The organism is Vibrio sp. YYF0003, assembly GCF_036350715.1.
In the GTDB taxonomy this organism is placed as follows: domain Bacteria; phylum Pseudomonadota; class Gammaproteobacteria; order Enterobacterales; family Vibrionaceae; genus Vibrio; species Vibrio natriegens.
On sequence record NZ_JAZDWA010000005.1, the window covers coordinates 57,672 to 115,342 of the forward strand.

Sequence of the window (57,671 nt, forward strand, 5' to 3'; positions counted from 1 at the left end):
AGCCAGAATACGAAGTACCGCTGTCACGATACCTTGAGCCCCACCAATCATCAGAGAAACGGTGTCCGTCAGTGAGACACCACCAACAACGCCACCAATTAAGGCACCGATGATCATGCCGTACGCTGGTGGGACTTTCTTTAGAATTAGAGATATCGCCACAATTAATGCGGCAAAGGCTCCAAGAGTAGAGACTTCAATCATTTTATATTACCCAAGCTAGTGATTTAGTCTGGCCAATATAAAAGGCACGATTCAGTCAGTCTTTGGACGATGAAACAATCTTTCTTTTAAAAAACAACTCAATTACTGTGCGTCTGCATATTTTTCGTTTTTCAAGTGGCTAAACGAAGACCCAAGATATAGTTGAATTATCGAATCTAAACTTTTGATATCTAAAGATGTTATTTGGGAGATCTTATCAAGGCGATAGCGCAGAGTATTACGGTGAATATGAAGAGTGCAACAGGTTTGATGTGCATCGCAATTTTGTTCGAAATACACCTTGAGCGTCTTTATGAGAGTGCCTTTGGAATCACTCAGTTGCAGCAATTGATAAGGCTGACATAATTGCTGTAGTTGCCAGGGTTCATTTTTTACCGAGCTGAGTAGTACCGGAATGCGATAGTCCTGACAGAAGAAAACTTGCCCAGGCTGGTTTTGCGTCAACTCCATGGTGCGTTTGGCCGTTTGATAAGACTGGGCTAAACCTTGCAGAGAAGGGAAGTAATCGCCCAGCGTAATCCGGATTTTAAACTTACCTTGCGTTTTTACCCGGCGTAACAATTGGTTTGCGCTCTTGATTTCGTTCTCTTTCGACCAACCGTTTACCGTTAACGTGATAGGTTTGAGCACGACGACTTCAAGCTCTGATACGGAAATGATTCCGACTAAGTTATCGCGCTCTGGGTACTCGAGCAGGTGTACCAGCTGCTGCAAGTGCTCCAGCAGCATTGGCTTATTATTACTCGGTATGACTTTGACTACCGCAGCAATTCTTGGTTGAGACAGATCGAGATCAAGACGCTCTGCGATCGAGGTCAGTTGATTATCATTTAAAGTTGAACCTTGTATGAGCTGAAGAACAAGTTCTTCCCGGTGACGTTTGTTCCATTCAATTTGTGACATGAGAGCGGCTTGTTCGATGATCAACTCTGCGGTCATTTTCACCAGCTCACCATAATGGTGAACCTCCTCTGGTGCACCGGATATACCAATAGCGCCGATTACCTGATTACGATAGATAATTGGCAGATTAATTCCGGGTTTGACGCCTTTGAGGTTATTAACCGCGGCCTGATTGATCTCGACAATACGTCGCTCATTGATTGCGAGAACAGCGCCTTCATGTTTTTGTTGTAAGCGAGTACTGTCACCTGAGCCAATAATACGCCCCTTTTCATCCATGACGTTGACCGAATGAGAGATGATTGTCATTGTTCGCTCAACGATTTGTCGGGCAATGTTTTCGTTTAACTGCATACTCGTTTTATAAACCCAGCTCTAGTGGTGGTTTAGCGAGGCATATTAACTGATAATAAAGAGTATAAGTATTGATTTGACTTATATTATTGTCAGTTAAGATAAATGAAGGAAATAGGATGGACTACGAATTTAAGAAAAACACCTTAGATGGTAGTTACTATTGTCACTGCTCAATGGAGCACGAAATTATCGGGCGTTGGTTACAAGAAGAAATTGGTAAGGAACGCCATCATATCGCAGAAGTAGATGCGCTTATTTCTTCGGCTATCAGTAAACCAACTCAAGAGTATTCGCTTTTGGGAAGAGAAATCAGTTTGATGATTTGTGGTGATGAAGTAACGGTACAAGATAATGCATTGCTGCATCATTATGAACAAGACAAAGACAGCGAGTTCGAATTGTACGACTGTGAAAGCACCGCTAGCTGTGGTCTCGAAGACTTTATGACTCTTATAGAGCAATGGAAAGAGTTTTTGAACATTTAATGCACAATTTTGGGTAATCAATTGTAGCTTGCTTTATATTTGGGAAAGAGGTGCACTGTTATGGTGCGCCTTTTTTTGTTTGTATTGTAACCAATAGCCTTTAATTCCTTTAAATCAACAACTTAAAAACTTGGCACGTAGATTGGATTATTAGAAGTGTTTCAGGATGAATGCTTCGGAGAGAATTTAATGAAAATAATCAATGCCATTATAAAGCCATTTAAGTTAGACGATGTACGTGAAGCGTTGGCTGACGTAGGCATCGAAGGTATGACGGTATCAGAGGTTAAAGGTTTTGGTCGCCAAAAAGGTCACACAGAGTTGTACCGCGGCGCAGAGTACCAAGTGGACTTTCTACCAAAAGTAAAAATAGAAATCGCAACTCATGCAGATAATGTCGATCGTGTGGTAGAAGCCATCACAAAAGCGGCGCAAACAGGAAAAATTGGTGACGGTAAAATTTTTGTATACGACCTGAATCAAGCTGTTCGCATCCGTACCGGTGAAATGGACGCAGAAGCACTTTAAAAGTATTCAAGGGATTGGAGACACTATTATGGAATTAGCAACAACAGTAACAGAGTTACGTTACGCACTAGACACTTTTTTCTTCCTCATTTCCGGTGCATTGGTCATGTGGATGGCAGCGGGCTTTGCCATGCTTGAAGCAGGCCTCGTTCGCTCTAAAAACACAACAGAAATTTTGACTAAAAACTTTTGTCTGTACGCGATTGCTTGTACGACTTACTTAGTCGTTGGTTACAACATCATGTACGTTGATAACGGCGAAGGTGGTTGGTTACCATCACTAGGTGCCCTTATTGGTTCTCAAGGTGAAGGTGCAGACCATTCACTAGAATCAGACTTTTTCTTCCAGGTAGTATTTGTTGCGACAGCGATGTCTGTAGTTTCAGGTGCAGTTGCTGAGCGTATGAAGCTATGGTCATTCCTGATCTTCTCTGCAATCTTGACTGCATTCATCTACCCAATGGAAGGCTACTGGACTTGGGGCGGCGGTTTCCTATCAGAAGCCGGCTTTAGTGACTTTGCTGGCTCAGGTATTGTACACATGGCAGGTGCTTCTGCTGCACTAGCTGGTGTTCTGCTACTGGGTGCTCGTAAAGGTAAATACGGTAAAAATGGTGAAATCCACCCAATCCCAGGTTCAAATATGCCTCTAGCAACGCTAGGTACATTCATCCTATGGTTTGGCTGGTTTGGTTTTAACGGTGGTTCTCAGCTAATGGTCTCTGACTTCGAGAACGCAACAGCGGTTGGTCAAATTTTCCTAAATACGAACGCAGCAGCGGCAGCGGGTTCTATTGCAGCACTGTTTGTATGTAAGACAACTTGGGGCAAAGCTGACCTAACTATGATCCTTAACGGTGCATTGGCTGGTCTGGTTGCAATCACAGCGGATCCACTATCTCCATCACCACTTTACGCAGTTGCAATCGGCGCGGTAGCAGGTGCAATCGTAGTATTCAGCATCATTGGTCTTGATAAACTTAAAATTGATGATCCAGTTGGCGCGATTTCAGTACACGGTGTATGTGGTTTCTTCGGCCTAATGGTTGTTCCTCTAAGCAACGGTGACGCGACATTCGGTGCTCAGCTTCTAGGTGCAGCAGTTATCTTTGCTTGGGTATTCGGTGCAAGCCTGGTTGTTTGGGCAATCTTGAAAGCAACAGTAGGCATCCGTGTAAGCGAAGAAGAAGAGATGGAAGGCATGGACATGCACGACTGTGGTGTAGGTGCATATCCAGAGTTCGTCACAGCGAAATAAAAATTTACCATGTAGCATATTGTTACACTTCACATAATGAAAAACCTGCCACTATTGGCAGGTTTTTTTGTATCGATCATTGTTTTACTATTGAAGATAAATATAATAACGCAACTGATAAACGTTATCATTACGAATACTTAAAGGATTGATCCATGAAAAAAGTGCTAACTCTTTCTGCTTTAGCTTGTGCAACTCTTGCTCCAACAGCCATGGCTGCTGAAGAAGTAAACGTATACTCATACCGTCAGCCGTTCTTGGTTGAGCCTATGTTTAATGAATTCACAAAAGAGACAGGCATCAAAGTAAACGTTAAGTTTGCTAAGACAGGTATTGCAGAAAAGCTGGTTCAAGAAGGTGAATACAGCCCAGCTGACGTGCTTCTAACTGTTGATATCGCACGTCTAGCAGAGCTAACCCAGAAAGGTGTAGTTCAGCCGGTGGATAGTCCAGTTCTAGAGAAGAACATCCCAGCTCAATACCAAGATTCAGCAAACGAGTGGTTTGCTCTGACGACTCGTACTCGCAGCGTATACTCTTCTCGTGACCGTGTAGGTAAACTAGGTAAAGACTTCACTTACGCTGACCTGGCTAAGCCAGAATTTAAAGGCAAGATCTGTACTCGTAGCGGTAAGCACCCATACAACGTATCTCTCGTTTCTTCTATGATCGCTCACCAGGGTGAAGCGGCGACAAAAGAATGGCTAGAAGGCGTGAAAGCCAACCTTGCTCGTAAACCTCAAGGTAATGACCGTGGCCAAGTTAAAGCGATCAAAGAAGGTCTATGTGACGTTTCTCTGGGTAACAGCTACTACTTAGGCAAGATGGTTAACGACAAAGAGCAGAAAGCTTGGGCTGATTCTGTATACATCAACTTCCCTAACCAAGAAACGACTGGTACTCACGTAAATATCTCTGGTATGGCGATGGCTAAGTACGCGCCAAACAAAGAAAACGCACTTAAGCTTATGGAGTTCCTAGCGGGCGACAAAGCGCAAAGCATGTACGCAGAAGTGAACTTTGAATACCCAGTGAAAGCTGACGTTAAGCCTTCTGAGCTAGTAGCATCTTGGGGTGAATTTAAAGCAGATACTCTTTCTCTAGATGAGATTGCTGATCACCACGAAGCTGCGATCAAGCTACTAGACGAAGTTAAGTTCGATCTTTAATCGTTCGCTTGATATCAGTCGGTGAGAAGTTGAACCACCGATGATAAATTTACAGCCTCAAGTCGCTCTTTTATCAGGGCTACTTGAGGTTGTTTGTTTATAAGGGTATAACTAGCCCTAATTAATTAAAAGGATATGAGATGTATTTGCAGGTGCATTTATCTCTCACTCAGCCTGGCTTGTAATTAGGCAATGAAAGAAAAGAATTATATATGGAAAACCAGTAGCGGAGCGTTGGCTTTGCTACTGGTTTTACCGATCTTAGCGATCTTCTACACCGCCGTTGGTGATACGGATGAGCTGTTTGCGCACCTTATGGCGACAGTTATGCCTACCTATATCTATAACACTATTACGCTAACTATAGGTGTGATGGTGTTGTCTCTCGTCTTTGGCATTCCGTGTGCCTGGTTTATGGCGATGTGTAAGCTGCCTACCGAAAAATGGCTGCAGTGGGCTCTGGTTTTACCGTTAGCGATGCCGGGATACATCATCGGTTATATTTTTACCGATTGGTTCGATTTTGCCGGTCCGATACAAATCTTTTTACGCGATGTAACCGGATGGGGCCCCAAAGAGTACTGGTTCCCGGATATTCGTACTTTGTCCGGAGCAACGTTTGTGCTGGCCCTGGTTTTGTATCCATACATTTATCTGCTCTGTCGAGCTGCATTCATGGAACAAAACGTGTCACTGTTGCAAAGTGCGCGTCTTCTTAAATGCTCACCATGGGAAAGCTTCAGACGTATTTCTCTTCCTTTGGCTCGTCCTTCAATGGCTGTCGGCTTATCACTGGTTGCAATGGAGACCATCGGCGACTTCGGCACTGTCAGCTACTTTGCCGTTAATACGTTAACAACCGCGGTATACGATACTTGGCTTGGGTACTCTAATCTTAATGCTGCGGCCAAAATTTCCGCCATCATGCTGGTGATCGTCGTGCTGCTATTAAGTACAGAGCGTTACAGCCGAAGAAAGCAGAAACTATTCCAAAGCCAGTTTAACAGCCACGAAGATTTCCGTTATGAATTGACGGGCTGGAAAAAATGGGCAGCACTGATTTGGTGTTGGGGACTGGTTTTAATCGCATTTATCCTGCCGCTAATGCAGTTGGTTGATTACTCAATTACTTACTTTGCGCAAAGTTGGACGCCACAATTCCGTGAGTATGCCTGGAATAGTCTGGTTGTGTCGGTTATCGCGGCAATCATTGGTGTTGTTGTTGCTCTTGTGGTGAATTTTACTTACCGAGTCAATGGCAAGAGGACAACGCTTACCTTTATACGCTTATCTTCAATGGGTTATGCGGTGCCCGGTACGGTACTCGCGATTGGTGTGATGGTGGCCGTTTTATTTATGGATCACCGCATCAATGATGTTGCCAAAGCAATGGAGTGGGGCAGACCTGGGCTAATATTTTCAGGTTCAATGTTTGCCATTATTTTTGCCATGGTTGTGCGTTTCTCCGCCGTTGCCATTGGTAGTATCGAAAGTAACTTAAACAAAATCTCCCCGTCCTTGGACATGGCATCACGTACCATGGGTTGCACACCGAATTCCATGTTATGGCGTGTTCACTTTCCGCTGGTTAAGCGTGGCGCACTTATCGCTGCTCTGTTAGTTTTTATCGAGTCGATGAAAGAGCTCAATGCGGCTCTTCTTTTGCGCCCGTTCAACTTTGAAACACTGGCAACCTACGTTTATAACTTTGCTTCGGACGAGCACTTAGAGTTGGCAGCTTTACCGGCTGTGTTGTTGGTTTTTGTTGGGTTGATCCCACTTGTTGTCGTTAACCGTTCACTGGAGCAAAATCACTAATGAGCTGCGCATTATCAATTAAAAACCTGACCTGCCACTACGATGACCAAACGGTTTTAGAGTCATTATCTCTTGAGGTTGAGCAAGGCCAGATTGTGTGTCTGTTGGGTGCTAGTGGTTGTGGTAAAACGACATTACTAAAAGCAGTAGCGGGATTGCTGCCTTTGTCTTCTGGGCAAATGAGTCTCAACAGCTTGATTATTGATGATGGTGAGAATTGGCTACCGCCAGAACAGCGCAATATTGGTATGATCTTTCAAGACTACGCGTTATTTCCGCACCTTACTGTGGCTGAGAATATCGCTTTTGGTCTGAAGAATGAAACGGCCCAACAGAAGCTTTTGAAAGTGGAAGAGATGTTGGGGTTGGTTCACTTAAAAGGCTATGGGGATCGCTATCCTCATCAGCTGTCAGGTGGTCAGCAGCAACGTGTGGCTATTGCCCGTTCTTTAGCTTACAAACCTGATTTACTGTTATTGGATGAGCCGTTTTCCAACATTGATACTCAAGTGCGTCACGAGCTGATTCGCGAGATCCGTAAAATTTTTAAGCAGCAAGGTGTAACTGCGATTTTCGTGACTCACAGTCGAGAGGAGGCTTTTGCTTTTTCAGACAAGATGGCCGTGATGAACAATGGTATTATTGAGCAGTATGGAACAGCTTCAGAGTTGTACTACCAGCCTTCGAGCAAATTTGTCGCTGATTTCCTGGGCGGTGGTAGCTATCTGGCTGCAACCAGAGTGTCACAAGGCGAGTTTGAGACGCATCTGGGTGTGATAGAAGCAAGTGCTCAGCAGGACATTCAATTGCAGGAAGAATGTGCGTTACTACTTCGTCCTCAACATGTTCAGGTTCAGGCTGATGAAGAAAGCGCCGTGAAAGTGCTGGAGCAACACTTTATGGGCGATCACTGCCGCTATGTGATTGATGTGAACGGAGACAGATTATTGGCTACTTCGGTTCAAGCTTTGAATGTGGGCGACAGTGTTGCAGTAAAAATCGATACTCAGGGTGTATTGGCGTTCGCTTAACGTTTTTAGTCCAGAAATAAAAAGGCCCGGCGGTGATGCCGGGCAAGTGTTCCTCTACTTGCGACTTAAGTGACTGCCAGCAACTTGAAGCCAGACAAGTTCAGGTTAAAGAGACAAGAAGTCTTTAAACTGTTGAAGAACACGTTCCGCAGTATCTTTATCTTCCATCTCGGCAAATATACGCAATAGCGGCTCAGTACCAGAGAAGCGAGCAATAATCCATCCACCGTTCTTAAAGTAGACTTTTGCGCCGTCTTCGTAGCTGACTTTTTCGATTTCAAATTCAAACTCAGGTAACTGTTTATCAACATAAATCTTGTTGAATAACGCTTCTTTTTGCCCAGGTTTGAACTTGCAATCACCTTCAGCCATATAGGCATAGCCATACTTACTGTAGATTTCATCTAATAGCTCGGATAGCTTCTTACCGGTAACGGAAATCATTTCTACTAACAAGCTGGAAGCAAACACCCCATCTTTGCCTTTTATATGGCCACGAATGGTTAAACCACCTGAACTTTCCCCGCCGATCAACGAGTCATCTGCTTCCATTTGAGAGCTGATGTGCTTAAAGCCTACTGGTACCTCAAAGCACTTTTCACCGTGATCTTGTGCGATTTTATCGAGCAGGTGAGTGGTTGCGATGTTACGTACTACTGAGCCTTTCCAGCCTTTGTATTCCAGTAAGTAGTAATACAATAAGAGCAGCACTTCGTTGGGATGAATGAAATTTCCTTTTTCATCGATAATGCCCAAACGGTCAGCATCACCATCAGTGCCGATACCAATGTCGTAACCTTGTTCCTCGACTAAGTGCATCAAACGGTAAAGCGTAGCTGCACTTGGTGATGGCATTAAGCCACCAAAATCTGGGTTTTTACCATCGTTGATGACATCCACGTCACAACGACCATTGATCAACACGGTCTGTAGCGCATTCTTCGCCACACCAAACATAGGATCGACAAGCACACGGAGATTGGCTTTTTTGATCGCTTCTATATCGATAAAGTTGATGATTGAATCCACGAATTCGTTCATCGGGTTAATGACTTCAATTAAGTGATCATCGATAGCCTGTTCAAAGTCGACGCTTTTCACATCGCTTGCTGTGAGCGTGGAGATTTGATCTTCAATCTTCTGGGTGATGATTTCATCCGCGTCGCGACCGCCTTCGATAAATACTTTAATCCCGTTGTAGTCGGCGGGGTTATGCGAAGCCGTGATGCATGCTGAGTAAGCGCAGTTCATCTCCTTCGCTTTGAACATAACAATCGGCGTTGGGACAAACTTATCGATGAAGCTGACGACAATACCATTTGCCGCCAGTACCTCAGCAAACCAGCGGCCTGCTTTGTCAGAAAGAAAGCGGCGATCATAGCCAATCACAAAGCCGCGTTCCGCGACAGATTCTGCATTGGTGATGTTTGCGACTGCTTGAGCAACCAAGCGTACATTCTCTTTAGTGAATTCTTCACCAATGAATGCGCGCCAGCCACCTGTACCAAATTTGATCATGATTCGATCCTCAATAAGAACGGTAACGTGCCGTACCTTATTTATTTGCTAGCGAACCGGTGTACCCAGTAAGAGCCAAGTACACCGGAAAAATTAAAAGGGGAACGTTTCCCCAAAGCGAATTAACCTAAGGTAACGATCACTTCGTTTACTGAGCCTTCAGGTTGCACTGGTACTGATGTTCCATTCACAGCTTCACCGTTCAGAGTGATTGACTTCACGCCTTTGCTTACCGTGTCAGGGTTTACCACTTTAATGTTGTAAGTCGCTCCAAGCCATTGGCGCGTCACTTCAAAACCTGGCCAGTTGGTTGGAATACATGGGTCGATAGTTAATCCATCAAAACCAGTACGAACACCGAGAATGAAGTTTGTGACCGCAAAGTAGGCCCAGCCAGAGGTACCCGTTAGCCAAGGGTGGTTAGCACGACCGTGATCCTGATGATCGCGTCCCATGATGAACTGAACGTATGAGTAAGGTTCTGCAACACGTTTTTCGATGATGTCGTTTTGGTTGTATGGGTTGAGTGCATCGTAGAACTTCATTGCACGGTCACCGCGACCGAGTTTCGCTTCTGCTACCCACGCCCAAGGGTTTGGATGTGAGAAAATAGCGCCGTTTTCTTTCACGCCTTGGTATACGCGTGTCACGAATCCGATATCGTCGTTTGGTGTTGCGAATGATGGCGAGTTCAGGTGCAAGCCGTATTCAGAGAACAGGTTCTCATCTACCGCGTCCATTGCCTTTTCGCCACGTTCTTGAGATACCGCTCCAGACAGGACGGCTAGAGTGTTTGACTCAAGGTGTACACGGCCCTCTTTTTGTTGAGCAGTACCGATCTTGTCACCGTTTTTCGTTAGGCCACGGATGTACCAACCTCCTTCTTCGTCCCAAAGGTGGGTTTCACATGCTTCGCGAACGTTGGCCGCCATCTCTGTATATTTCTCAACGTCGGCGTCTTTGCCTAGGAATTTTGCCAGATCGATGAATTCCTGTAGTGCCCAGAAGTGTAGGAAAGACACCATTGATGATTCGCCACCACCTAGGTTGAGACAGTCGTTCCAGTCTGCGCGCAGACCTTTACAGATCCCTGTCTGGCCCACGTATTCAGCAGAGAAGTCTAACGCTGCTTTCATGTGCTCATAAACCGATGCATCGCCGCCATCTGCGTAAGGGATCACTTCATCAAAGAAGCTGTGCTCGCCTGTTTCCATCACATATTTACAGATGGTTGGAACTAACCATAGATGGTCATCAGAACAGGTGTCCTCAATGCCGTGAATCTTGTCTTCGTCAGACGGAGTCGGAACCACAGTTGGTGACTTAGATGGTTTCACATCCGCTTTCTCTGGATCGAACCAATCAGGATCAAACAGGTGTAGACCGTAACCTGCTTTAACTTGGCCACGCAGAAGATCAACAATGCGTTTGCGTGTCATTTGTGGGTTTGCATGAGGCACCGAAATCGCATCTTGTGCCGTATCACGGTAGCCAAGGCCCGTACGACCGCCAACTTCGATGAAAGAAGCAAAACGAGACCAAACCACACACGTCTCTGCTTGGTATAGCGTCCAAGCGTTGATCATGGTATCCAGACCTTCGTTTGGTGATTTTACTTGGAATTTGCCACAGCGCTCATCCCAGTGTGCTTTGATGCCAGCAAACGCGTTATCTACTTCTGCTAGGTATTGGTATTTAGTGCGCAGACGCTCACCATTGCCTTTACCGATACCTAGGATGTAAGCGAAGCGAACTTCTTCACCTGGTTGGATTGTAAATTGCTTATGCAGGGAACCACAGTGGTTGTAACAGGTTTGTGCGGTGTTAAAGCACTTGCCTTGTTCTACCGCAAGTGGGTTTGCTTCGTCACGGTATAGCCCCAGGAAGCTGTCACGCTGGCCGTCGTAAGAGTCAGGATCAAATGTAGAAGCTAAGTAGTAGAAGCCTTCAAAATCGTTCGTATTGTAGTACAGGTCGTATTCAATAACGCCTTGTTTGTATTCCGTTCCTGCAGAATACAAAGACATTTGATGGTTTTGGTTGTCTGACTGAATGTGACTGAAAGAGAACTCAACAAATGAGAAAGCACTGATGGTGCGTGGTTTGTCAGAGGTGTTCTTGATGACCACGTCCCAAATTTCGGCATCTTCACCTTTTGGTACGAATAGCGTTTTCGTTGCAGTAATGCCGCTGTATTCACACTTAAATTTAGAGTATGACAAACCGTGGCGAACTTCGTAGTTCGCTTCATCAAGGCTTTTTGCTACAGGTTGCCAAGAAATAGACCAGTAATCACCCGTTTCGTCATCTCTCAGGTAAACATAGTGTCCCGGGCGATCAAAGGTCGCATTGGGACGGAATTTGGTTACACGGTTGTATTCTGGTGAGTTGTAGAATGAGTAGCCACCTGCATTGTGTGAAATAACCGTACAGAACTTTTCAGTACCCAGATAGTTAGTCCAAGGAGCAGGTACATCTGGACGGGTAATGACATATTCACGATTTTCGTTATCGAAATAGCCGTATTTCATTTGTGTCGTTCCTTTTTACAAAGCTGCTTGAGCAGCCAAAAATTAAAATTCTTTAAAGCGCGCTGTCGTCGCGTATGTTTACGTTACTTCCACGGTTGGCGGTAATTCACTCCCTGCAGATCGAGCAGTGGAAGGTGTCCCTTCAAACGTGATAGGTAATCAGTCCAGTTGCGGTGCTGCTTATCGGTCCAGCATGCTTCCGCTAATGCCGTCAGGCGGGGAAATATCATGTAGTCCATACGCGGTTGGTTATTGATTATTTCGCACCAAAGTGCAGCCTGAATGCCCCGAATACGTTTTCTAACCGGATCGTCGTCTGCCACTTGTGCTAACGGCTCGTAGCTATACGCTGTCTCTAGTGGAATCGGGTTTGCCCAATCCACTCCAGGTTCTTCTGGCGCGTAGTCTTGAGTCATATCCAAGTAGGTGGTTTGGGCAGGTTGCAGCACCACATCGAAGCCTTGGCGAGCACAATTGAGTGCCGCCTCTTCACTTAGCCATGAGTAGATAACAGTATCTTTACTGACCTTGTTGCCATGCTGAGCTTCTTCCCATCCCAGCATTCGCTTACCAAGCCCGCGAAGTTTGTCTTCCGCATGACGCAAGAAGTGACCTTGCAGTTCTTTGTAGTCGCTATAGCCTTGTTGCTCCATCAACGCCTGACAGGCTGGGCTTTGCGACCAGACACCATGTGGTACTTCATCGGCCCCAATGTGGATATACGGTGCAGGAAATAAAGCGGCTACTTCTTCCAGCACTTTGTCGATAAATTCGTAACTGCCCGGTAGCGCTGGGTTAATCACGTTATCGTTGTAGTGCTGAATACTGCGATATTCGGTGGTGTCCTCTGCCTCTACAAGCATGTGAGGCAGTGACTTAATGGCAGCGCGGCAGTGGCCTGGTACGTCAATTTCAGGGATGACGGTAATACTGCGCTGCGCCGCATAGGCAACCACTTCTTTTATTTCTTCTTGGGTATAAAACCCGCCATAACGCTGAGACAAATGCGTATATTGCGGTTCAATGGACTCATCTAACCCGCGCCATGCCCCAATATTTGTAAGCTCTGGCAGGGATTTAATCTCGATTCGCCAGCCTTCATCGTCAGTAAGATGCCAGTGGAAGGTATTAAACTTGTAGTGTGCCAGTTGGTTTATAAGACGTTTCACTTGCTCTACGGAATGGAAGTGTCGTGCACAATCGAGCATCATTCCGCGATATTTGAAACGAGGTCTGTCTTTAATTGAGCAACAGACCACTTCCATAGAAGTATCTTCCCCATTTCTTCTGATAAGTTGGAGCAGGGTCGCACTTGCATGGGTGAACCCAGACTTTGAACCAGCCTCGATTTTTATCGATTCTTCGGTCACTTTGAGCCTATACGCACCTTTATCTAAAGTTGGATTACTTTTAAAGATAACCTGACTGTTATTAGACGCAGTAAGCTCAAACTGGTGAATACGTTTTAGTTCATCGAGCAACCAATCTTTTGCTGAATTGGCTAAATCGGAGTAAGTACTGATTCCAACACGGTTGTGAAGAGAAAAATAACTCTCGTGAACTTCAATATGGTTTGGCTTAGGTAATAAAGGCTGAGCGTGAATCAAACTCGGTGGAATGTCACTTCGCTCGCGGTATGGCGAAGCCAGCACGATAGGTGTTACGTCAACCTCGGCTCGCTGAGTATTACCATTGACGACAAAATCAACCAGAGCTTCATTCAATCCGTCTGAATAATAGCGAAATGGATTTGAACCAATACTGAACTCACAATAGAAATTGTGATTAGCCGCCAGTACCATACTTTCTGGTTTGAGAGTACAGAAGCTCCCAATTTGGTTAAGTACACCGTTAGATACGCTGTCAGGTAAAATGAAGCGATCAAAAGCAAACGTCAGGTGCCAATCATGAAGATCTTGGTCACTTAAGTTATGAAAAGTCAGTCCAAAGCGACAATTTTGCTTTAGCTCAGATAGGACGACGAGGTCAACGCGATATTCCATATCTACTCCTGTTCTACCGATAGCGAGTAAAGGTTATGTTCAGGCTTGCCAGCAAACATAATGGCTCCTTCAATCGCATCAAATTGAGGTTCTACAATCCACTTTTGAACGGGCGGAGATAGCCAGTGGAGAATGCGTTCAGCAATGCTTCCCATTAAACAAATACGGGTCGCTCCACGCTTGTTAAGTGCCATGAGAAACGTTTCTATATCAGCAGCGGTTTGTTTTAACATTTCAATGGCGAGCGTATCGCCTTGTTGTGCATGCTGGAAAATAGCTGGAGAAAACTGCCCGTAATCACGAGGTAATGCTTGTTTTGACCAAGCAACCACGTTGTCTACGTCATTTTTGAAGTGTGCCATGACGTGCTGGGAGAGCGGGGTTTTCTCTCGGATACCATCTTCTGCCAATAAAACCTGCTGAATTAGGCGCAGCCCCATGACAGCACCACTACCTTGGTCTGAAATCGGAAACTCTCGGCCTCCGACAACATGTTGTTGCAATCCTTTGAGGTAGATGCCGCAAGATCCAGTTCCTGCAATCATGATCGCGCCGTCTTGGCCGTTATGTGCGCCGATGCAAGCTCCGTACGCATCTGTGTTTAATGTCATGCTGGCGAAAGGATGAGCGACAGACATAAAAGCATTCCAAGAAGCTTTGTGTTCAGCCCCTGCGAGTGCTAACCCAACATGCATAGACGAAAAGTCTTGCTCAGATAACCCGCCTTGCTTAGCTGCCAACGAAATTGCCTCAATGATAGAAGTCATCGCTACTTCAGCACCAAGCATGATGTTGGCGCTGCCAGTTTTCGCCTCACCAAGAAAATTACTCTGGGCATCTTTAATGCGAGCGCGGCAAGAAGTACCGCCACCATCAATACCGACAAAATAGAACGCCATGGTATTACTCCTTAACGTCTACTGATAGGTGGTGAGCTTGGCTCATGATCGCGAGTAAGTACCACGCACCATGTGGGATCCATTGCTCTCCCCAACGCCAGTTTTGTAGGATGTCGTCTTTTTGTGCTGGTGGGTTAAAGGCGATGTCATTCTCGTCTTCAAAGCCACCAGTGATGCCATTACAGACGCCGCCTTTCGCGTTAAAGAACCCATATTGTGGAAGGTAGTCTGGGTTGTTTCGGCCATGGCCATCGAGCATGCACATGTCGTATGGATTTAAGCCAACGATCCAGTTAAGCGCATCTTGCCCAAGGCGTATCAGCTGTTGTTGTGTCTCATGTGATTCGATATAAGGCTGAGCGAGGTAAGACATTGATGCTAGTGAACCCAAGCGAGCATTCTCACCTTGCCACCAATAGCCAGATTCATTGTTGTGGGCAACAAAGAAGGCATCACGTTTCGATTCTTCAACGCCTTTGACATATTGACGAGGGTAGCCAAATGGATTGGTGACACGATTGGTGAGCTCTAATTCAAATTCGCATGCCTGGTTGACCGTCTGTTTTATGGACGCAGCCAACTCGGAGTCGTCTTCGATAGATAGGTATTCACAAAGAGCAATCACTGGTAATCCAGCTTCCGCTGCATGGAAGTAAGGGCGGCTACCATCTTGATTGGCTGACCAAAAATGCTTGAATTTATCATCACTCATTTGGCGGTCTGCCAGGCGTGAAGCCCACAGGCGGCTTTCGTCCAAGTAACGGCTTTCTTTGGTTGTTTTAAACAGTTCAACACTGGCAAGCAGGGCACAGTACTCGTCTATGATGTTCTCTTCGCCATCATTGAGATATTGCTTGTTATGCTCTTTTAGGTGCCAGTAGCCATTCTCTGCGGTATTTAAATATTCCTGTTGATTGAACTCACCATGAACGGCTAAACGCGATGCAGCAGCAAGCGCCGCTATCGCGACTCCGCCGCCTTGTCGGAAGCCTGCTTGATAATCATCGAACTTGTGACCAAGTTGCGTTTCGAAAGCACAGATTTCACGTTGGGCGGTATCTTTGCTCCATTTATCAAATACCGTCATGTAAAAGAAACCTTTCTCGTTTTGCATGCGAACAAGGAAGTCTGCACCATACAGCGCTTCTTCAATGAGGCGTGTGCGGGTGAAAGCAGCGATACTGTCGCTAGATTGGTGCAGAGAAAGTCCTTTTAGCATGTTCCAAACCACCATAGGGGTTTGTTGAGGATTAAGGTAGTTTGCGTACGAAAGGTGACTTAGATATTTACTTACATCACCAGACGCATCGTACCAACCGCCATGAACATCGGCCGTCTGTTCGGAATTCAATAGCGTAGCCTGACGATCGGCATGATCGAAAATTCCGCCGCAACGCTGAGATTTAAAGTAGTGGATCACATCGGACAGAGTGCGATCCAGAAGAAGTTGTTCAGCAATTTCTAGCTGAGAAGAACAGTCGTTATCAAAGCGAAAATAATAGTGGCCTGGGATCTCAAATGACGAAAAATCGATAAGATAAAAATACCCCTGATGCCAATTCGCTACTTTCCCTTGCTCTTGTACCGAAAAGGTAGCAACGATTTGCTCGCTTTTGGCACAGACCAGTGTGGCAGTATCAGAAGACAAGTGTGATTGTTCTGTCTGTATTACCGCTTTTTTCGGCCCCAGACGCTCATAACCAATGTGGTTAGTCAGTAGCAGCATTTAATGTCTCCGCGAAACAAAACAATTGGAAATGGGCCAGTGTTCTCTGGCCCTAGTTATGCTTAGTTCTCAAATAGGTAACAACGGACAAAGTGGTTTTCAGATAGTTGGGTAACGCCTGGTAGTTGTTGGCGACACTTATCTGTTGCGTGTACACAGCGCCCCGCAAATGGGCAACCGACAGACTCCGGAGTCCAGAGAGGGATCTCTCCTTTGTTTCCTTTCAGTTTCTCGTGAATGGATTTAGATGGATCGGGTACTGCAGAAACCAACAATTGAGTGTATGGGTGTTGAGGATCATGAATGATTTCCTCTGTGTCTCCCCATTCCACCATGTGTCCGACGTACATTACTGCTAAATCTTCCGCGATGTAGCGCGCCGTTGCGATATCGTGAGTGATGTAAAGCAGAGACATTTGTTTCTCGAACTTCATCTCTTCCATCAGGTTTAGAACACCTGCTCGAATCGAGACGTCCAGCATTGACGTAGGTTCGTCTGCTAATACGACTTCTGCACCAACTGCAATGTTACGCGCTAGGTTTACACGCTGACGCTGACCACCAGAAAGCTGGTGAGGGAACTTTTGCGCGGTCTCTTTAGGCGGAATAAGGCCTACTTGTTCCAGCAAGTCATACACGCGTTCTTCCAGCTCTTTCTTGTTGCCCGGTGACACTTTTTTATGGATAAGCAGTGGTCGTGCAATATGGTGGAAAATGTTGTGCGTCGGGTTTAGTGAGCCAAACGGGTCTTGCCAGACCATTTGCACTCCTTCTCGGTAAGACATTAGATCTTGTCTTGATTGAATCTCTTGAATATCACGTCCTTTGTATTCAATGATGCCTTCCGAAGGGGCGTACATTTTCGCGATCATTTTTGCAGTTGTAGATTTACCTGAGCCAGATTCACCTACAACAGACAAGCCGCGGCTTTTATACATTTTGAATGATACGTCGTTGATCGCGCGCATCTTGGACTGCTTGATAGAATTGCTATTTAGCGGGAAGTCTTTAACGACATTTTTACCCTCAATCAGCAACTCGCCGAGTTGTTTGCTCATAATTCTCTCCAGTGTAATTTTGTTCGTAGCTAACGTGATTTCGGAACGTTAAACCTTAGCCTGAGCAATGGTTTCACCATACAAATGGCAGTTTGAGAAACGACTTGGCTCTATCTGACGCAATTGAGTCGGTATTTTCGTGCATGCTTCGTGAACACGGTCACAGCGAGCCTGAAAACGACAGCCTTGCGGAATTTCAAGCAAGTTCAAAGGGTTTCCCGGGATACCCGTTAGTTTGGTCTTTGGACCTGTTAGTGGAGGGAAAGAGCTACCCAAACCTTTTGTGTATGGGTGGTAAGGACTTTCCAAAATTTGCTTTGAAGGTGCGACTTCAATCAGTTCACCTGAATACATAATTCCGATGCGATCGGAGAACTCAACCATCAACGATAAGTCGTGAGTGATAAACAGAATTGAGAAGCCAAACTCTTCTTTAAGTGCATAAATTTTTTGCAATATTTCACGTTGAACCACAACATCGAGAGCGGTTGTTGGTTCATCCATGATGATCATTTTTGGATTCAGAGCCAAAGCGATGGCAATCACCAAGCGCTGACGCATGCCACCAGAAAACTGGTGAGGGTAGTCACTAAGTCGGCTAGGATGAATATCGACAATTTCCAGTAAACCTTCTGCGCGTTTCTTGGCTTGCTCGCGAGTCATGTTGGTATGACGCATGATTACATCGCAGAACTGTTCTTCCATGGTTAGGACAGGGTTCAGGGCGTTCATCGCGCTTTGGAATACCATTGACATCTCACTCCAACGGAATGATTGCATACGGCTATCACTGTATTGAAGGATGTCTTCACCATTGAAGATAACTTCCCCTCCAGTGATGAACGCTGGCGGCTTATGGAGACGCATTAGCGAGAAAGCAACAGTTGATTTACCACAGCCAGATTCTCCCGCCAGACCAAAAACTTCGCCTGGTGCAATGTCAAAGCTGACGTTATTACAGGCGCGGACATCGCCCGCATCTGTAATGTAATCTACGCATAGGTTACGGATAGAAATTAGTGGTGCAGTCATGATTATTTATCTCCGCTCCATAGTGCATTTTGTGGTGCCAATTCAGGCTCACGTTCTTTCTTGTCTTTTGCTGCTAGCTTCTTCCAGCGTTTCATACCTTTATGAGAACGAAGTTGAGGGTTAGCAATCTCATCAACGGCAAAGTTCAGTAGAGCCAGGCCAGTCACCAGTACTGTCAGTGCAATACAAGGTGCTAATACTTCCCACCATGCGCCGATCAGCATTGCTGAAGAGGTTTGAACGTTGTAAAGCATGATGCCCCAGCTGATAGTGTTTGCATCGCCTAGTCCCAAGAATGAGATAACGGCTTCTGTGTTGATGGCCAGCATGACTGAACCGATAAAGCTTGCACCTACGATAGGAATTAGGTTTGGCAAAATCTCAACAAAGATGATTCGGAATGAAGACTCGCCAAGAACTTCTGCTGCTTTAACGAACTCTTTTTCACGCAGAGCCATAGTTTGTGAACGGACAACACGTGCGCCCCATGCCCAGGATGTACCTGCGATAATTAAGGCGATGGTGAGTGGACCTGCTTCACCGATAAATGCGGCAAGTACGAACAGCAATGGATACTGAGGAATAACCAACATGATGTTCATGGCAGCACTTAGAATGTCATCCACTTTACCGCCGAAGTAACCTGCTGAGATACCAATGACCGTCGCTAGGAAACACACGATGATACCGGCACCGAAACCCACACCTAGTGATACGCGAGCACCGTAAGCTACTTGTGACCAGATATCGCGGCCCATACGGCTGGTGCCTAATACATGGTCAGCCTTTTTCGACATGATCAGTGTTCGACGGTCATCTGCCAGATTTTGGGCAACCCAGCCATCAGGATTACTTTGTGCCTGCTTTACTACAAACCCCGGATATTCATGAGGGTTGCCTGTGCGTTTGTCTGGCGCATGTTTGGTAATGAGAGGCGCAGCCACAGCGATAAAAATGAAGATGGTAACGATGGCAAGGCCAATACGTGCAAATGAGTTACCTAAAATAAGTTTAAAGAGTTCTTTCATGATTATTTGCCTCCGGTACGTAAGCGAGGATCTAGAATCATGTACAGCATGTCAGCCATCAGGTTGAAGCAAAGCATGAACATCGTCATGATAATTAACTGACCTTGAAGTACTTGGTAGTCACGTGCGTGGATCGCATTTAATAGGACGGTGCCTAAGCCTGGATAGTTGAAGATCATTTCGATGATTAGCTGACCACCAATCGCCATACCCAAAGACATTGAAAGTGCAGTGACACTTGGAAGTAACGCGTTACGCGCTGCGTAATTGAATACCACACGGTTTTCACTAAGACCCTTACCTTTAGCCATTGTGATGTAGTCTTCAGCTAACAGGTTAATCATGTTATTACGCATGTTGACGAGGAAGCCGCCAATTTGAACGATGGTCGCACAGAACAGAGGAAGTATTGCGTGGTATCCGACGTTCTTAATGAAATCCCAGCTTGTCCAATCCGGAATGGTACCCGGAGTGTACGCGTAACCAGATGGGAACCACTTCAAGCCAATTGCAAAGGTAAATAGTGCTATCATTGCGATAACCATTTGCGGAATAGCTTGAATAATAAGAGTACCTGGCGTGACGAACGCATCATATTTGCTACCACGTTTCCATGCCGCAAAAATACCTAGTACTGATGCGATAGAAAACGAAAGTACAACTGCAGTACCGGCTAAGAAAAGTGACCAACCAAAGGCACTACCAAGTAAAGAGTTGACTGAAAGTGGGTAGAACTGAATTGAAGTCCCTAGTTCCCAGCTCAGAATGTTTTTGATGTATGACAGGTACTGGATATAAATAGGGCCATCCACAAATCCCATCAGCTCCTTCATAGCTGCGATTCGTTCTGGCGTAACCTGTACTGAAGCGTTGGCAAACATCATGGTAACTGGGTCACCAGGCATTGCTCTCGGAATGATAAAGTTTAACGTCGCTGCAACTAAGAGAGCGACAAGATAGAACGACAAACGTCTTAAAAAATAACCCATAACTTACACCTTACTCACCCAGATATTTTTTTCTGTTTCTGGTTACAGGTCGCTCCTAGCGAAATTTAGAGCGAGAAATCCCCTGACGACGAGCGCCATAAATTGGTTCCGTGATGAGGGGATTTTTTATAGGCGGCATACAGGAGTATGCCGCTAGAAATGAACTTCTACTTATTTAACTGGTTTTAGGTCCAGTACGTGCAGTAGACGTTCTGGGATACCAGCCCAAATGTTTGGACGGCCCTTAGGATTTTCTTCGTTCCACCAACCAGTGAAGCGCTTCGTGTTGTATTGGTACATGTAAGCGCCAGACAACACAGGGATAGTTACTTGATCTTCTGCGATGATTTTTTGGATGCCGTGTGCGATTTCTAGCTGTTCTTGCTTATCAGCCGTTTTGTAGAAGCTGTTAAGTAGTTTGTCTAGTTCTTCGTTTTTGTAGAAGTGCATCGCGAAACGAGGCATACCGTCGCCAGACTGTAGCTTTGAGTTGTAACCGCTATCCCAGTACAAGTGTGGATCGGCACCGTGGAAGTAGTTTGTGTATGCTACGTCATAAGTACCTTCGAGCATTGCTTGGTTGTACACCGAGAAGTCTGGTGTACGAGCACGTGCTTTGATACCAACTTCTGCTAGCTGCTCAACTGCCAGTTGTACTGTGTTGTTAAAGTCTGTCCAGCCATTTGGAGATTGAATCAGAAGCTCAAAAGACTTACCTGATGGTGTGTCTACAAAGCCATCTTTGTTTACATCTTTAAAGCCAGCTTTAGCTAGAAGTTCTTTAGCACCTTCAACATTATACGTGTTGTAGCCTTTGTATTTGTTGTGCGTAGCTTCGTCAGACCAAGCTTCGAATGCGTAGCCTAGACCTGAAGCGAAGTCATTCACCGTACCGCCACCGTAGAAAGCGATATCAATGATAGTTTGACGGTCAAGTGCCATAGAGAACGCACGACGGAAGTCGACGTTGTTCAGTGCTTCGCTTTTCGCAGCATCTGGGTTTTTGAAGTTCACCACGAACGCTTGCGTACCTGATGGCGGGTACCAGTAGTGGTGGCTAGGGCTAGCTGCTGCGTATGTGCGGTCGATGTCTGGTACGAAAGAAGAAGTCCAGTCCATTTCACTGTTTACGATTTTCCCTAGGAATTGGTCGTTGTTCGCGATTTGTGGTACGCGTAAACAGTCAACATCTAAGTTATCCGCATCCCAGTAGTTCGGGTTTTGACACTGGATGTAAAGCTGAGGAGTGAAAGTATCAATGACAGTAAATGGACCTGAACCTACAGGGTTTTCATTTGTGAATGTTGATGGATCTTTCACTTTGCTCCATACGTGCTCAGGTACTACAGGTACTTTAACAATTTCGTAAGGAACGTTTGAGTTTGCTTCTGTTAGACGGAATTTAACTTGGTAGTCATTAACTTTTTCTACGCCAGTGATCCAAGAGTTGATGCCTGATTGGTCTAGCTCAGGTTTCTCTTTTACCAGATTGAAAGAGTAAACCACGTCATCAGCAGTAAACGCCTGACCATCAGACCACTTCACGCCCTTACGAATATCGAAAGTCACGCTCATCAGGTCGTCAGCCATTTGGAAGTTTTCTGCTAAACGAAATACAGGAGTGTTACCGTGCATTTCGTTGAAAACAACAAGAGGCTCGTAAATAAAGTCAGTTGTTGTGTGCAGGTTGGTTGCACCCAAGAAAGGGTTAAAGTTACGAACAAAGGTTGTCAACTCTTTAGGGTGGATAGTCAGTTCACTGCGTTCAGCCGCAGTTGCTACCGATGCAAAACCTGTAGTAGCTGTAGCAATAATTGCTGTTGCTAGTGCTGTTTTTTTAATATTGGCAAGCATAGCTGTTCCTTACTGTTTGCTTCATTTCACTATATGGAATTGAATGTCATCAATTGATAAACACTCGCCATGACCCACCTCTAGTGTTATTGCAACTTAAGCTTTCACCTTCATCACATGTAGAGTGGCCTGTAGGTCTTCGGCAGGAGTAAGAAAACACCTTATCCTGAAAATAATCAAACTCGCATCCCGTTAAAAACGTCAAAAAAGGTGGATATCACGTTATAAACGTCACTTTGTTTGCTTTTGAAGCAAATTTAGCTAAAAAACAAACCTTGATATGCGTCGCAGTTTATATCCTCAATGATAATGAGTGTTAGTGGTTACTTACTCTTAGCGCTTTATTCTAAAGTACATTTACTTGTTGAAGTGCGTTAAGAGATCTCGATCACGCACGTGTTTCATGTTAATTCATAAGGTGAAATTTAATCTGCCGTTCTGTTGTGATTGACTTCGCAATCTGTATCATTAGTTTATAAATCTATGCTTTAAATGATGAAAGTTTCGCCTTTTGTCATTTTATTTATCGGTGAGTATTATGCTTTTTTTACTACATAAATAAAGAAGGTAGGGATGATCTTTACTGTGAAATAAAACCTATAGATATGGTCCAAAACACTGAGTTCATGGCTGGATAATAGCGTCTGAAATAGCTTAATTGAGCCCCTGTATAGTGAGCTTTACTCTGTTGGGTGATGGGTATGATGGTTTTGCTGGTGGGATAGATGGCAACCCCTTTTAGTCCGGTTTATATTCACTTAGAAATAAGCGATTGGACGCCGGAACAGAAGTATCCCAGATATAAAAAGCCCCCAACAATTGGCGTTTAATTGTTGGGGGCTGTTCAAATGAAGCGCGGTATTGGATAACGCCGCTAGCTGGTAAGTAACCTTTGCAGTTTGTCACGCTGTGCTTCTATGTAAGCACGATCCGGACTTTGTTCTTTACAGTGCTCAAGGATGAACTCGATAGAGCTTAAAACCGTTCTCCAGCGCGGAGTTTTAGGTAAGGTTTCAATGCGCATGTATTTATCTAGAGTACGGGTTTGTAGCGTACTTCTATCAAGGTAAACGCGCCAAAGACCACTTTGCTCGGCAAAGGTAAACTTACTTTCTCCAGTGACAGACTCCCAGTATTCCAAAGCATGTGTCATCGCTTCGACCAGTACTTCACGCATAACTTCCTGTTTGTCTTTTTTATTGCCTAGTGCTTTGTCTGCCAGTCGAGTGAACTCGCCTCCAAGCTCTTTAAGCTTCTGTAGCTGTTCTTTGTCGCCGTCAAAGGCATAGCGAGAAAGTACCTCCACTGCCGTTTCCAGATTGTGAATGCGCGCTGTATTTGCGCCGCCACCGACATTAAATATGTACATAACGTCTAGGCCGGAACCTTCTGGAAGCTTAAGGATGTCCGCTTCAATATTTTGGCGAATGTCCTCGATATAAATATCAATTTTCCCGCAATAATGTGGCTGCTTAACGGTCAGAAATTTTGGAGCAATCAACTCATCGGCAGACGAACGTTTAATTTGCTCTAAGCTACGTTTAAACAGCTTACATGCTGCTTCGTTGGCAAAACGAACACGTTGATCTTCGCGCAAGCAAATAATCGCCTCAGGAGCGGACTCAAGCTGCTCTAGCAGACGCCCCTGAGTTTCAAGCAAGCTCGCTTCTACTTCAGCTCGTTGACGAAGTTCCGACTCAAGTACTTTATTCTCAATATGACGCATCTCTGCTTTACTTGCGGTCAAATGAGCTCTAATTCTGGCTGCAAGCTCTTGTTTGTTAAAAGGCTTCGACAAATAATCGTTTGCTCCGGCTTCAAAGCCTCTAACTCGGTCCTCAGTTTGACTTAAGGCGGTTAGCATAATGATTGGCAGCTCAGCATGATCAAAGGTTTGACGCAATTCATTACATACTTGATAGCCACTCATTCCTGGCATCATGATATCGAGCAGCAGAAGTTCCGGCTTTTCTTGCTCGACAAGAGCAAGTGTTTCAGGGCCATCTGAAACGGTTCTTACACGATAGCCTTCTAAGCGTAAAAAGCTTTCCAGTACTCGTAGGTTGACTGGTTCATCGTCTGCTATATAAAGTAGCGGACCATCTGGGTTTTCTGGTAGCGATAGGTCTTCTGTGTTCTCAAGGTTAATTTCTGGAGCCTGGAAGTGCCCACAGGCTGCCTGCGTCTGTGTTGCTAGGATCTCTTCTTCACTGGCGAGAGGCAGAGTGAAGCTGAATGTGGTCCCTACCATAGGTTGGCTGCTGACATATAAGGAGCCGCCCATTAGCTCAATCAACTGGCGGCTAATTGATAAACCTAACCCCGCACCTTGACGATAGCGACTTTCATCCTGTCCTGCCTGAATTAAAGGCTCAAAGATGTGCTCAAGGTGCTCAGCAGGAATACCTTGTCCGGTATCGACCACTTGAACGCGAACTAAATCGTCTACGACTCCTGCAGAAATAACGATCTTACCTTCAGAGGTGTACTTAATTGCGTTTCCTATCAGATTGTAAAGCACCTGTTCAAGTCGTTGTGGGTCCGCTGAGACTGCTTTGAGATCATTAGGTACTTGATTGATGATTCGAATGGTCTTGTTTCCAAGTAAATGACCCGACAATTCCAGCACCAATCGGGTTGAACTTGCCAGGTTAACAGCCGACTTCTGGATGTCCATGCTACCGTATCGCATTTTATGGTAATCCAGTAAGTCGTCGACCAGGTTAGCCAAACGTTGGCCACTTTTAATAATTATATCAAGCTGATACTTCTGGTTTGCCGGAACTGTACCGTTGGCTCCGGATATCAAGGTTTCTGCAATACCGACCATGCCGTGCAAAGGTGTACGCAGTTCATGAGAGGTCGTTGCCAGAAACTCATCTTTTAGCTTGTCTGCCAGTTGCAGCTCGTCATTTTGTTTTTGAATTAAGCGGATGTTGCTTTCCAGCTCTTCATTTTGCTTCTTGATCGTCTGAATTTTTTCACGAATGGAACGTTGCATGCGCTCAAAACTGATGGCTAAGCGACCAATTTCGTCTTTTCTAACGGTATCAAATGTGTTTTCGTCCAGATCGCCTGCTGATACTCGCTCTGCCGCCCAGGTTAATTTAAGCAGTGGCGAGGTGATGAAATTCGATAAATAGTGCGAGGCAATTACAACCAGTATGATCGCCGTAAGCATCGCAATGACGAAGAGTTTTTCCAGCTGGTGAATGCGAGAAAAGGCGTCTTTTTCTGGTAACTGCACGACCAACGCCCAATTAACACCACGGGTTTTAACTGGCGCATAGGCGGCGATAATGGCTTCATCGAGCCCGTTTGTATAAGTACCTACGCTCGTTTGACCTGAAAGTGCCTGAGTGATGACCTCCATACTGTTTTGGATATCATCTAGCTTGGTGTTAATGGTTCGAGGTTGTTGATCTCCTCCGACTAATAGCGTCTCAATCGATGACTCGCGGTTTTTGTCTGCGACTAGCTTTGTGATGCCGTTATTTGGCAATCGGAACATGGCATAGCTATGGAGATATCCTTGTTGAACGATAGGAGCGCCAAGCCACGCGACTTGCTTGCCATTTTCAAGTTCAAAGTCAGAGATAAGGATTGGAGTATAGTCTTCGTTTACTTTACGGCGCTCGCTGACATCATTGGCCAAGCGCTGAAACGCTCTACCTAGCGCAGCATCTTTATAGCGGCCAGTGAGAAGATTAGTGCCGTAATTGTCGTCTTTTTTGATTGAGTAAGTAACGTTACCGTTGATATCGACTAAAAGTATGTCATTGAAGTCAGAGCGTTTTAGAAGTTCTGAATAAGCCCAATGATAGCGCTTGTGTAACAGGCGATAACGCTCGCTCCCGACAAAGTTAGATGACTCCGGCAAGATTGACGTTTTTGTCTGATCGCCACTGCCTTCAATATAACGTTGCTGTGCATTTTGACGTGACTCTTCAATGTCGTTTCCTAAGCGACTGAACGCATTGACTAAACCATAAAAGCGTCCACCGCTGGCATAAGCTAACTCCGAACGGACAAAGCCCATTACTTCGGTTTCGCGTGCTTCAAAATAGTCAATAATTTGCTGCTGTTTGGTATCTCGTACAGACAGCAGGTGCGACGTGCTCTGTTCTTGCAGATCTTGACTGTGTGACTGCAGGAAAAAAAGCGCGGTAATGGTTAGAGGCGTAAGGCTGAGGACAAGAAACGCAGTCATCAGCGTACTTTGTAGACGCTTAAACTTCTGTTTTTTGTAGAATTTGAACATGGATAAGATTGCAACTCATAAAGGGCAGCAAAAAGTTTACTTATTGCTACCAAGGTTCTCGTTAAAAACGGATAAGACGTTAAATTCGATAGAAATAACAAAATTAACGAGTTTTTTTTCTTTGACAAGAAAGTTGATTGCAAAGCGTGCAGAGTCACGCAGTTTTTTTATGTTTGATGAGTTTTTAGCGGAAAATCGCGCAGGTTGTCGCCTGCGCGGAGGAGAGTTAAGACTTTTTAGCGTAATAAATTGAGAATTTTTTCGTCTTATTTAGCGTCTCGCAATTATTGAAAGCGCTTTCAATAATTGGCGGATACTTCAAGAAACTGTTTGCCACGATAATCATTTCCCCTTGTCTTTGAAGGTATCGTGGTGCATCACCAAGTAAGCTTTCTGCGGCATTGTAATTTGTATCCAGGCCACTATGAAAAGGAGGATTACTGATGATAAATCGGTAGTCGTTTGCCGTATCTGAATAAATGTCAGAAGCAAACACTTTACCTTCTAATTCATTAGCTTGCAGTGTTGCTTGGCTGGAGGTGATCGCGTAGGCGTTGATATCGCACATTTCAATTTCTATTTCAGGGTTGGCTTTCGCCATAAATGCGCCAAGCACGCCGGCACCGCAACCAAAATCGAGAACTTTACCGGACAATGGCGGTAAGGTTTCCAATAATAGCTGGCTACCTAAGTCGAATTCACCATGGCTGAATACCCCAGGTAGGCTTTTCACTAGCAGTGATTGGTTGCCTAAGCTGATAGTGTAGGACTTAAACCAGTCGATCTGATTAAATGGCGCTGGTTCGTTTACGCATTGACCCCAGTAAAAAGAGCAGCGACGGGCGGAATCGTATTTGTTGATCGGGCCGTAGTCTTTGAACATCTTTTCGATACTTTTTACACCAGAGCGGGTTTCTCCAACGACAACGATTTCAGTATCGACACCAAGTTTCGCCATGAGCATTGCCAGTAAGTATTCGGCTTCTGCTTTGGCTTTAGGCCAGTAAAGTAACACCATGTCTGCTTGGGTATCGACGTTATACTCTGAACCAAAGTGGCTTTTGATCTTGTCAGATTTACGAATTTGACGGTAATAGCTGTAGTTAGAAGTAAAAACTTCAACAGACTCACAGTAGGAGGCCAGCTCAAGAGGGAATAGGTCTTCAACTTCACCTGCGACTAAAACATGCTTTCCATTGAAGTATTCCAGCTGGCGTTGCGCTATTTGACTTGGAGCGATATAAGCAGACATAAATTTTGTTCGTCAGAAATAATTAGGGCCAGATTTTCTCACAATCTGGCCCAAGCTTGAAGTCATTAACGAGTAACTAGCTGTTGTCTTGATCGTTGAGGAAGTCTTTAAATTCCTCTTCATAGATATTAAATAGCACCATAGTGATAGCAAAAATCAGCGGGCCATAAATCAGGCCGATGAGTCCAAACAGTTGCAGACCACCCAATAGTGAGAAGAAAATCATTAAGGTGTTCATGCCAGAACTGCCTTGCATCAGCAGTGGGCGCAATAAATTATCAATTGAGCCAACAATAACCACACTCCATGCTGTCAGGAAAATTGCCCAAGTTGTATCACCCGTTAGGAAAAGGTAGCCCGCTGCTGGTATCCAGATTAAAGCGGTACCCACAACAGGAATGAACGAGGCAAAGCCCATCATAGTACCCCAGAATAGTCCCGGGAAACCGGCGAGCCACATGCCAATCCCACCAGCCATACCTTGTGCTATTGCGGTAAGAAATGATCCCATTACTGCGGACTTTGATACCTGCTCAATTTCGGTCAGAATTTTGTCTTCCTGACTACGTGAGAGGGGAAGTATATGTCGAATGGCGGAAATTATTTTGTCGTGATCGCGCAACAAAAAGAACAGGACAAACAGCATAAGGAAGAAGTCCATTAAGAAGTTTGTCGCATCACCAAGTATTTTTGCGCTGATGGTGACTAAGTTTGAACCAAATGATGTGGCGAACTGGGCAATTTTTTCCGCAATGGCTTTTGGCTCTACTTTATCGAAAGGTAAGTACTCATTAACTAACGCTAATGCCTTGACAACTAAAGGGTGCTGGAAAATATCCTGAATTCCGCCATTCGTTACCCACTTATAAGTATTTTGTGAAAATAAGGAGCCTTGCTGAACGATAGCAGCAAAAACAAACAGAAGCGGAATCACAATAATAAAGGTCAGAACCACACAAGAGAGTAACGAAGCCATGTTCCTATGCTTTGGTATCTTTTGCTCAAACCATTCGTGTATAGGGAACATGAGTAATGAAATGATAAATGCCATTACGATCGAGTTGATGTAAGGTTCGACTAATAAGTAGCAAGCAAAAGCAGCGGCGAGCAGAGCGACCATTAGAACGCGATGACTCGACGTGATTTTCACATTGTTTGGCATAAGATAAGTCCAAATTACGGATGATATTTACGGTTTCTAGCTTATAACACGGGCTGTGAACCTTTATTACGGTATGTGCTCGCGGTCTTATAATACCGTGCAATTAGAGCCTAGTAGCATACCTTGTTATAATGACGACAAATCAGTCGGTTATCAATCAGGAGATGTAAAATGGGTTGTTGTAATGGTGACAAGTCGTGTCAAAACGAGAAAAAAACCAAGCGCACTCCGTGGTTAGGTATTGTGGTTGGTGTACTTGTTGTCTTAGTTATTTTGAATTGGCGCTAAAAAAGGACCATGAAGGTCCTTTTGAGATTTGTCGTTACTGCCTTTGCTGAATTATTGTGCTTCAGCAGCCAGCGTTGCAAAACAGCGGTCTGCTGCTTCTAGCGTGGCATCGATTTCTTTTGAACCGTGAGCGAGAGATGTAAAGCTTGCTTCAAATGCTGAAGGTGCAAGGTAAACGCCGTGATCAAGCATAAGGTGGAAGAATCGTTTAAAGCGTTCAACGTCGCACTTTGTCACGTCTTCGTAGCAAGTTACGCTATCTTGATCGGTGAAGAAGAAGCCGAACATGCCACCCACTTGGTTTACCACCAACGGAATACCATGTTTTTCTGCCAGAGATTTAAAACCATCTGCTAGCTGCTTCGTTTTTGAAGCCAGACGTTTTTCATTGCCTTCTTCTTTAAGAAGACTCAAACAAGCAAAGCCTGCTGCCATCGCTACTGGGTTACCAGATAGAGTACCTGCTTGATATACAGGACCTGTTGGTGCGACATATTGCATTACTTCTTTACGGCCACCGAAAGCACCAACTGGCATACCGCCACCGATCACTTTACCTAATGTTGTTAGGTCTGGTTTGATGTTGTAGTGTGCCTGAGCGCCGCCAAGGGCGACACGGAAGCCTGTCATTACTTCATCAAAAATCAGTAGAGCACCTTCTTGATCACAGATTTCACGCAGGCCTTCATGGAAGCCTTCTACTGGCGGAATACAGTTCATGTTGCCAGCTACAGGCTCAACGATGATACAAGCAATTTCGCCTTTGTTTGCAGCAAATAGCTCGCGAACTGAGTCCAGATCGTTGAATGTTGCAGTTAGGGTATGTTTAGCAAAATCTGCTGGAACACCCGGAGAGCTTGGTTGGCCCAGAGTCAACGCGCCAGAGCCTGCTTTTACTAGCAAGCTATCAGCGTGACCATGGTAACAACCTTCGAATTTCATGATTTTGTCACGGCCAGTGAAACCACGAGCAAGGCGAATCGCACTCATGGTTGCTTCGGTACCAGAGCTAACCATACGGAGTTGTTCCATTGATGGTACAAGTTCAGAAACCAGTTCTGCCATTGAAATTTCTAGCTCAGTTGGCGCACCAAAGCTAAGGCCGCGTTGTGCAGCGTCGATCACGGCTTCACGAATTACAGCGTGGTTGTGACCAAGGATCATTGGCCCCCAAGAACCGACGTAATCAATATACGCCTTACCATCGGCATCAAAAATCAGAGCACCGTCTGCTCGTTCGATAAATAGCGGAGAACCGCCTACGCCGTTGAATGCACGAACAGGTGAGTTTACACCGCCTGGAATGGTTTTCTGGGCTTTGTCATACAGTTCTGATGATTTGGTCATGGGGTTATCCTCTTTTGATTGCTCGGACCAAGTGGTGCGCATTGTACCTAGCTATAATCAACTTAGAAACGTTTTGCTTAATTTATGTGTTGTTTCGCAATGTAATTTTAACTATCCGATATAAAGAATCGGCGGTGAATACTTGAACGAGTTGGTCAGGTATTAGATAATCGTATCCAATAAGCACAAATTTGACGTCTTGCTTCAGGCTCGACGCATTACACGAGTGAGAGAGGTTTTTCGTGAGCGAAGTAAACGTACCATTATCTTTTTCCGATGCTGCAGCATCTCGCGTTAAAGCGCTGATTGCAGAAGAAGAAAACCCAGCATTGAAACTGCGCGTATACATCACTGGTGGTGGCTGTAGCGGTTTCCAATACGGTTTCACTTTCGATGAGAACGTAAATGATGGTGATACAACCATCGTAAATAGTGGTGTAACACTGGTTGTTGACCCAATGAGCTTGCAATATCTTATTGGCGGCATCGTGGATTACACTGAGGGGTTAGAGGGAGCACGCTTCTTCGTAAATAACCCGAATGCAACGACCACTTGTGGTTGTGGTGCATCATTTAGCGTTTAATATCCCGTATAAGTTATTCATAAGGCTGCATTTTTGCAGCCTTTGTTTTATGTATTGATGAATTTCCTGAAATTGCGACGTAGTTAAGAATCCCAGCCGCTATTATTTTCTTTTTAGAAAGTTAATTCGTATCATAAACTATTCGACTAAGATTGATTTGTATATTGAATTAATTCTCGCAACATTACTTATTGCAAGAGATTATTATGGCTAGCTTCCCCTTCACGCGATTTTTCGCTGAACGACCTTATATCGTGTCGTTGCTCATTATTTTAGTAATGTCTGCTTGGTTAGGACTTGGTTCACTTCAAGCCGACGATGTGTCACCACAGCGTGCATCGCAAGATATTCCTCTGGCAAAAGTCTCCTACCAAACATTTACCGCACAAAATACCTATAAAACGATCGAGTTGTACGGCCGTACCGCACCAGACAGACAGGCTAATTTAGGGGCGGAAATTGCCGGTAAGATCATTGCGCTTAAGGTTGAAAAAGGGGAGTCGGTTAAGCAAGGACAAGTGATAGCGCAAATTGATAAAGGCGATCTCGATATCCAATTGGAGCGCGCGCATGCACTACTTAAAGTCCGTGAAAAGGAATTCAACGCGGCAAAATCTTTAAAAAATAAAGGACTACAAGGGGAGGTCGCATTCAGTAATGCAGAAGCTTCTTTAGTAGAGGCTCGAGCGCAAGTCACCAACGCTAAGATTGCGTTGAGAAATACCAATGTAATCGCACCGTTTAGCGGTATTCTCGATCATCTATTTATCGAAGTGGGTGATTTTGTCGGTGTTGGCGATCCGGTTGCGACGATTATTGATCTCACTCACTTGGTGATTGAGGCGGACGTCAGTGAGCGCCATATTCAGGACTTGTCATTAAATCAGCCTGCAAAAGTTAAGTTTATTTCTGGTGACACGGTTGAAGGCACGGTGAGTTATGTTTCACGGGTGTCCTCACCAGCGACTAACACTTTCCCAATTGAAATCCGACTACCCAATCCTCAACAGTTGATTCCAGCTGGGATCAGCACCGAGGTTGATTTAAACCTCAAACAACAATTAGCGATCAAGTTAACTCCAGCGATGCTGGCACTCGATGAAGCCGGTATTTTAGGTGTCAAAGTACTAGAAAATAAAAAAGTAAAATTTATCCCCATTCAATTGGTTAAAGCCGAACAAGATGGTGTTTGGCTGACAGGGCTGGGGGATAGAGTCGACATTATCACCACAGGTCAGGGTTTTGTACGTGACGGTGATGACGTGATTGCCGTTAAGCAAGAATTGTAAGTGGGGTTGATATGTTACGTTTGATCGACGCCGCTTTATCACGCGCACGAACGATGATGGTACTGCTGGTCTTTGTTCTGATTTCTGGCGTGCTTACCTATCTGACGATTCCGAAAGAATCGAGCCCTGATATCACCATTCCAATTATCTATGTTTCTGTTAGCCACCAAGGTATTTCACCTACCGATGCAGAACGCTTGCTCGTGCGTCCGATAGAGCAGGAGTTGCGTTCTATCGAAGGGGTTAAAGATATGACCGCAACCGCATCTGAAGGGCATGCGTCGGTAGTGCTGGAGTTCAGTGTTGGCGTAGACCTTGATCGAGCTATGGCAGAAGTGCGTGATGCGGTTGACTTGGCAAAGCCTAAATTGCCCGCCGATAGTGATGAGCCTACCGTCAATGAAGTCACTTTAGCGTCTGAAGAAGCCGCTTTGTCGGTGGTGCTCTACGGAACCGTTCCGGAAAGAACCATTGTACATCTTGCGCGCCAATTAAGAGACAAGCTGGAGAGCTACAGACAGATCCTGGAAGTGGATATCGCGGGTGACCGAGAAGACATCGTTGAGATCATCGTCGATCCGCTGTTGATGGAAAGTTATGGTCTGGATCAGGCGAGTATCTATAACTTGATCGCGTTAAATAACCGTGTGGTGGCGGCGGGGTTTGTTGATACTGGTTACGGCCGATTTTCGGTCAAAGTACCGTCGGTGTTTGAGACGCTAAAAGATGTGCTTGAGTTGCCAGTTAAAGTCGATGGTAAACAAGTCATTACCTTTGGTGATGTGGCGACGGTAAGACGTGCGTTCCGTGATCCGGAAAGCTATGCACGTTTGGATGGTAAGTCCGCGATTGTGCTCGATGTCAAAAAGCGTGCGGGCGAAAATATCATCGAGACGGTTGAGCTGATCAAAGCGGTGATGGCCGAAGCTCAAAATCAAGAGCAATGGCCGGATAACCTGCTGGTGAAATACACGAGAGACCAGTCAGATGATGTCAAGATGATGCTCAACGACCTACAGAACAACATCTTGTCGGCGATCATCTTAGTCGTAATTGTGATTATTGCGATTCTCGGTGTTCGCACAGCGCTACTGGTCGGTATTTCGATTCCTGGTTCATTCCTCACAGGCTTGCTGGTGCTCTCCGTGTTTGGCCTGACAGTGAACATTATCGTCTTGTTCTCGCTGATAATGGCGGTCGGTATGCTGGTCGATGGGGCGATAGTGGTCACCGAGTTTGCCGATCGTCGCATGCAGGAAGGAGCGCCGCGTAAAGAAGCGTATCGAGACGCTGCAAAGCGCATGGCTTGGCCGATCACGGCTTCGACAGCGACGACGTTGGCAGCCTTTGCTCCGCTATTGTTCTGGCCGGATGTTACTGGCGAGTTTATGAAGTATCTTCCGCTGACATTGATCGCGACGTTGGCCGCTTCGTTGGCGATGGCACTGTTATTCGTACCTGTGCTCGGTAGCCTTATCGGTAAACCTCAAAACGTCTCGCCTATCCAACACGAGAAAATGCTGGCTCTGCATGAAGGCGATTATGACAAAGCTACAGGTATTACTAAGCTGTATTACCAGACGCTGAATGTTGCGTTGCGTCACCCGTTGAAGATCTTGCTGAGTGCTATCTTACTCTCGGTCGGCGTTGGTTTTACTTATGTTAAAGCGGGATTAGGTGCAGAGTTTTTCCCTGAAGTAGATCCACCATTTTTTACGGTTAAAGTGCGCTCGTACGGTGATTTATCTATCGATGAGAAAGACCAAATCATGCGCGATGTTGAATCGGTGATGTTGGGGCATGATGAGTTTGAAAGTGTTTACACCAAAACAGGTGGCGATGATGAGATTGGTTTAATCCAAATCACGCCTGTGGATTGGCAGTATCGTCGTAAGGTGAAAGCTATTATCGATGAACTGAAACAAACCACAGACCAGTATGCTGGGGTGGAAATTGAGTACAAGTTTCCGGAGGCCGGCCCACCAACTGAGCACGACTTGGTTATTGAAATGTCTGGTTCAACGCTCAGTGGCTTAGACGAAGGCGCGAAAATCGTTCGTCATTGGGCGGATGCTTACCCTGCATTTACCAATATCAGTGATAACTCAAGCAAAGACGGTATTGACTGGCAGATCGATATTCGCCGTGATGATGCCGCCCGCTTCTTAGCAGATGCGACATTAGTTGGTAACACAGTGCAGTTTGTTACCAACGGCTTAAAACTGGGAGATTATCTGCCGGATGACTCCTCAGAGGAAGTCGATATATTAGTGCGCTACCCAGAGGATAAGCGTGATATTGGCCGCTTTGATCAGTTGCGGGTTAAAACCGCTGCTGGACTGGTTCCGATCACCAATTTCGCCAGCATTATTCCTGAACATAAACAGGATACGATCCGTCGTGTCGATGGGCATAGAGTGATCAGCGTGTTTGCAGACATCAGAGAAGGTTACAACCTGGCGCTTGAACTGCCTAAAGTTGAAGAAGCGCTCAAAGAGTTAACCTTGCCTGAGGGAGTCGAGTTTAAAATCCGAGGTCAGAACGAAGAGCAGGAAAATTCCTCTGCTTTCTTACTCAACGCATTTATCGTGGCGCTGGTTGGTATGGCTCTGATCTTAATTACTCAGTTCAACAGTTTCTACCAAGCGTTTCTTATTCTGAGTGCGGTATTGTTTTCGACAGTTGGCGTTTTTGCGGGCTTGTTGATATTCCAGAAACCTTTCGGTGTGATTATGTCGGGTATTGGCGTGATTGCATTAGCGGGCATTGTAGTGAACAACAACATCGTCTTAATTGATACGTACAATCAGCTGCGTAAACGAGGGTTGGATAAGCGTGATGCGATCCTAAGAACAGGTGTGCAGCGTCTGCGCCCGGTATTACTTACAACGATCACGACGATTCTTGGCCTGCTGCCAATGGTGCTGGAGATGAACATCGATTTGATTAATCAGAAAATCGAATTCGGTGCGCCAAGTACCCAGTGGTGGTCTCAGTTAGCAACCGCTGTTTCAGGTGGGCTTGCATTTGCTACATTGCTGACGCTGGTGTTAACTCCCTGCCTGCTTATGCTAGGCAAAGAGCACTTATCTGATGAGGTGACGAGTTCAGAGGAAGAGGCGACATAAATCGCCTCTTTCCCTGTTCGAGCTGTTTACTTCATGGTTAAAAGTTCGCTGTATCGGTCGAGCTTAGCCATGTTGATTTTCGCATTGGCTAAGAAGGTTTGTCTTGCTTGCCCAGTTAACGATTTTGATTGAGGTAAATTAACCGTGCGTGGGTTTTTGTGCACGCCGTTAACCAGGAACTCATAGTGTAAGTGAGGGCCGGTCACTCGGCCTGTACCACCTAACGTACCAATGGTTTGACCCTGCTTAACACGCTGACCGGTTTTAACGGTACGTTTGGTTAGGTGCAAATACTTGGTAATGTAGGTATTACTGTGTTTGATGAACACGTAGTTACCATTAAATTTGTTGTATGACGATTTTTGCACCACACCATCACCTGCAGCCCAAATTGGCGTACCCACTGGAGCTGCATAGTCTGTGCCTCGGTGAGGACGAACTTTACCCGTGACAGGGTGCAGACGACGAGGGTTGAAGTTTGAGCTTACACGACGGAAGTCCAATGGTGCGCGTAAAAACGCTTTCTTCATTGCTCGACCATTTTCATCGTAATACTTACCTGATTTTTCATCCAGAATCGCAGTGAAGGTATCCCCCTGGTTTTTGAACACGGCCGCGATGATTTTACCGCGTCCAATCACTTCCCCTTCGACAACCTCTTCCTGATACAGGACTCTGAACGTGTCGTTCTTACGAATATCTAATGCAAAGTCGATATCCCAGCCGAAAATTCCCGCTAACTCCATAATTTGGTTCGCGTTTAAGCCTGAAGAAATGCCTGCATTCCAGAAGTTAGATTTGATGGTTGCTTCAGCAAAGTTGTATTGATAATCGACATCTTTTTTGTCGATTTCAGAGACGTACTTGCCATCTTGTAGCTTGATTCGGAAGGTTTCGAATGCGCTCAAGGTACGTCGTAATTGAACTAAGTTATTGTTTTCATCAAAGCCGAATTGCAGCCTGTCGCCAGGTCGAAGACGGGTTAGCTGCTGTTCCACTTCTTTATCTGAGGAAACCAGCTCATGCAGAATGCGCGCTGATAGACCGACACGGCTAAAGAGAATGGCCGCACTTTCACCATTTTTAACTTTGTAGGTCTCCCAGCGTAATACCGAGGAAGTAGACGATGTCCCGTTTAATGTCGTCAATTCCATAGAAATTGGCACAGGATAATATTGCCCCACTTTTAAGCGGCTTTGCTGAGGGTTAAGTTCTTGCGGATCGGGTAAAAAGAATAGTGCGAAGATGATTAGCGCACTAAAAAAACCGATCAATACTTTGTGCAAGAGTGGAAGTCGGACAAAAATCGAATGCATGACGTACTTGTTTGCTAAATTAAACATAAAAAATGACAACTACCTAGTCTAACGTGTTTCAAAATGCATCGCTATTCAAGTAATATGTCCAGCTATTATATTTTGCCAAATCTGTGGGAGTGAACAAGAATGGCGAGCATTGAAGCTGCACTAGCCGAGATTAAGCGCGGTGTTGAAGAGCTGATTCCAGAAGAAGAGCTGATCGCAAAACTAAAAGAAGGTCGTCCTCTACGTATTAAGTTGGGCGCGGATCCAACGGCACCTGACATCCACCTGGGCCATACGGTTATTTTCAATAAGCTTCGCTTGTTCCAAGAGTTAGGCCATGAAGTGACGTTCCTGATTGGCGACTTTACTGCAATGGTTGGTGACCCGACAGGTAAAAACTCAACTCGTCCACCACTTAGCCGTGAAGACGTACTGCGTAACGCAGAAACGTACAAAGAGCAGGTGTTTAAGATTCTAGACCCAGCAAAAACTAAGATCCAATTTAACTCAGAGTGGCTTTCTGAACTTGGTGCTGAAGGCATGATTCGCTTGGCAGCTAACCAGACAGTTGCTCGAATGCTAGAACGCGATGATTTCAAAAAGCGTTACACAGGCGGCCAGCCAATCGCTATTCACGAGTTCATGTACCCATTACTGCAAGGTTGGGACTCAGTGGCAATGGAAACCGATGTTGAGCTTGGCGGTACCGACCAGAAGTTCAACTTGCTAATGGGTCGTGAGCTACAAAAATCTCACGGTCAGAAGCCTCAGGTTGTGCTAATGATGCCTCTTCTTGTTGGTCTGGACGGCGAGAAGAAGATGTCTAAGTCTGCGAACAACTACATTGGTATCAGCGAAGCACCAAGCGAAATGTTCGGTAAGATTATGTCGATCTCTGATGATTTGATGTGGAGTTACTACGAACTTCTGTCTTTCCGTCCGCTGGAAGAGGTTGCTCAGTTTAAGGCTGATGTTGAAGCTGGTAAGAACCCTCGTGACATCAAAGTACTGCTTGCCAAAGAAATCATTGCACGTTTCCACAGTGAAGCCGACGCTGATGCGGCGGAGCAAGAGTTTGTTAACCGTTTTGCTAAAAACCAAATCCCTGATGAAATGCCAGAATTTGAGTTCGAAGCAGGTCGTCCGGTAAGCAACCTGCTGAAAGAAGCGGGTTTATGCCCATCATCTTCAGACGCGATGCGTATGGTTAAACAGGGCGCGGCTAAGATTGACGGTGAGAAAGTGGCAGACAGCAAATTCACACCAGAAGCAGGCACTTACGTATTCCAAGTTGGTAAACGTAAATTCGCTCGTATTACGATTCAGTAATTATTAATTGAGCAAAATGAAAGCGCCGAATAGGGCGCTTTTTTTGTTTAAAACAATCGCAAAATATTAACAAAGCCAGACTGTAAAAAGTGAGTAACTTTGCTACCATACGCTCGCTGCTAACAATGGCAGCGTTATCGGAGATTTACATGAACAATACCGACCATCCTCCCAGTTGTTGGGTGAGTAAGATTAAGGGAGCGAAATAACCCGCTTCGGTATTGGCGATCTCCGCCTTACCTGAGTGGTGAGGCATCTTTTCAAGTTTCTTCTTATTATTTCCTTCATAAATTCTGAATAGACTGTGCGATTGTGAGCGTGATTGTGCGTATCCTGATTTACCTGTTTCGGTAAAGGATGAGCTGAGTCATTTTTGCATGCGTAGTTGATGGTCGTTACCAATGCCAATCGGGAGATTCGCCATGACGGTAATGAACAACACTTTTATTGAAACAACACCAAACTTCTCTGCAGTCGAAATTGGTGCGGCTCGCAATGCGTTTTTGCAGTACGAGCGAGATAAGCAACTGCAGTTACTCTCTATCATGCCTATTGATGAGGCGGTGGGGATTTTACAACACTGTTCCGTTGCTTATGTGAACAGCCTTATTGCTCAGTTAGAGCAAGCGGGGCATGACAAGCGTGCTCGTCATTATGCGCACCAATTGGGTTTGCATATTTCTGAAGTGGATACGCCAGATGGTTATTTGTCTGCTGGCGTATTTGAGCATGTGAAGCAACGTATTGGCTGGATAATTGCGCTTGCTTTACTAGGTATCGTATCGGGATTGATCATCGCTCAATATGAAGATACGTTGAGCCAACTGGTTTTACTTGCAGTCTATATGCCTGTTATTGCTGCTGCTGGTGGCAATACTGGCACACAGGCTGCAACCTTGGTTATTCGGGCTCTCGCAACAGGAGAGCTGAAAAAACGCCAGTGGTTAGCGGTACTTTGGAAAGAAAGCCGAGTCGCGTTATGTCTCGCTCTAGCCATCGCTATTGTGATGGTCGGCCGAATTCTGCTGTTTAGTGGCGGACAACCTAATGGCGGATTTGATTTGGTAGACATAGCATTAGCGATCGCTGTGGCTCTGTTTATCCAAGTAACAATTTCGACCACGCTTGGTGGTCTACTGCCTATCATAGCGCGAGCATGCAATTTGGACCCAGCCGTGTTGGTGAGTCCCGTGCTTGCTTCAATCGTCGATATATCAGGGATGTGGATTTACTTCACGGTAGTGAACTACTTCTTAGGCATCGCCTGACTAAAGTTCACAACATCGCTATAAAATAACTTTTCAAAGCTAGTAATAGGGGCGACAGCAGGCTTGCTTCCGTCCCTTTTTTCTGGGAAGTAATCAGAGACAAACTGAACAAAGATAGTATTCGGCTTGCCGTTTTTATCTAGCCCATATCCCGCCATATTGTAAGTCCCATATAACGAACCACTTTTGGCGATCAGTTGTCCTTTAATAGGTGCATTACGCATGCTTTGTCGATACTGAAGCGTACCCGATTCCCCTGACTTTGGCATAATTGCAATAAGGTTGAGCTGTTTCTCATTCTTCCATATGTAGCGCAGTATCTCTGCCATTTTGGTTGCGGATATTCGATTGTTTCTCGAAAGCCCAGACCCATCTTCCAGGCGTGCTTGTCGAATGTCGACCCCTGTATTCGCGAAGATGATTTGTTTTATGGCTTCAGTTCCATTGACAAAACTGCCGGGTTGAACAAAAAACTTCGCGCCAAGTGTTTTAGTCAGCGTATCGGCGATCAGGTTGTCTGAGCGTTTTAGCATCTGATCCAGTAAAACAGACAATGGCTGAGACTGATGCAGTGCGAATAGTTTACGCTGTTTCTTAGGGGCGGAACCTACCTTTATTCTGCCTTTAAGTTCAATATTGAGTTGAGCAAGCAGCGTTGCGAGCTTTTTGCTGGTATACATTTCAGGGTCTTGGACCGCGAATTTCAGAGGTAACGGCTTTTCTCTCGCGACGAGACAGCCATTTAACTCATAACGATTGTCAGGGTTGGGCAGAAGGTCTAAATCACAGTGACGACTTTTCTGAACGGCCCTTGTTACCGTTTCTACAGAGCTTTTTACATGGATTGGTTGATGTTCGGGAACAAACACCCGAGTTCCACCATCTTTTTGTGTGTAAATGGATGCTTGTACACAATTTTTATTCAGTGTGATGGCGGACGCTGGAGCGCTATAACACACACCAAGAATATCCCATGGCCATCCGACGGCGCGGTTATAACCAGTAAACACGCTGTTATCGAGCCACAAGTCACCTTCAATGCGTTTTAAGCCATTCTTTTTCGCCAGGGTTAGAAGATCTTTTAAATCTTTGGTTTGTAACGTTGGATCGCCAACAAAGGTGATCACTGCATCTGATTTAGAGGCTTCTAGTTTAGTACGAAATCTAAAGCTATCACCCAGTTCCAACTTGGCAGCTAAAGCGGTCACTATCTTGAGCGTGCTGGCTGGTGGAAATAGCTGCTCGGTAGGGTGAATACCAGAAAGCTCTGCATTATCAGTGAGTTTTTCAGCAACCAGACTAATCCGTGCGCCTTCAGGTAGCACCTCTTGATGTGGGTATGCTTGTGTGGCTAACGGACATAGCAGTGAAAGGAAAAATAAGGACCAACGTAAACGCATAGAGACACTTTCTGACGTGAGTTATGTAGTTGAGTATATCCAAGTTCCCCCAAGATGCTAGGTGAAGGAGAAATGGTTTTCTCATCAATTATTAATGAGACAATAATAAGGAAATGAAGGACACGGTTTGTTAACTGACGATAAAAAAATGCCCGCAAGATGCGGGCATTGAGGATTCAAGTCTAAGACTGGAATTAGAAGTCGTAACGTAGACCTAGGGCTAGCTCGTCTTCTGCGTCGATCTTAGTTGCTGTTGTTTTAGTACCAGTAGAACCAAACTTGTCGCCAGAGTCGATTAGGTTAAAGTTGTATGAAACGTAACCGCGGAAGTTAGGCTTGAAGTAGTACGACGCGTCAAGAGCGATGTTGTCTGCAGAAGTTTCGTCGTTTGTCTCTGCGTTGTTGTACGATGTTGTGAACACAGTTTGACCAACAGTGTAAGCACCTGCTAGTTCGTAACCTGTGTAGTCAACCGTACCTGCAAAATCGTCAGTCATCTTCTCACCGTCAGTGAATACACCAGCGAAGTATAGATCGCCCATAGTGTAAGATGCTGCAAGCATGTACTCGTTAGCTTCGTCTTGATCTGCGTAACCAGCACCTAGCTCAAGGCCAGTGTTTGCTACTGCGTAGATTGCAGATAGAGAGTAACCGTCTTGGTCGTTGTCTGAGAAGTCACCGTTAGTGTTTTCTACACGGTCTGCGAAGCGGTAGCTTGCTTTAACGCTTAGGTTCTCGAATTGACCTTTGTAAGACATCATGTTGTCTGCACGGTCTGCCACTGCTAGTTTGTCAGCTGCTGAGTTACCGTGGTAAGCCATGATATCTGTGAAATCTGTGATAACGCCTAGCGCACCTTCGTTTTTACCGTAAGAGAACTCACCCCAAGCGCCGCCTAGACCAGCGTATGCAAGACGAGTGTCTAGAGAGTCTTCGCCGCTGATGTCTTTGCCATTTTCGTCAAAGTCAGCAGTAGTAAACTCACCTTCCCAGAAGCCAACGCCGTATAGGTTGTCACTTACTTGCTGTTTGCCAAGGAAGTTTAGACGGATGCGAGAGTTGTCTTGAGCGTCGCCGTCTTTCATAGATAGACGTGCTTCAGCGCGGCCACCCATTTCTAGAGAAGTGCCATCTTGGTTGTAAAGTTCCGCTGCGTTTACGCCAGTTGCCATTGCTGCTGCAGATACAGAAAGAGCAATTAGAGTCTTTTTCATCTTATTTGTCCTAGTTAGCTGTCCATAATTCATTGTTGTATGGGGGAGAGGTTCTCTCTCAGAAGCTATTGGTCTCAAAGAAGTACCTAGTAAACGAAGACATCGCGCTGGTAAGTCTTTGATCGAACAACTTGCTGGACACGTTTTACCGCTAAAGTTTCATGGTGAGTTAGTAAAATGATATAAATTTGGATAGTGAACACTGTTCGATTGGTTTGGTTGTTGATTTATATTTATGATATTTAAGTGATTTTTGTTTTTATCTGATTATTGAGAGTTGATTAGATTTTATGTTTTTTGAGGTTTTTTCTTTAATGAACTGTGTTGTTTTTCAATAAATTGCAATAATAATTAAACTAAAGAGTGACGAGCATCATTATGTGCGGGTTGCATAGCGACACTCGATATCGAATTAGGGTGATTTCGCCCCTGAGTTTGTTTAAACTAGATAAAACACATCTTCAAACGCACTACCCAGTCAACAGACAGGGTAGGGTTTTTTTGTCCAAAATAGACTTGGGCATGAGGTTATATAATGGAAAAAGTTCCAATGACACTACGTGGCGAACAGATGCTACGTGAAGAATTAGATCGTCTACTTAAGCTACGCCCTCAAATCTCAGCAGCGATTGCAGAAGCTCGTGAGCTAGGCGATTTAAAAGAGAATGCTGAATACCACGCCGCTCGTGAAGAGCAGGGTATTTGTGAAGCGCAGATCCGCGATATCGAATACAAGTTGTCTGTCGCACAGGTTATTGATGTCACTAAGATGGAAAACACAGGTAAAGTGATTTTTGGCACAACTGTGACTTTGATTGATGTTGATACTGACGAAGAAAAAACCTACCAAATCGTTGGCGATGATGAAGCTGACATCAAGGCGGGTCGTATTTCTGTTAGCTCCCCAATTGCTCGTGGCCTGATTGGTAAAATGGAAGGTGACGAGGTGGTTATCGAAACCCCGGGTGGCGCAAAAGATTTTGAAATTGACCGAGTTGAGTATCTGTAATTACAAAGCATCACTCTGTCTATAAACATAAAAAGGTCGCCATTGGCGACCTTTTCTTCAGCAACGTAAGTAGTGATTACTTACGAGGGATTTCGATTTTACGCTCTTCAGATTGGCGGTACAGTACAAGTACTTTACCGATAGTCTGAACTTTTTCTGCGCCCGTCTCACGTACGATAGCGTCGATGATTAGCTGTTTTGTCTCACGATCTTCTGAAGCAACTTTTACCTTGATCAGTTCGTGATGGTTTAGAGCGATTTCAATTTCTGCTAGCACGGCTTCTGTAAGTCCATTTGCGCCCATTAGCACAACAGGTTTTAAACTGTGAGCCAGGCCTTTTAGGTGCTGCTTTTGTTTGGTGCTTAGGTTCATTACGCGGCCAATTTTCTTTAAAATAAGGGTTGAAAAAAGCTATTTTAACGCCATCTATTGCTGAAGACTATAATTTATTGAGTAATAGGTTGCGCCTATTAAAACAATAGCTCCTATTTGTGCCTTGTTAGGATTAAAATGAGTAAACAAAAACATTCGGCGAGTTCTGGTCGTTGGTTGAAAGAACACTTTGATGATAAATACGCGAACGAAGCTCGTAAAAAAGGTTATCGTTCACGTGCTTATTTCAAAATTGATGAAATACAAACCAAAGATAAGCTGTTAAAACCAGGTATGACTGTGGTCGATCTGGGTGCAGCTCCAGGTGGTTGGTCCCAGTATGCTGCTAAAATAGTAGGAGATAGTGGACAAATTATTGCGTGTGATTTGTTACCAATGGATCCGATTGCTGGTGTAAGCTTTTTACAAGGTGACTTTCGTGATGATGCGGTATTAGACGCTTTGTTAGAAAGAATCCAGCCATCGATGGTAGATGTAGTAATGTCTGATATGGCTCCTAACATTGCTGGCAATAACTCGGTCGATCAACCTAGAGCTATGTATTTAGTTGAATTGGCCTTAGATATGTGTCGACAAGTTCTAGCGCCTAATGGTAGCTTTGTTGTTAAAGTTTTCCAGGGTGAAGGCTTCGATCAGTACGTGAAAGAAGTCCGAGACATGTTTAAAGTCGTAAAAGTCAGAAAACCAGACTCATCGCGAGCTCGCTCTCGAGAGGTCTTTGTAGTAGCCACTGGTTACAAAGGTTAACCATTTTGCTCTACTAAGAGCGTGTTAACACTATGGCTACAGTTAATGAACTGTAGTACCCTACCTTTAATTACAATTAGTTATCGAGAGGCTTACACCTTGAGTGACATGGCAAAAAATTTAATTCTGTGGCTTGTTATCGCTGTCGTATTGATGTCGGTATTCCAGAGCTTTGGCCCTGGAGAAAGTAATGGCAGAACCGTGGATTACACCACGTTTGTACAGGAAGTTGGCCAAGGCCAGATTCAAGAAGCAACTTTTAAAGACGGTGAGATTAGCTTTGTTCGTCGTGGCGGTGGTGCCAAAATGGTCACTTACATGCCAGTGTATGACCAAAAGCTTCTTGATGATCTAATTAACCAAAACGTGAAAGTGCAAGGTACGCCTCCTGAAGAGCAAAGCTTGCTCGGCACTATCTTTATTTCTTGGTTCCCAATGATCTTACTGATTGGTGTATGGATTTTCTTCATGCGTCAAATGCAAGGTGGCGGCGGCAAAGGCGCCATGTCTTTCGGTAAGAGCAAAGCTCGAATGATGAGCGAAGAACAGATCAAAACCACGTTTGCAGATGTTGCAGGCTGTGATGAAGCGAAAGAAGATGTAAAAGAACTGGTTGATTACCTGCGTGATCCAAGCCGTTTCCAGAAGCTGGGTGGTAAGATCCCAACTGGTGTTTTGATGGTTGGTCCTCCAGGTACTGGTAAAACGTTGCTTGCTAAAGCGATTGCTGGTGAAGCGAAAGTACCATTCTTTACAATTTCAGGTTCCGATTTCGTAGAAATGTTTGTTGGTGTTGGTGCATCTCGTGTGCGTGACATGTTCGAACAAGCGAAGAAAGCAGCGCCTTGTATTATCTTCATTGATGAGATTGATGCGGTAGGTCGTCAGCGTGGTGCTGGTGTAGGTGGTGGTCACGATGAACGTGAACAGACACTGAACCAAATGCTAGTTGAAATGGATGGTTTTGAAGGCAACGAAGGCATTATCGTTATCGCTGCGACTAACCGTCCAGACGTTCTTGACCCTGCATTGCTACGTCCTGGTCGTTTTGACCGTCAAGTAGTCGTAGGTCTACCAGACGTACGTGGTCGTGAGCAGATTCTTAAAGTTCACATGCGTAAAGTTCCTCTAGCGGGTGATGTAGAGCCTTCTCTAATTGCACGTGGTACACCAGGCTTCTCAGGTGCTGACTTAGCAAACCTAGTTAACGAAGCGGCGCTATTTGCTGCTCGTGGCAACAAACGCAACGTATCTATGGTTGAGTTTGAGCTGGCGAAAGACAAAATCATGATGGGTGCAGAACGTCGCTCTATGGTTATGTCGGAAGAGACAAAAGCGTCAACCGCTTACCATGAAGCTGGTCACGCGATTGTTGGTCGTTTAGTTCCTGAGCATGATCCGGTTTATAAGGTATCGATTATTCCTCGTGGCCGTGCACTAGGTGTGACAATGTACCTGCCAGAGCAAGACCGTGTAAGTATGTCTCGCCAGCATCTAGAATCAATGATTTCTAGCTTGTACGGCGGCCGTCTTGCGGAAGAGTTGATTTACGGTGCGGATAAAGTATCAACAGGTGCTTCTAACGACATCGAACGTGCAACAGATATTGCTCGTAAAATGGTAACGCAATGGGGCTTCTCGGAAAAACTTGGTCCTCTACTGTATGCAGAAGATGAAGGTGAAGTGTTCCTAGGCCGTAGCGTAACTCAGACAAAACACATGTCTGATGACACTGCTAAGCTAATCGATGACGAAGTTCGCCAAATTATCGATCGCAACTACGACCGAGCGAAAAAGATTTTGCAAGAAAACATGGATATCATGCATGCGATGAAAGACGCGCTAATGAAGTATGAAACCATTGACGCGCACCAAATCGACGACCTAATGGAACGTAAGGCTGAGATTCGTGAACCTGCTGGCTGGGGGGATAATCCTTCAAACAAACCTCAGGTTGATGATAAACCGCAAGCTGCGCCTGCAGCAAAAGAGGAAGAGAAAAAGGCTGATGCAGATAGTGATGCAGAGCAGTCTACTTCCCAAGAAGCGGCTTCAGCTGACGCACCAGAAAAGAAAGATTCTGAATAACTATTGTTGATATTGATAAACCCCGAGTTCGCTCGGGGTTTTTGTATTTATTATGATTATTAAAGTAAAAAACAAATCTCTGGACCTTTCTCGTCCACACGTAATGGCCATTCTCAACGTCACACCAGACTCCTTCTCTGATGGAGGCAAGTTCAATTCTCTAGATTTAGCGCTTGCACGCGTTGAGAAAATGATAAAAGCAGGCGTTAGCATTATTGATGTTGGCGGTGAATCGACCCGACCGGGAGCTCCGGAAGTCACGCTGGAAGATGAACTGGAGCGAGTTATTCCAGTCGTTAGAGCTATCAGAACGCACTACCCAGACGTGTGGATATCAGTAGATACCAGTAAAGCTGAAGTGATTCGTCAGTCTGTCGAAGCTGGTGCGGATCTTATCAATGACATTCGTTCTTTGACTGAACCTGGTGCATTGGAAGTGGCTGCAAAAGCGAATGTACCGGTGTGCATCATGCATATGAAAGGCCAGCCGAAAACCATGCAACAGAACCCGCAATATGATGATCTCATGCAGGAAGTGGAGCAGTTCCTGGTGGAGCGAATGGCAGTGTGCGAAGCCGCAGGTATCGCGCGAGAAAATATCATTCTCGATCCTGGTTTTGGCTTTGGCAAAACCATAGAACACAATTATCATATGCTGGCTCATCTTGACAAGTTTCATAAATTTGGCTTGCCAATCTTGGCAGGCTTGTCTCGTAAATCGATGATTTTTAAACTGTTGGATAAGCCTGCGGCAGAGTGCACAAACGCTAGTGTTGTTTGTGCCACGATTGCAGCGATGAAAGGTGCACAGATCATTCGAGTACACGACTTTGAAGAAACGCTAGAAGCGATGAAAGTTGTTGAGATGACGAAGAACAATATTTAAAAAATAACAAAGGAAAGTTTATGTCTGATAAAAGACGTTACTTTGGTACAGATGGTGTGCGTGGCAAAGTTGGACAATATCCAATCACTCCCGATTTCGTACTGAAACTTGGCTGGGCGGCAGGTCGCGTATTAGCGAAACAAGGCACAAAAAAAGTAATTATCGGTAAAGATACTCGCATATCTGGCTACATGCTGGAATCTGCACTAGAAGCGGGTTTGGCTGCGGCTGGTCTTAAAGCGACCTTTACCGGACCAATGCCAACCCCAGCGGTTGCCTATTTAACACAAACATTCCGAGCAGAAGCTGGGATTGTGATCTCGGCATCTCATAACCCTTACTACGATAACGGCATCAAGTTTTTCTCTTCTGAAGGCACTAAATTGCCAGATGATATTGAACTTGCTATCGAAGCGGAATTGGACAAAGAGATTGAATGTGTCGAATCGGCTGAGTTGGGTAAAGCAACGCGTCTAAACGATGCGGCGGGTCGCTACATTGAGTTTTGTAAAAGCACTTTTCCTTCAACACTAAGCTTAGCGAGCCTTAAAATTGTGGTTGACTGTGCACACGGCGCAACTTACCACATCGCTCCAAATGTCTTTAAAGAGCTGGGTGCTGAAGTGATTGCGATGGGCGTTGAGCCTAATGGTACCAATATCAACGATCAAGTTGGTGCGACTGACGTACGTGCACTTCAAAAACGTGTGGTAGAAGAGCAAGCTCACCTTGGCCTTGCCTTTGATGGTGACGGCGACCGTATCATCATGGTTGATCACTTGGGTAATAAAGTCGATGGCGACCAGATTGCCTACATCATCGCAAGAGATGCTCTACGTCGCGGTGAACTAAAAGGTGGTGTCGTTGGTACGCTGATGACTAACTTGGGCATGGAAAATGGCCTGAAGCAGTTAGGTATTCCATTTGTTCGTGCTGCGGTAGGCGATCGCTACGTTATGGAGCAATTGCTTGCAAAAGGTTGGAAGATCGGTGCTGAAAACTCAGGCCACGTTATCTTGTTGGACAAAGTCACCACCGGTGATGCTATTGTTGCTGCATTACAAGTTCTTGCTTCGATTGTCGGAAGTGACATGTCGTTACACGATCTTTCTCAAGGCATGACGTTGTACCCGCAAGTGCTGGAAAACGTTCGTTTCTCTGGCGATGCTAACCCATTAGAAGCAAAAGCAGTATTGGATTCTGTTGCCGAAGTGGAAGCTGAACTTGGCGATAAAGGTCGAGTATTGCTGCGTAAATCAGGCACTGAGCCTCTTATCCGTGTCATGGTAGAAGGCGAAGATGCAGAACTTGTCCAGAGCTCAGCGCTTAAAATTGCTGACGCGGTAAAAGCAAGTTTTTAATCATTGCTTTAACCGATAGCATATAAAGAAAAGGGCGTTTTTTGCCCTTTTTTTGAGCGTTCGGCTCAATGGCGTTGTTTTTTTACTAATTTCCCCTTGTCAGCGTTAATGGCTTTCGCTAGTATTGCACCGCCTCCCGTTAGGAGGTCGCTAGCCTTGTTCATTTAATAAGATTCATTATTTTTGGGCGGCGCTGGCTCAACAATTTGGAACATAGGTGGAAAAAATGTTTACAGTTCTACTTGTGATTTACCTGTTGGCGGCGCTTGGTGTGATTGGCCTTGTGTTGATTCAACAAGGTAAAGGCGCAGATATGGGAGCCTCGTTCGGTGCTGGTGCTTCAAACACAGTGTTTGGTGCTAGCGGCTCAGGTAATTTCTTAACCCGAACAACTGCTATTTTAGCAACCGTATTTTTTGTCATTAGCTTGCTACTTGGTCGTATGTCTACGCACAAGACTGAGTCACAATGGGTAGACCCAACGTTAGGTCAGCCAGTTGTTGAACAAGTTAAGGACGCAGCGAGTGAAGTAGCAGCACCAGCTGGTGATGAAATTCCTCAATAAGCTGCAAGGTTTTGATGCCGAGATGGTGAAATTGGTAGACACGCTAGCATGAGGTGCTAGTGCCTTTGGTGTGAGGGTTCGAGTCCCTCTCTCGGCACCATGTATTTACAAACTTGTAAATCACTTGTTTGCGAGTATAATGCTCAGCAAGTCGGACGCGGGGTGGAGCAGTTTGGTAGCTCGTCGGGCTCATAACCCGAAGGTCGTCGGTTCAAATCCGGCCCCCGCAACCAATCTCTTTCTTTGAATAAGAAATCGAGGGTTGGCAAGTTTGCGTAGTACTAACCACACTACGAGTTAAGGATAGCATTTTTATCTATTCTTAACGTATCAGGGTCCAGCAGCATAAAACCCCGACTATCGGGGTTTTTTGTTATCTGAGTTTTTTAAAAATCTCAGATTGCTGCTTGGTTTTTTGATTGGGCTCTGAGCCCTTTTTTTGTTTCTGGAGTGGTTTAAATGACTGGTTTAGAAAGACAACTTACTGAAATGCTTGAAGCTCCTGTTGAGGCGTCGGGCTATGAGTTGGTTGGATTAGAATTCATTCGAGCAGGCGCGCACTCAACGCTACGCATCTATATTGACCATGAAAATGGCATTAACGTGGACGACTGTGCAGAAGTTAGCCACCAAGTGAGTGCGGTACTAGACGTTGAAGATCCAATTTCTGTTGCTTACAGCCTAGAAGTGTCTTCTCCAGGTTTAGAAAGACCGCTTTTCAAAGCAGCACATTACGAGCAATTTATTGGTCACGAGGTCAGCATCGTTTTGAAAATGGCTGTAGCAAACCGTCGCAAGTGGAAAGGTATTATCCACAGCGTTGATGGCGAAACAGTGACAGTTACTGTTGAAGGCCAGCAAGAAGAGTTTGCTTTAAGTAATATTTCAAAAGCTAACCTGATCCCTAAATTTTAGTTCCCTAAAAAAGTTTAAGCTTAGAGGCTAAATACAATGAGTAAAGAAATTTTAGCGGTAGCAGAAGCGGTATCGAACGAAAAAGCGGTACCTCGTGAGCGTATCTTTGAAGCTCTTGAGATTGCTCTAGCAACTTCTACAAAGAAAAAATACGAAATCGAAATCGACGTACGTGTTGCTATTGACCGTAAAACGGGTGAATTCGTGACTTACCGTCGCTGGTTGGTGGTAGACAATGTTGAAAACCCAACCAAAGAGATCTCTCTAGAAGCTGCACAATATGACGATGAGTCAGTTGAGCTAGGCGATTACGTAGAAGACGAGATCCAATCAGTAACGTTTGACCGTATTACGACTCAAACTGCTAAGCAAGTTATCGTACAAAAAGTTCGTGAAGCTGAGCGTGCACAAATCGTTGAGCAGTTCATTGACAACGAAGGTGACCTAATCACTGGTGTTGTTAAGAAAGTAAACCGCGACACTATCGTACTTGATCTAGGTAACAACGCAGAAGCGGTAATCCTACGTGATGACCAACTTCCTCGTGAAAACTTCCGTCCAGGTGACCGTGTTCGTGGTCTTCTGTACAAGGTTGCTCCAGAAGCACGTGGTTTCCAACTGTTCATCACTCGCTCTAAGCCAGAAATGCTAGCAGAGCTATTCCGTGTTGAAGTGCCTGAAATCGCTGAAGACATCATCGAGCTTAAAGGCGCGGCGCGTGATCCAGGTTCTCGTGCGAAGATCGCAGTGAAAACTAACGACAAGCGTATTGACCCTGTTGGTGCGTGTGTTGGTATGCGTGGTGCACGTGTACAAGCGGTTTCTGGCGAGCTTGGCGGTGAGCGTATCGATATCGTGCTTTGGGATGATAACCCAGCTCAGTTCGTAATCAATGCAATGGCTCCAGCTGATGTTGCATCTATCATCGTTGATGAAGATGCGCACGCAATGGATATCGCGGTTGAAGCAGATAACCTAGCACAAGCTATCGGTCGTAATGGCCAAAACGTTCGCCTTGCGTCTCAGCTAACTGGTTGGGAACTGAACGTAATGACAGTAGCTGATCTTCAGAAGAAACACGCTGAAGAATCACAAGCGTCTATCGAAAACTTCATGAAGTACCTTGATATCGAAGAGGACTTCGCACAGCTACTTGTTGAAGAAGGTTTCTCAACATTAGAAGAAGTTGCTTACGTACCAGTAAACGAGCTACTTGAAGTCGATGGCCTGAATGAAGAGCTAATCGAAGAGCTACGTGGTCGTGCGAAAGATGCACTAACAACAATCGCATTAGCGCAAGAAGAGTCTTTTGAAGGTCTGGAGCCGGCAGAAGATCTACTAGGACTTGAAGGTCTTGAGCGTGAAATGGCATTTAAATTGGCAGCAAAAGGTGTAGCAACACTTGAAGATCTTGCTGACCAAGGCATTGACGATTTAGAAGGTATTGAAGGCCTGACCGAAGAGCGTGCAGGTGAGCTAATTATGGCCGCACGTAACATCTGTTGGTTCGGCGAAGAAGCATAATTCAGCAAGGAGGAAGCGGCATGACACAATTAACAGTTAAAGCACTGAGTGATGAGATTGGTACGCCAGTCGACCGCTTGATTGAACAACTTGCTGACGCTGGCATTAAAAAGGCGAGCTCTGACAATGTTACTGATGAAGAGAAGCAGCAGCTTCTCTCTCATCTGAAAAAAGAACACGGTGATAAGTCTGGCGATTCAGAGCCTACTCGCCTTACGCTACAGCGTAAAACTCGTAGTACACTTAGTGTAAACGCGGGTGGTGGTAAGAGTAAGAATGTTCAGGTTGAGGTGCGCAAGAAACGTACATACGTGAAGCGCAGCACAATTGAAGATGAAGCGAAACGTGACGCTGAAGAAGCGGCAAAACGTGAAGCAGAAGAAGCAGCAAAACGCGCAGCTGAAGAAGCCGCAAAGCGTGAAGCTGAAGAAGCTGCAAAACGTGAAGCTGAAGAAGCTGCAAAACGTGACGCTGAAGAAAAAGCGAAACGTGAAGCTGAAGAAAAAGCGAAACGAGACGTTGATACGAATGCACAACGTGAAGCTGAAGAAAAAGCGAAACGTGATGCTGAAGAGAAAATTAAGCAAGAAGCAGCGCGAAAAGAGGCCGACGAGCTTAAACGTCGTCAGGAAGAAGAAGCTAAGCGTAAGGCTGAAGAGGAAAGTCAGCGCAAGCTTGAAGAAGCTCGCGAATTGGCTGAAAAGAATAAAGAGCGTTGGTCTGCTGCAGAAGAGAAAAAGGGTGATATGGAAGATACAGATTACCATGTAACGACTTCACGATACGCACGTGAAGCGGAAGATGAAGCAGATCGCAAAGAAGAAGCTGGTCGTCGTAAGAAGAAGAAAAAACCTTCTCAAAAGGATGATCAAGCTCGCAATGGTGGTCGTACCCAACGTGGCGGTAAAGGCGGTCGTAAAGGCAAGCTAGCTAAGCCAACATCAATGCAGCATGGCTTTGATAAGTCAGCAACAGTTGCTAAACAAGATGTTGTGATTGGTGAAACTATCGTCCTATCAGAACTTGCTAACAAGATGTCTGTGAAAGCAACAGAAGTTATCAAAGTGATGATGAAGATGGGCGCAATGGCGACTATCAACCAAGTTATCGATCAAGAAACAGCTCAGCTTGTGGCTGAAGAAATGGGTCACAAAGTTGTTCTTCGTAAAGAGAACGAGCTAGAAGAAGCGGTTCTATCTGACCGTGACACGAATGCAGAAGCTGTTCCTCGTGCTCCAGTTGTAACTATCATGGGTCACGTAGACCACGGTAAAACATCAACACTGGACTACATCCGTCGTACACACGTTGCTTCAGGCGAAGCGGGTGGTATTACTCAGCACATCGGTGCATACCACGTTGAAACTGAAAACGGCATGATCACGTTCCTTGATACTCCTGGACACGCGGCGTTTACTGCAATGCGTGCTCGTGGTGCTCAAGCGACAGATATCGTTGTACTTGTTGTTGCAGCAGATGATGGCGTAATGCCACAGACAGTAGAAGCTATCCAGCACGCGAAAGCGGCAGGCGTACCTCTTATTGTTGCAGTGAACAAGATCGATAAAGAAGATGCTAACCCAGACAACGTTAAGAATGAGCTAGCTCAATACGACGTAATCCCTGAAGAGTGGGGCGGTGAGAACATGTTCGTTCACATCTCTGCAAAACAGGGTACAAACATCGACGGTCTACTAGAAGCAATCCTTCTACAATCTGAAGTTCTAGAACTTACAGCAGTAAAAGAAGGCATGGCATCTGGCGTAGTTGTTGAATCACGTCTAGATAAAGGTCGTGGTCCAGTAGCAACAGTACTTGTTCAGTCTGGTACGCTAAACAAAGGCGATATCGTTCTTTGTGGTCAGGAATACGGTCGTGTTCGTGCAATGCGTGACGAACTAGGTCAAGAAATCACAGAAGCTGGCCCGTCTATCCCAGTTGAGATCCTAGGTCTTTCTGGTGTGCCTGCATCAGGTGACGAAGCAACAGTAGTACGTGACGAGCGTAAAGCGCGTGAAGTTGCAAACTACCGTGCTGGTAAGTTCCGTGAAGTGAAACTTGCTCGTCAGCAGAAATCTAAACTAGAGAACATGTTCTCTAACATGACTGCTGGTGAAGTTGCTGAATTGAACGTAGTTCTGAAAGCAGACGTACAAGGTTCTGTTGAAGCTATCGCAGACTCGCTACTTAAACTGTCAACTGACGAAGTTAAAGTGAACATCGTTGGTTCAGGTGTTGGTGGTATTACTGAGACTGACGTAGTACTAGCAGAAGCTTCAAATGCAATCATTCTAGGCTTTAACGTACGTGCTGATGCATCTGCTCGTCGTGCGGTTGAAGCAGCAGCTGTTGACCTACGCTACTACTCAATCATTTACCAATTGATTGACGAAGTGAAACAGGCAATGGGCGGTATGCTTGCTCCAGAATTCAAGCAAGAGATCATTGGTCTTGCTGAAGTACGTGACGTATTTAAGTCACCGAAACTGGGCGCAATCGCTGGCTGTATGGTTACTGAAGGTCTGATTAAGCGTAACAACCCTATCCGTGTTCTACGTGATAACGTTGTTATCTACGAAGGTGAACTAGAGTCACTACGTCGCTTTAAAGATGACGTTCAAGAAGTTAAGAATGGCTACGAGTGTGGTATCGGCGTTAAGAACTACAACGATGTTCGCGTTGGCGACCAAATCGAAGTATTCGAAATCGTTGAAATCAAACGTACTCTAGACTAATTGACTAAGATTACTCATATTGTCTTTGATAGATAAGTAGTAATTGGTTGTTGAATACACCATGGGGGGCTGGCTTAGACCAACCCCCCATTCTTTCTATATAAGAGAAAAGATATGTCAAAAGAATTTAGCCGCACGCAGCGCGTTTCACAGCAGCTGCAAAAAGAACTTGCCATGATCCTGCAGCGTGAAGTTCGTGATTCACGTTTGGGTATGGTTACTATTTCAGATGTTGAAGTATCTCGTGACCTCGCTTATGCAAAAGTATTTGTTACTTTCCTATGTGTAGGTGAGCAAACACCAGAATCATGTCTAGCAGCGCTCCGTGAGCATGAAGTGCATATTCGCATGATGCTAGGTAAGCGTATTCGTCTGCGCCTTACTCCAGAAATTCGCTTCCACTACGACAATACTCTTGTTGAAGGTATGCGCATGTCTAACCTTGTGTCTGAAGTGGTTAGTGCAGATAAGCAAAAGCAAAAAGATTCTGGTCGTGAGGACGAAGAATAATGGCTCGTCGTCGTAAAGGTCGTCCAATCAATGGCGTTATCCTGTTAGATAAACCTACAGGTATCTCATCTAATGATGCGTTGCAAAAAGTGAAGCGCATTTACTTTGCTGAAAAAGCGGGTCATACGGGTGCATTGGATCCTCTAGCGACGGGCATGTTGCCGATCTGTTTGGGAGAGGCAACAAAGTTTTCTCAGTTCCTATTGGATTCAGACAAGCGCTACCGAGTGATCGCGAAACTGGGTGAACGTACCAACACATCAGATTCTGATGGTGAAGTTGTAGAAACTCGTCCGGTCGAAGTGGATCTTGAGAAGCTAGAAGCGTGCATTGACAAATTCCGTGGTGAATCGGATCAAGTACCTTCAATGTTTTCAGCGTTGAAATACCAAGGTAAGCCGTTGTACGAGTATGCGCGTAAAGGAATCGAAGTTCCGCGCGAATCTCGTAAAATCACGGTCTATGAAATCATCCTTCATCGTTTTGAAGGTGATGAAGTCGAGATGGAAGTACACTGTTCAAAAGGTACATACATTCGAACCATCGTTGATGACCTTGGTGAAATGCTAGGCTGTGGCGCTCATGTCACTATGCTTCGCCGTACTGGTGTTGCTAAGTACCCATATGAAAAGATGGTTACGCTTGAGCAACTTAATGAGTTACTGGAGCAAGCACACCGCCAAGAGGTCGCGCCACGTGAGCTTTTGGATCCGCTGCTTATGCCAATGGACACAGCGGTAGAAGATCTACCAGAAGTGAACCTGATACCAGAGCTTGCGGACATGGTTCAACATGGTCAACCGGTTCAAGTAAGTGGTGCTCCTACCGAAGGTTCTCTTCGCCTTACCATGGGAGAAGAGCGCTTATTCATCGGTGTTGGCGAGATGAACAACGACGGAAAAATCGCACCAAAACGTTTGGTGGTTTTTCGTGACGAAGAGTAATTTCGCACTACTTGAAAAATACCGGCCTTAGCGCCGGTATTTTTTATTGCGTGAATGCGGAAACTTCCCTATAATTCGCGCTTCTCGTGTCGGCTGAATCAGAGATTGGCTGGCACAAATATTAACTTACTCTTATTAGGAGAGAATTATGTCTCTGAATGCAGAAACTAAAGCAGCAATCGTAGCAGAATACGCACAATCTGAAGGCGACACTGGTTCACCAGAAGTTCAAGTAGCTCTACTTACAGCTTCTATCAACCACCTACAAGGTCACTTCAAAGCGCACAAAGGCGATCACCACAGCCGTCGTGGTCTTCTACGTATGGTTTCTCGTCGTCGTAAGCTTCTAGATTACCTAAAAGGTAAAAACCTAGCTCGCTACCAAGACCTAATCAAGCGTCTAGGCCTACGTCGCTAATCAGCGACTGCTTAGCAGTTTGTCGAAAAAGGGGCTTTATGCCCCTTTTTTGTTGCCTAAATTTAGCCAAATCATCCTTAAGCCGTTATAATACTGGCGGCTTAATCTTTTGATGCGGTTCTAGATAAGTGAATGGTCACTGTTTAGAACAGTACATCAGATTTTTCACTAAACTCTTTGCATTACAGTCAACCTCGTCGACCAAAAGGTCGCGGCTATTAAAAAGAAATTTGTTTGAGTTTCTTTTCACTAGTCGCGATTCGTAATGCCTTGAGTGTTTATTAACACACCTAAGCGGCTGATTGTCAGCGCGTTTAGAAACAAGGAATAACAATGTTCGAAAAACCAGTTGTTAAAACGTTCCAGTACGGTAACCACACGGTTACTCTAGAAACTGGCGTTATCGCACGTCAAGCTACAGCAGCAGTTATGGTTACAATGGACGATACAGCAGTATTCGTTTCAGTTGTAGGTAAGAAAGAAGCAGTTGCTGGTCAAGACTTCTTCCCTCTAACAGTAAACTACCAAGAGCGTACTTACGCTGCAGGTAAAATCCCTGGTGGTTTCTTCAAGCGTGAAGGTCGTCCATCTGAAGGCGAAACGCTAACAGCTCGTCTAATCGACCGTCCAATCCGTCCGCTATTCCCGGATGCATTCAAAAACGAAGTACAAGTTATTGCTACGGTTGTTTCTGTAAACCCTGACGTTCAACCAGATATCCCAACAATGATTGGTACTTCTGCGGCACTAGCTATCTCTGGTATTCCATTTAATGGTCCTATCGGTGCAGCACGTGTTGGTCACATCGACGGTCAACTTGTTCTTAACCCAAGCCAAACTGAACTAGATGCATCTCGTTTGGATCTTGTTGTTGCGGGTACAGAGTCTGCAGTACTGATGGTTGAGTCAGAAGCTGACAACCTAACTGAAGAAGAAATGCTAGCAGCGGTTGTTTACGGTCACGATCAACAACAAGTTGTGATCAACGCAATCAACGAATTTAAAGCTGAAGTTGCAACTCCAGCTTGGGATTGGGTTGCTCCAGAAGAGAACACAGTACTTAAGAACAAGATTGCTGAACTAGCAGAAGCTAAGCTTGTTGAAGCTTACCAAATCACTGAGAAGATGGCTCGTTACGACCGTATCCACGCGATCGCAGCAGAAGTTAATGAAGTGCTACTAGCTGAAGATCCAGAAGCGGACACGAAAGAAATCCACACTATCTTCCATGACCTAGAGAAGACAGTAGTACGTCGTAGCATCATCGCGGGTAACCCACGTATCGATGGTCGTGAGAAAGACATGGTTCGTGCGCTAGACGTACGTACTGGCATTCT

45 protein-coding genes and 2 tRNA genes (2 of these 47 cut by a window edge) are annotated in these 57,671 nt (G+C 45.2%); 27 read left to right on the forward strand and 20 right to left on the reverse strand.

The window, feature by feature from the left end:
- Positions 1 to 204, reverse strand: the start of a protein-coding gene (locus tag V1U08_RS15085) for a GntP family permease (protein WP_330470932.1). Its footprint begins 1,062 nt before the window's first position; the window shows 204 of its 1,266 coding nt (coding positions 1–204); it begins with the start codon at positions 202 to 204; its stop codon lies beyond the left edge, outside the window.
- A gap of 102 nt (positions 205 to 306) precedes the next feature.
- Positions 307 to 1,482, reverse strand: a complete 1,176-nt coding sequence (locus V1U08_RS15090; RefSeq protein WP_330470933.1) for a sugar diacid recognition domain-containing protein — start codon at positions 1,480 to 1,482, stop codon at positions 307 to 309.
- A 119-nt stretch (positions 1,483 to 1,601) separates the two neighbouring features.
- On the opposite strand from V1U08_RS15090, the gene V1U08_RS15095 reads away from it, so the two are divergent.
- From V1U08_RS15095 to V1U08_RS15120, 6 genes are all read left to right on the forward strand, one after another.
- Entirely contained in the window at positions 1,602 to 1,970 is a 369-nt protein-coding gene (locus V1U08_RS15095) for a YacL family protein (protein ID WP_014232923.1), read from the forward strand.
- Between the two features lie 189 nt (positions 1,971 to 2,159).
- Positions 2,160 to 2,498 (forward strand): P-II family nitrogen regulator, encoded by a 339-nt coding sequence (locus V1U08_RS15100; RefSeq protein ID WP_005386570.1) that lies wholly within the window; start codon positions 2,160 to 2,162, stop codon positions 2,496 to 2,498.
- 28 nt (positions 2,499 to 2,526) lie between these two features.
- Positions 2,527 to 3,756, forward strand: coding sequence for an ammonium transporter (locus tag V1U08_RS15105; protein ID WP_014232922.1), 1,230 nt, complete (start codon positions 2,527 to 2,529; stop codon positions 3,754 to 3,756).
- Between the two features lie 155 nt (positions 3,757 to 3,911).
- The gene (locus V1U08_RS15110) at positions 3,912 to 4,925 is read left to right on the forward strand and encodes a Fe(3+) ABC transporter substrate-binding protein (protein ID WP_014232921.1); all 1,014 of its coding nucleotides are present in this window, start codon (positions 3,912 to 3,914) and stop codon (positions 4,923 to 4,925) included.
- Positions 4,926 to 5,117: 192 nt separating this feature from the next.
- Positions 5,118 to 6,743, forward strand: a complete 1,626-nt coding sequence (locus tag V1U08_RS15115) for an ABC transporter permease (protein ID WP_330470937.1) — start codon at positions 5,118 to 5,120, stop codon at positions 6,741 to 6,743.
- Positions 6,743 to 7,774, forward strand: coding sequence for an ABC transporter ATP-binding protein (locus tag V1U08_RS15120; protein ID WP_020333924.1), 1,032 nt, complete (start codon positions 6,743 to 6,745; stop codon positions 7,772 to 7,774). The genes V1U08_RS15115 and V1U08_RS15120 overlap by 1 nt, the downstream gene beginning before the upstream one ends.
- Before the next feature lie 105 nt (positions 7,775 to 7,879).
- Here the strand turns inward: V1U08_RS15120 and V1U08_RS15125 are convergent, their stop codons facing one another.
- From V1U08_RS15125 to V1U08_RS15175, 11 genes are all read right to left on the reverse strand, one after another.
- Positions 7,880 to 9,292 carry a phosphoglucomutase/phosphomannomutase family protein gene (locus tag V1U08_RS15125; RefSeq protein WP_330470938.1) on the reverse strand — a complete coding sequence of 471 codons (1,413 nt, stop codon included), beginning with the start codon at positions 9,290 to 9,292 and terminating at the stop codon, positions 7,880 to 7,882.
- Positions 9,293 to 9,414: 122 nt separating this feature from the next.
- Entirely contained in the window at positions 9,415 to 11,823 is a 2,409-nt protein-coding gene (locus V1U08_RS15130; RefSeq protein ID WP_330470939.1) for a GH36-type glycosyl hydrolase domain-containing protein, read from the reverse strand.
- Positions 11,824 to 11,906: 83 nt separating this feature from the next.
- Entirely contained in the window at positions 11,907 to 13,826 is a 1,920-nt protein-coding gene (locus tag V1U08_RS15135; protein WP_330470940.1) for a beta-N-acetylhexosaminidase, read from the reverse strand.
- A 2-nt stretch (positions 13,827 to 13,828) separates the two neighbouring features.
- The gene (locus V1U08_RS15140; RefSeq protein ID WP_330470941.1) at positions 13,829 to 14,725 is read right to left on the reverse strand and encodes an N-acetylglucosamine kinase; all 897 of its coding nucleotides are present in this window, start codon (positions 14,723 to 14,725) and stop codon (positions 13,829 to 13,831) included.
- 4 nt (positions 14,726 to 14,729) lie between these two features.
- Positions 14,730 to 16,451, reverse strand: a complete 1,722-nt coding sequence (locus V1U08_RS15145; protein WP_330470942.1) for a glycoside hydrolase family 9 protein — start codon at positions 16,449 to 16,451, stop codon at positions 14,730 to 14,732.
- Positions 16,452 to 16,513: 62 nt separating this feature from the next.
- Positions 16,514 to 17,509, reverse strand: coding sequence for an ABC transporter ATP-binding protein (locus tag V1U08_RS15150; protein ID WP_065297344.1), 996 nt, complete (start codon positions 17,507 to 17,509; stop codon positions 16,514 to 16,516).
- A 48-nt stretch (positions 17,510 to 17,557) separates the two neighbouring features.
- Positions 17,558 to 18,541 (reverse strand): ABC transporter ATP-binding protein, encoded by a 984-nt coding sequence (locus tag V1U08_RS15155; protein WP_014232912.1) that lies wholly within the window; start codon positions 18,539 to 18,541, stop codon positions 17,558 to 17,560.
- A gap of 2 nt (positions 18,542 to 18,543) precedes the next feature.
- Positions 18,544 to 19,569 (reverse strand): ABC transporter permease, encoded by a 1,026-nt coding sequence (locus V1U08_RS15160; RefSeq protein WP_014232911.1) that lies wholly within the window; start codon positions 19,567 to 19,569, stop codon positions 18,544 to 18,546.
- Positions 19,570 to 19,571: 2 nt separating this feature from the next.
- On the reverse strand, positions 19,572 to 20,558 hold the full coding sequence (locus tag V1U08_RS15165; RefSeq protein ID WP_065300163.1) for an ABC transporter permease: 987 nt from the start codon (positions 20,556 to 20,558) through the stop codon (positions 19,572 to 19,574).
- Between the two features lie 171 nt (positions 20,559 to 20,729).
- Complete coding sequence (locus V1U08_RS15170; protein WP_330470943.1) at positions 20,730 to 22,412, reverse strand: ABC transporter substrate-binding protein; 1,683 nt, start codon at positions 22,410 to 22,412, stop codon at positions 20,730 to 20,732.
- A gap of 874 nt (positions 22,413 to 23,286) precedes the next feature.
- Entirely contained in the window at positions 23,287 to 26,673 is a 3,387-nt protein-coding gene (locus tag V1U08_RS15175) for a hybrid sensor histidine kinase/response regulator (protein WP_330470944.1), read from the reverse strand.
- On the opposite strand from V1U08_RS15175, the gene V1U08_RS15180 reads away from it, so the two are divergent.
- Positions 26,672 to 26,926, forward strand: coding sequence for a hypothetical protein (locus tag V1U08_RS15180; RefSeq protein ID WP_231113027.1), 255 nt, complete (start codon positions 26,672 to 26,674; stop codon positions 26,924 to 26,926). The genes V1U08_RS15175 and V1U08_RS15180 overlap by 2 nt on opposite strands.
- Here V1U08_RS15180 and rsmC read toward each other — a convergent pair.
- From rsmC to hemL, 3 genes are all read right to left on the reverse strand, one after another.
- Positions 26,900 to 27,925, reverse strand: coding sequence for a 16S rRNA (guanine(1207)-N(2))-methyltransferase RsmC (rsmC, locus tag V1U08_RS15185; RefSeq protein WP_065302844.1), 1,026 nt, complete (start codon positions 27,923 to 27,925; stop codon positions 26,900 to 26,902). The genes V1U08_RS15180 and rsmC overlap by 27 nt on opposite strands.
- 76 nt (positions 27,926 to 28,001) lie before the next feature.
- The gene (locus V1U08_RS15190; RefSeq protein WP_014232906.1) at positions 28,002 to 29,087 is read right to left on the reverse strand and encodes an AI-2E family transporter; all 1,086 of its coding nucleotides are present in this window, start codon (positions 29,085 to 29,087) and stop codon (positions 28,002 to 28,004) included.
- Between the two features lie 339 nt (positions 29,088 to 29,426).
- Positions 29,427 to 30,722, reverse strand: a complete 1,296-nt coding sequence (gene hemL, locus V1U08_RS15195) for a glutamate-1-semialdehyde 2,1-aminomutase (protein WP_014232904.1) — start codon at positions 30,720 to 30,722, stop codon at positions 29,427 to 29,429.
- Positions 30,723 to 30,964: 242 nt separating this feature from the next.
- Here hemL and erpA point away from each other — a divergent pair, with 242 nt between their 5' ends.
- From erpA to V1U08_RS15210, 3 genes are all read left to right on the forward strand, one after another.
- On the forward strand, positions 30,965 to 31,306 hold the full coding sequence (gene erpA / locus V1U08_RS15200) for an iron-sulfur cluster insertion protein ErpA (RefSeq protein ID WP_014232903.1): 342 nt from the start codon (positions 30,965 to 30,967) through the stop codon (positions 31,304 to 31,306).
- 206 nt (positions 31,307 to 31,512) lie between these two features.
- Entirely contained in the window at positions 31,513 to 32,595 is a 1,083-nt protein-coding gene (locus V1U08_RS15205) for an efflux RND transporter periplasmic adaptor subunit (protein ID WP_020333914.1), read from the forward strand.
- An 11-nt stretch (positions 32,596 to 32,606) separates the two neighbouring features.
- Positions 32,607 to 35,723: an efflux RND transporter permease subunit gene (locus V1U08_RS15210; RefSeq protein WP_330470945.1), complete on the forward strand. Its 3,117-nt coding sequence runs from the start codon at positions 32,607 to 32,609 to the stop codon at positions 35,721 to 35,723.
- A gap of 26 nt (positions 35,724 to 35,749) precedes the next feature.
- Here the strand turns inward: V1U08_RS15210 and V1U08_RS15215 are convergent, their stop codons facing one another.
- Positions 35,750 to 37,039 carry a peptidoglycan DD-metalloendopeptidase family protein gene (locus V1U08_RS15215; RefSeq protein ID WP_330471055.1) on the reverse strand — a complete coding sequence of 430 codons (1,290 nt, stop codon included), beginning with the start codon at positions 37,037 to 37,039 and terminating at the stop codon, positions 35,750 to 35,752.
- A 129-nt stretch (positions 37,040 to 37,168) separates the two neighbouring features.
- Here V1U08_RS15215 and tyrS point away from each other — a divergent pair, with 129 nt between their 5' ends.
- Together tyrS and V1U08_RS15225 are read left to right on the forward strand one after the other, a co-directional pair.
- A complete protein-coding gene (gene tyrS / locus V1U08_RS15220) occupies positions 37,169 to 38,356 on the forward strand; it encodes a tyrosine--tRNA ligase (RefSeq protein ID WP_014232899.1) in 1,188 nt (395 codons plus the stop codon).
- Positions 38,357 to 38,778: 422 nt separating this feature from the next.
- Positions 38,779 to 39,624, forward strand: a complete 846-nt coding sequence (locus V1U08_RS15225; protein ID WP_014232897.1) for a magnesium transporter — start codon at positions 38,779 to 38,781, stop codon at positions 39,622 to 39,624.
- Here the strand turns inward: V1U08_RS15225 and dacB are convergent.
- Positions 39,603 to 41,024, reverse strand: coding sequence for a serine-type D-Ala-D-Ala carboxypeptidase (gene dacB, locus V1U08_RS15230; protein WP_330470946.1), 1,422 nt, complete (start codon positions 41,022 to 41,024; stop codon positions 39,603 to 39,605). The genes V1U08_RS15225 and dacB overlap by 22 nt on opposite strands.
- A 194-nt stretch (positions 41,025 to 41,218) precedes the next feature.
- Positions 41,219 to 42,238, reverse strand: a complete 1,020-nt coding sequence (locus tag V1U08_RS15235) for a porin (RefSeq protein WP_330470947.1) — start codon at positions 42,236 to 42,238, stop codon at positions 41,219 to 41,221.
- A gap of 535 nt (positions 42,239 to 42,773) precedes the next feature.
- Here V1U08_RS15235 and greA point away from each other — a divergent pair.
- Positions 42,774 to 43,247, forward strand: a complete 474-nt coding sequence (gene greA, locus V1U08_RS15240; protein ID WP_014232894.1) for a transcription elongation factor GreA — start codon at positions 42,774 to 42,776, stop codon at positions 43,245 to 43,247.
- A gap of 76 nt (positions 43,248 to 43,323) precedes the next feature.
- Here greA and yhbY read toward each other — a convergent pair whose 3' ends face one another.
- Positions 43,324 to 43,620 (reverse strand): ribosome assembly RNA-binding protein YhbY, encoded by a 297-nt coding sequence (gene yhbY / locus V1U08_RS15245; protein ID WP_005380066.1) that lies wholly within the window; start codon positions 43,618 to 43,620, stop codon positions 43,324 to 43,326.
- 138 nt (positions 43,621 to 43,758) lie between these two features.
- Between yhbY and rlmE the strand changes: the two genes are divergently transcribed.
- The 14 genes from rlmE to pnp all read left to right on the forward strand — a co-directional run.
- A complete protein-coding gene (rlmE, locus tag V1U08_RS15250) occupies positions 43,759 to 44,388 on the forward strand; it encodes a 23S rRNA (uridine(2552)-2'-O)-methyltransferase RlmE (protein ID WP_014232893.1) in 630 nt (209 codons plus the stop codon).
- Positions 44,389 to 44,496: 108 nt separating this feature from the next.
- Complete coding sequence (ftsH, locus tag V1U08_RS15255; protein ID WP_065297337.1) at positions 44,497 to 46,476, forward strand: ATP-dependent zinc metalloprotease FtsH; 1,980 nt, start codon at positions 44,497 to 44,499, stop codon at positions 46,474 to 46,476.
- A gap of 52 nt (positions 46,477 to 46,528) precedes the next feature.
- Positions 46,529 to 47,362: a dihydropteroate synthase gene (gene folP, locus V1U08_RS15260; protein ID WP_243974632.1), complete on the forward strand. Its 834-nt coding sequence runs from the start codon at positions 46,529 to 46,531 to the stop codon at positions 47,360 to 47,362.
- Between the two features lie 20 nt (positions 47,363 to 47,382).
- Positions 47,383 to 48,723, forward strand: a complete 1,341-nt coding sequence (glmM, locus tag V1U08_RS15265; protein ID WP_065297335.1) for a phosphoglucosamine mutase — start codon at positions 47,383 to 47,385, stop codon at positions 48,721 to 48,723.
- A gap of 226 nt (positions 48,724 to 48,949) precedes the next feature.
- Positions 48,950 to 49,288: a preprotein translocase subunit SecG gene (gene secG / locus V1U08_RS15270; RefSeq protein ID WP_330470952.1), complete on the forward strand. Its 339-nt coding sequence runs from the start codon at positions 48,950 to 48,952 to the stop codon at positions 49,286 to 49,288.
- A 16-nt stretch (positions 49,289 to 49,304) separates the two neighbouring features.
- Positions 49,305 to 49,388 (forward strand) — tRNA-Leu (locus V1U08_RS15275).
- 56 nt (positions 49,389 to 49,444) lie between these two features.
- Positions 49,445 to 49,521: transfer RNA gene (locus V1U08_RS15280), tRNA-Met, on the forward strand.
- Between the two features lie 226 nt (positions 49,522 to 49,747).
- A complete protein-coding gene (gene rimP, locus V1U08_RS15285; protein WP_014232887.1) occupies positions 49,748 to 50,203 on the forward strand; it encodes a ribosome maturation factor RimP in 456 nt (151 codons plus the stop codon).
- Positions 50,204 to 50,239: 36 nt separating this feature from the next.
- The gene (nusA, locus tag V1U08_RS15290) at positions 50,240 to 51,727 is read left to right on the forward strand and encodes a transcription termination factor NusA (protein WP_020333905.1); all 1,488 of its coding nucleotides are present in this window, start codon (positions 50,240 to 50,242) and stop codon (positions 51,725 to 51,727) included.
- A gap of 20 nt (positions 51,728 to 51,747) precedes the next feature.
- The gene (gene infB, locus V1U08_RS15295) at positions 51,748 to 54,462 is read left to right on the forward strand and encodes a translation initiation factor IF-2 (RefSeq protein WP_014232885.1); all 2,715 of its coding nucleotides are present in this window, start codon (positions 51,748 to 51,750) and stop codon (positions 54,460 to 54,462) included.
- A 114-nt stretch (positions 54,463 to 54,576) separates the two neighbouring features.
- A complete protein-coding gene (rbfA, locus tag V1U08_RS15300) occupies positions 54,577 to 54,972 on the forward strand; it encodes a 30S ribosome-binding factor RbfA (protein WP_014232884.1) in 396 nt (131 codons plus the stop codon).
- Entirely contained in the window at positions 54,972 to 55,916 is a 945-nt protein-coding gene (gene truB, locus V1U08_RS15305; RefSeq protein WP_243974628.1) for a tRNA pseudouridine(55) synthase TruB, read from the forward strand. Before rbfA ends, truB begins: the two co-directional genes overlap by 1 nt.
- Before the next feature lie 148 nt (positions 55,917 to 56,064).
- Positions 56,065 to 56,334: a 30S ribosomal protein S15 gene (rpsO, locus tag V1U08_RS15310; protein WP_014232882.1), complete on the forward strand. Its 270-nt coding sequence runs from the start codon at positions 56,065 to 56,067 to the stop codon at positions 56,332 to 56,334.
- Between the two features lie 333 nt (positions 56,335 to 56,667).
- Positions 56,668 to 57,671 carry the 5' end (the start) of a polyribonucleotide nucleotidyltransferase gene (gene pnp, locus V1U08_RS15315; protein WP_014232881.1) on the forward strand. The gene runs 1,132 nt beyond the window's last position, so only the first 1,004 of its 2,136 coding nucleotides appear in the window; its start codon is at positions 56,668 to 56,670; its stop codon lies beyond the right edge, outside the window.

Coding starts and splice junctions, on each gene's coding strand:
- V1U08_RS15175 (WP_330470944.1), bottom strand. CDS start 26,673: ATGTTCAAATTCTACAAAAAACAGAAGTTTAAGCGTCTACAAAGTACG.
- V1U08_RS15215 (WP_330471055.1), bottom strand. CDS start 37,039: ATGCATTCGATTTTTGTCCGACTTCCACTCTTGCACAAAGTATTGATC.
- V1U08_RS15210 (WP_330470945.1), top strand. CDS start 32,607: ATGTTACGTTTGATCGACGCCGCTTTATCACGCGCACGAACGATGATG.
- V1U08_RS15110 (WP_014232921.1), top strand. CDS start 3,912: ATGAAAAAAGTGCTAACTCTTTCTGCTTTAGCTTGTGCAACTCTTGCT.
- V1U08_RS15180 (WP_231113027.1), top strand. CDS start 26,672: ATGGATAAGATTGCAACTCATAAAGGGCAGCAAAAAGTTTACTTATTG.
- V1U08_RS15120 (WP_020333924.1), top strand. CDS start 6,743: ATGAGCTGCGCATTATCAATTAAAAACCTGACCTGCCACTACGATGAC.
- ftsH (WP_065297337.1), top strand. CDS start 44,497: ATGGCAAAAAATTTAATTCTGTGGCTTGTTATCGCTGTCGTATTGATG.
- rbfA (WP_014232884.1), top strand. CDS start 54,577: ATGTCAAAAGAATTTAGCCGCACGCAGCGCGTTTCACAGCAGCTGCAA.
- glmM (WP_065297335.1), top strand. CDS start 47,383: ATGTCTGATAAAAGACGTTACTTTGGTACAGATGGTGTGCGTGGCAAA.
- V1U08_RS15145 (WP_330470942.1), bottom strand. CDS start 16,451: ATGCTGCTACTGACTAACCACATTGGTTATGAGCGTCTGGGGCCGAAA.
- V1U08_RS15115 (WP_330470937.1), top strand. CDS start 5,118: ATGAAAGAAAAGAATTATATATGGAAAACCAGTAGCGGAGCGTTGGCT.
- V1U08_RS15140 (WP_330470941.1), bottom strand. CDS start 14,725: ATGGCGTTCTATTTTGTCGGTATTGATGGTGGCGGTACTTCTTGCCGC.
- V1U08_RS15190 (WP_014232906.1), bottom strand. CDS start 29,087: ATGCCAAACAATGTGAAAATCACGTCGAGTCATCGCGTTCTAATGGTC.
- nusA (WP_020333905.1), top strand. CDS start 50,240: ATGAGTAAAGAAATTTTAGCGGTAGCAGAAGCGGTATCGAACGAAAAA.
- rlmE (WP_014232893.1), top strand. CDS start 43,759: ATGAGTAAACAAAAACATTCGGCGAGTTCTGGTCGTTGGTTGAAAGAA.
- dacB (WP_330470946.1), bottom strand. CDS start 41,024: ATGCGTTTACGTTGGTCCTTATTTTTCCTTTCACTGCTATGTCCGTTA.
- V1U08_RS15135 (WP_330470940.1), bottom strand. CDS start 13,826: ATGGAATATCGCGTTGACCTCGTCGTCCTATCTGAGCTAAAGCAAAAT.
- yhbY (WP_005380066.1), bottom strand. CDS start 43,620: ATGAACCTAAGCACCAAACAAAAGCAGCACCTAAAAGGCCTGGCTCAC.
- V1U08_RS15100 (WP_005386570.1), top strand. CDS start 2,160: ATGAAAATAATCAATGCCATTATAAAGCCATTTAAGTTAGACGATGTA.
- V1U08_RS15225 (WP_014232897.1), top strand. CDS start 38,779: ATGACGGTAATGAACAACACTTTTATTGAAACAACACCAAACTTCTCT.
- V1U08_RS15125 (WP_330470938.1), bottom strand. CDS start 9,292: ATGATCAAATTTGGTACAGGTGGCTGGCGCGCATTCATTGGTGAAGAA.
- V1U08_RS15105 (WP_014232922.1), top strand. CDS start 2,527: ATGGAATTAGCAACAACAGTAACAGAGTTACGTTACGCACTAGACACT.
- tyrS (WP_014232899.1), top strand. CDS start 37,169: ATGGCGAGCATTGAAGCTGCACTAGCCGAGATTAAGCGCGGTGTTGAA.
- hemL (WP_014232904.1), bottom strand. CDS start 30,722: ATGACCAAATCATCAGAACTGTATGACAAAGCCCAGAAAACCATTCCA.
- V1U08_RS15095 (WP_014232923.1), top strand. CDS start 1,602: ATGGACTACGAATTTAAGAAAAACACCTTAGATGGTAGTTACTATTGT.
- truB (WP_243974628.1), top strand. CDS start 54,972: ATGGCTCGTCGTCGTAAAGGTCGTCCAATCAATGGCGTTATCCTGTTA.
- V1U08_RS15235 (WP_330470947.1), bottom strand. CDS start 42,238: ATGAAAAAGACTCTAATTGCTCTTTCTGTATCTGCAGCAGCAATGGCA.
- V1U08_RS15155 (WP_014232912.1), bottom strand. CDS start 18,541: ATGACTGCACCACTAATTTCTATCCGTAACCTATGCGTAGATTACATT.
- V1U08_RS15205 (WP_020333914.1), top strand. CDS start 31,513: ATGGCTAGCTTCCCCTTCACGCGATTTTTCGCTGAACGACCTTATATC.
- rpsO (WP_014232882.1), top strand. CDS start 56,065: ATGTCTCTGAATGCAGAAACTAAAGCAGCAATCGTAGCAGAATACGCA.
- V1U08_RS15090 (WP_330470933.1), bottom strand. CDS start 1,482: ATGCAGTTAAACGAAAACATTGCCCGACAAATCGTTGAGCGAACAATG.
- V1U08_RS15170 (WP_330470943.1), bottom strand. CDS start 22,412: ATGCTTGCCAATATTAAAAAAACAGCACTAGCAACAGCAATTATTGCT.
- rsmC (WP_065302844.1), bottom strand. CDS start 27,925: ATGTCTGCTTATATCGCTCCAAGTCAAATAGCGCAACGCCAGCTGGAA.
- V1U08_RS15160 (WP_014232911.1), bottom strand. CDS start 19,569: ATGAAAGAACTCTTTAAACTTATTTTAGGTAACTCATTTGCACGTATT.
- secG (WP_330470952.1), top strand. CDS start 48,950: ATGTTTACAGTTCTACTTGTGATTTACCTGTTGGCGGCGCTTGGTGTG.
- rimP (WP_014232887.1), top strand. CDS start 49,748: ATGACTGGTTTAGAAAGACAACTTACTGAAATGCTTGAAGCTCCTGTT.
- folP (WP_243974632.1), top strand. CDS start 46,529: ATGATTATTAAAGTAAAAAACAAATCTCTGGACCTTTCTCGTCCACAC.
- V1U08_RS15130 (WP_330470939.1), bottom strand. CDS start 11,823: ATGAAATACGGCTATTTCGATAACGAAAATCGTGAATATGTCATTACC.
- V1U08_RS15150 (WP_065297344.1), bottom strand. CDS start 17,509: ATGAGCAAACAACTCGGCGAGTTGCTGATTGAGGGTAAAAATGTCGTT.
- V1U08_RS15165 (WP_065300163.1), bottom strand. CDS start 20,558: ATGGGTTATTTTTTAAGACGTTTGTCGTTCTATCTTGTCGCTCTCTTA.
- greA (WP_014232894.1), top strand. CDS start 42,774: ATGGAAAAAGTTCCAATGACACTACGTGGCGAACAGATGCTACGTGAA.
- infB (WP_014232885.1), top strand. CDS start 51,748: ATGACACAATTAACAGTTAAAGCACTGAGTGATGAGATTGGTACGCCA.